The organism is Sporolactobacillus pectinivorans, from assembly GCF_002802965.1.
GTDB classification, from domain to species: Bacteria; Bacillota; Bacilli; order Bacillales; family Sporolactobacillaceae; genus Sporolactobacillus; species Sporolactobacillus pectinivorans.
Map to the genome: position 1 here is coordinate 256,670 of NZ_NXGA01000001.1, position 55,912 is coordinate 312,581.

The 55,912-nt window shown below is 42.1% G+C and carries 63 protein-coding genes, 10 tRNA genes, 1 rRNA gene and 2 pseudogenes; 25 read left to right on the top strand and 51 right to left on the bottom strand.

Annotated elements, in window-relative coordinates:
• Positions 1 to 192: 192 nt before the first annotated feature.
• A complete protein-coding gene (queG, locus tag COP04_RS01285) occupies positions 193 to 1,374 on the top strand; it encodes a tRNA epoxyqueuosine(34) reductase QueG (protein WP_193437441.1) in 1,182 nt (393 codons plus the stop codon).
• Here the strand turns inward: queG and COP04_RS01290 are convergent.
• The 3 genes from COP04_RS01290 to COP04_RS01300 form a co-directional block, all read right to left on the bottom strand.
• Complete coding sequence (locus COP04_RS01290) at positions 1,363 to 1,770, bottom strand: type II toxin-antitoxin system death-on-curing family toxin (protein ID WP_100486351.1); 408 nt, start codon at positions 1,768 to 1,770, stop codon at positions 1,363 to 1,365. The two genes, queG and COP04_RS01290, sit on opposite strands and share 12 nt — an antisense overlap.
• Positions 1,767 to 2,012, bottom strand: coding sequence for an AbrB/MazE/SpoVT family DNA-binding domain-containing protein (locus COP04_RS01295; protein WP_239984724.1), 246 nt, complete (start codon positions 2,010 to 2,012; stop codon positions 1,767 to 1,769). Before COP04_RS01295 ends, COP04_RS01290 begins: the two co-directional genes overlap by 4 nt.
• Before the next feature lie 324 nt (positions 2,013 to 2,336).
• Positions 2,337 to 2,708 carry an iron chaperone gene (locus COP04_RS01300; RefSeq protein ID WP_100486352.1) on the bottom strand — a complete coding sequence of 124 codons (372 nt, stop codon included), beginning with the start codon at positions 2,706 to 2,708 and terminating at the stop codon, positions 2,337 to 2,339.
• A gap of 240 nt (positions 2,709 to 2,948) precedes the next feature.
• Between COP04_RS01300 and COP04_RS20650 the strand changes: the two are divergent.
• Both COP04_RS20650 and COP04_RS01315 read left to right on the top strand, forming a co-directional pair.
• Positions 2,949 to 3,328: pseudogene (locus COP04_RS20650) on the top strand (DMT family transporter).
• Positions 3,329 to 3,583: 255 nt separating this feature from the next.
• A complete protein-coding gene (locus COP04_RS01315; RefSeq protein WP_100486355.1) occupies positions 3,584 to 4,087 on the top strand; it encodes an NAD(+) diphosphatase in 504 nt (167 codons plus the stop codon).
• A 67-nt stretch (positions 4,088 to 4,154) separates the two neighbouring features.
• Here the strand turns inward: COP04_RS01315 and COP04_RS01320 are convergent, their stop codons facing one another.
• From COP04_RS01320 to COP04_RS01340, 5 genes are all read right to left on the bottom strand, one after another.
• Positions 4,155 to 4,661 carry a YcxB family protein gene (locus COP04_RS01320; RefSeq protein WP_162297068.1) on the bottom strand — a complete coding sequence of 169 codons (507 nt, stop codon included), beginning with the start codon at positions 4,659 to 4,661 and terminating at the stop codon, positions 4,155 to 4,157.
• A gap of 316 nt (positions 4,662 to 4,977) precedes the next feature.
• Entirely contained in the window at positions 4,978 to 7,221 is a 2,244-nt protein-coding gene (locus COP04_RS01325) for a glycoside hydrolase domain-containing protein (RefSeq protein WP_100486357.1), read from the bottom strand.
• Positions 7,222 to 7,296: 75 nt separating this feature from the next.
• Positions 7,297 to 7,641, bottom strand: coding sequence for a phage holin family protein (locus COP04_RS20655; protein ID WP_100486358.1), 345 nt, complete (start codon positions 7,639 to 7,641; stop codon positions 7,297 to 7,299).
• Between the two features lie 47 nt (positions 7,642 to 7,688).
• Positions 7,689 to 8,075: an ArpU family phage packaging/lysis transcriptional regulator gene (locus COP04_RS01335; protein WP_100486359.1), complete on the bottom strand. Its 387-nt coding sequence runs from the start codon at positions 8,073 to 8,075 to the stop codon at positions 7,689 to 7,691.
• Between the two features lie 20 nt (positions 8,076 to 8,095).
• Positions 8,096 to 8,701, bottom strand: coding sequence for a glucosaminidase domain-containing protein (locus tag COP04_RS01340; RefSeq protein WP_100486360.1), 606 nt, complete (start codon positions 8,699 to 8,701; stop codon positions 8,096 to 8,098).
• An 856-nt stretch (positions 8,702 to 9,557) separates the two neighbouring features.
• On the opposite strand from COP04_RS01340, the gene COP04_RS01345 reads away from it, so the two are divergent.
• From COP04_RS01345 to COP04_RS01360, 4 genes are all read left to right on the top strand, one after another.
• Positions 9,558 to 10,433: an alpha/beta fold hydrolase gene (locus COP04_RS01345; RefSeq protein ID WP_204988006.1), complete on the top strand. Its 876-nt coding sequence runs from the start codon at positions 9,558 to 9,560 to the stop codon at positions 10,431 to 10,433.
• A 34-nt stretch (positions 10,434 to 10,467) separates the two neighbouring features.
• Positions 10,468 to 10,887 (top strand): isochorismatase family protein, encoded by a 420-nt coding sequence (locus COP04_RS01350; protein WP_100486362.1) that lies wholly within the window; start codon positions 10,468 to 10,470, stop codon positions 10,885 to 10,887.
• A 227-nt stretch (positions 10,888 to 11,114) separates the two neighbouring features.
• On the top strand, positions 11,115 to 11,477 hold the full coding sequence (locus COP04_RS01355; protein ID WP_100486363.1) for a hypothetical protein: 363 nt from the start codon (positions 11,115 to 11,117) through the stop codon (positions 11,475 to 11,477).
• A gap of 5 nt (positions 11,478 to 11,482) precedes the next feature.
• A complete protein-coding gene (locus COP04_RS01360) occupies positions 11,483 to 11,899 on the top strand; it encodes a hypothetical protein (RefSeq protein WP_157800128.1) in 417 nt (138 codons plus the stop codon).
• Positions 11,900 to 12,050: 151 nt separating this feature from the next.
• Here COP04_RS01360 and COP04_RS01365 read toward each other — a convergent pair whose 3' ends face one another.
• Positions 12,051 to 12,932, bottom strand: a complete 882-nt coding sequence (locus COP04_RS01365; protein WP_100486365.1) for a Cof-type HAD-IIB family hydrolase — start codon at positions 12,930 to 12,932, stop codon at positions 12,051 to 12,053.
• Positions 12,933 to 13,021: 89 nt separating this feature from the next.
• Positions 13,022 to 13,453 (bottom strand): IS200/IS605 family transposase, encoded by a 432-nt coding sequence (tnpA, locus tag COP04_RS01370; protein ID WP_100486366.1) that lies wholly within the window; start codon positions 13,451 to 13,453, stop codon positions 13,022 to 13,024.
• A 504-nt stretch (positions 13,454 to 13,957) separates the two neighbouring features.
• Here tnpA (COP04_RS01370) and COP04_RS01375 point away from each other — a divergent pair.
• The 7 genes from COP04_RS01375 (at position 13,958) to COP04_RS01405 (ending at position 18,548) form a co-directional block, all read left to right on the top strand.
• Positions 13,958 to 14,527 carry an NAD(P)/FAD-dependent oxidoreductase gene (locus COP04_RS01375; protein ID WP_100486367.1) on the top strand — a complete coding sequence of 190 codons (570 nt, stop codon included), beginning with the start codon at positions 13,958 to 13,960 and terminating at the stop codon, positions 14,525 to 14,527.
• 244 nt (positions 14,528 to 14,771) lie between these two features.
• Positions 14,772 to 15,101: a PadR family transcriptional regulator gene (locus COP04_RS01380; protein ID WP_100486368.1), complete on the top strand. Its 330-nt coding sequence runs from the start codon at positions 14,772 to 14,774 to the stop codon at positions 15,099 to 15,101.
• A gap of 13 nt (positions 15,102 to 15,114) precedes the next feature.
• Positions 15,115 to 15,981 carry a pentapeptide repeat-containing protein gene (locus COP04_RS01385; RefSeq protein ID WP_100486369.1) on the top strand — a complete coding sequence of 289 codons (867 nt, stop codon included), beginning with the start codon at positions 15,115 to 15,117 and terminating at the stop codon, positions 15,979 to 15,981.
• Positions 15,982 to 16,201: 220 nt separating this feature from the next.
• Entirely contained in the window at positions 16,202 to 16,696 is a 495-nt protein-coding gene (locus tag COP04_RS01390; protein ID WP_100486370.1) for a helix-turn-helix domain-containing protein, read from the top strand.
• 14 nt (positions 16,697 to 16,710) lie between these two features.
• Positions 16,711 to 16,956: a hypothetical protein gene (locus COP04_RS01395; protein WP_100486371.1), complete on the top strand. Its 246-nt coding sequence runs from the start codon at positions 16,711 to 16,713 to the stop codon at positions 16,954 to 16,956.
• A gap of 66 nt (positions 16,957 to 17,022) precedes the next feature.
• Positions 17,023 to 17,790, top strand: coding sequence for an ABC transporter ATP-binding protein (locus tag COP04_RS01400; RefSeq protein ID WP_100486372.1), 768 nt, complete (start codon positions 17,023 to 17,025; stop codon positions 17,788 to 17,790).
• Complete coding sequence (locus COP04_RS01405) at positions 17,787 to 18,548, top strand: ABC transporter permease (protein WP_100486373.1); 762 nt, start codon at positions 17,787 to 17,789, stop codon at positions 18,546 to 18,548. The genes COP04_RS01400 and COP04_RS01405 overlap by 4 nt, the downstream gene beginning before the upstream one ends.
• Positions 18,549 to 18,663: 115 nt before the next feature.
• Here COP04_RS01405 and COP04_RS01410 read toward each other — a convergent pair whose 3' ends face one another.
• On the bottom strand, positions 18,664 to 19,533 hold the full coding sequence (locus tag COP04_RS01410) for a TetR/AcrR family transcriptional regulator (RefSeq protein ID WP_100486374.1): 870 nt from the start codon (positions 19,531 to 19,533) through the stop codon (positions 18,664 to 18,666).
• 125 nt (positions 19,534 to 19,658) lie between these two features.
• Here COP04_RS01410 and COP04_RS01415 point away from each other — a divergent pair, with 125 nt between their 5' ends.
• Positions 19,659 to 19,997, top strand: a complete 339-nt coding sequence (locus COP04_RS01415; protein ID WP_100486375.1) for a cysteine hydrolase family protein — start codon at positions 19,659 to 19,661, stop codon at positions 19,995 to 19,997.
• Between the two features lie 49 nt (positions 19,998 to 20,046).
• Here the strand turns inward: COP04_RS01415 and tnpA (COP04_RS01420) are convergent, their stop codons facing one another.
• Entirely contained in the window at positions 20,047 to 20,478 is a 432-nt protein-coding gene (gene tnpA / locus COP04_RS01420) for an IS200/IS605 family transposase (protein WP_100486376.1), read from the bottom strand.
• Between the two features lie 107 nt (positions 20,479 to 20,585).
• Between tnpA (COP04_RS01420) and COP04_RS01425 the strand changes: the two are divergent.
• Positions 20,586 to 20,879, top strand: a pseudogene (locus tag COP04_RS01425) (isochorismatase family protein); the annotation flags it as partial.
• Complete coding sequence (locus COP04_RS01430) at positions 20,860 to 21,771, top strand: fumarylacetoacetate hydrolase family protein (protein WP_239984727.1); 912 nt, start codon at positions 20,860 to 20,862, stop codon at positions 21,769 to 21,771. The pseudogene COP04_RS01425 and the gene COP04_RS01430, both read left to right, overlap by 20 nt.
• A 216-nt stretch (positions 21,772 to 21,987) precedes the next feature.
• On the opposite strand, the gene COP04_RS01435 is transcribed toward COP04_RS01430, so the two are convergent.
• From COP04_RS01435 to sigW, 12 genes are all read right to left on the bottom strand, one after another.
• A complete protein-coding gene (locus COP04_RS01435; protein WP_100486378.1) occupies positions 21,988 to 22,365 on the bottom strand; it encodes a VOC family protein in 378 nt (125 codons plus the stop codon).
• An 82-nt stretch (positions 22,366 to 22,447) separates the two neighbouring features.
• On the bottom strand, positions 22,448 to 22,963 hold the full coding sequence (locus tag COP04_RS01440) for an SRPBCC domain-containing protein (RefSeq protein WP_100486379.1): 516 nt from the start codon (positions 22,961 to 22,963) through the stop codon (positions 22,448 to 22,450).
• A 29-nt stretch (positions 22,964 to 22,992) separates the two neighbouring features.
• A complete protein-coding gene (locus COP04_RS01445; protein WP_100486380.1) occupies positions 22,993 to 23,337 on the bottom strand; it encodes an ArsR/SmtB family transcription factor in 345 nt (114 codons plus the stop codon).
• Between the two features lie 316 nt (positions 23,338 to 23,653).
• A complete protein-coding gene (locus COP04_RS01450) occupies positions 23,654 to 24,532 on the bottom strand; it encodes a CPBP family intramembrane glutamic endopeptidase (protein WP_157800129.1) in 879 nt (292 codons plus the stop codon).
• 40 nt (positions 24,533 to 24,572) lie between these two features.
• The gene (locus tag COP04_RS01455) at positions 24,573 to 25,118 is read right to left on the bottom strand and encodes a PadR family transcriptional regulator (protein WP_100486382.1); all 546 of its coding nucleotides are present in this window, start codon (positions 25,116 to 25,118) and stop codon (positions 24,573 to 24,575) included.
• A 726-nt stretch (positions 25,119 to 25,844) separates the two neighbouring features.
• Positions 25,845 to 26,060: a hypothetical protein gene (locus COP04_RS01465; protein ID WP_100486384.1), complete on the bottom strand. Its 216-nt coding sequence runs from the start codon at positions 26,058 to 26,060 to the stop codon at positions 25,845 to 25,847.
• Positions 26,061 to 26,208: 148 nt separating this feature from the next.
• Positions 26,209 to 28,014, bottom strand: coding sequence for a glutamine--fructose-6-phosphate transaminase (isomerizing) (gene glmS / locus COP04_RS01470; protein ID WP_100486385.1), 1,806 nt, complete (start codon positions 28,012 to 28,014; stop codon positions 26,209 to 26,211).
• A gap of 443 nt (positions 28,015 to 28,457) precedes the next feature.
• Positions 28,458 to 29,816: a phosphoglucosamine mutase gene (gene glmM, locus COP04_RS01475; protein ID WP_100486386.1), complete on the bottom strand. Its 1,359-nt coding sequence runs from the start codon at positions 29,814 to 29,816 to the stop codon at positions 28,458 to 28,460.
• A 110-nt stretch (positions 29,817 to 29,926) separates the two neighbouring features.
• Positions 29,927 to 31,240, bottom strand: coding sequence for a CdaR family protein (locus COP04_RS01480; protein WP_100486387.1), 1,314 nt, complete (start codon positions 31,238 to 31,240; stop codon positions 29,927 to 29,929).
• Positions 31,233 to 32,054 carry a diadenylate cyclase CdaA gene (cdaA, locus tag COP04_RS01485; RefSeq protein ID WP_100486388.1) on the bottom strand — a complete coding sequence of 274 codons (822 nt, stop codon included), beginning with the start codon at positions 32,052 to 32,054 and terminating at the stop codon, positions 31,233 to 31,235. The genes COP04_RS01480 and cdaA overlap by 8 nt, the downstream gene beginning before the upstream one ends.
• Positions 32,055 to 32,345: 291 nt before the next feature.
• On the bottom strand, positions 32,346 to 32,774 hold the full coding sequence (locus COP04_RS01490) for an anti-sigma factor family protein (protein WP_100486389.1): 429 nt from the start codon (positions 32,772 to 32,774) through the stop codon (positions 32,346 to 32,348).
• Positions 32,761 to 33,348: an RNA polymerase sigma factor SigW gene (gene sigW / locus COP04_RS01495; protein WP_100486390.1), complete on the bottom strand. Its 588-nt coding sequence runs from the start codon at positions 33,346 to 33,348 to the stop codon at positions 32,761 to 32,763. The genes COP04_RS01490 and sigW overlap by 14 nt, the downstream gene beginning before the upstream one ends.
• A gap of 308 nt (positions 33,349 to 33,656) precedes the next feature.
• On the opposite strand from sigW, the gene COP04_RS01500 reads away from it, so the two are divergent.
• The 3 genes from COP04_RS01500 (at position 33,657) to COP04_RS01510 (ending at position 35,911) form a co-directional block, all read left to right on the top strand.
• Positions 33,657 to 33,824 carry an aspartyl-phosphate phosphatase Spo0E family protein gene (locus COP04_RS01500; RefSeq protein ID WP_100486391.1) on the top strand — a complete coding sequence of 56 codons (168 nt, stop codon included), beginning with the start codon at positions 33,657 to 33,659 and terminating at the stop codon, positions 33,822 to 33,824.
• A 228-nt stretch (positions 33,825 to 34,052) separates the two neighbouring features.
• Complete coding sequence (locus COP04_RS01505) at positions 34,053 to 34,694, top strand: TetR/AcrR family transcriptional regulator (RefSeq protein ID WP_100486392.1); 642 nt, start codon at positions 34,053 to 34,055, stop codon at positions 34,692 to 34,694.
• A 20-nt stretch (positions 34,695 to 34,714) separates the two neighbouring features.
• Entirely contained in the window at positions 34,715 to 35,911 is a 1,197-nt protein-coding gene (locus tag COP04_RS01510) for an Acg family FMN-binding oxidoreductase (protein ID WP_100486393.1), read from the top strand.
• Between the two features lie 86 nt (positions 35,912 to 35,997).
• Here the strand turns inward: COP04_RS01510 and COP04_RS01515 are convergent.
• The 11 genes from COP04_RS01515 to COP04_RS01560 all read right to left on the bottom strand — a co-directional run bounded on the left by COP04_RS01515 (position 35,998) and on the right by COP04_RS01560 (position 38,898).
• Positions 35,998 to 36,070, bottom strand: a tRNA-Ala gene (locus COP04_RS01515).
• Positions 36,071 to 36,076: 6 nt separating this feature from the next.
• Positions 36,077 to 36,151, bottom strand: a tRNA-Gly gene (locus COP04_RS01520).
• A gap of 59 nt (positions 36,152 to 36,210) precedes the next feature.
• Positions 36,211 to 36,296, bottom strand: a tRNA-Leu gene (locus COP04_RS01525).
• Positions 36,297 to 36,302: 6 nt separating this feature from the next.
• Positions 36,303 to 36,378, bottom strand: a tRNA-Lys gene (locus tag COP04_RS01530).
• 19 nt (positions 36,379 to 36,397) lie between these two features.
• Positions 36,398 to 36,482 (bottom strand) — tRNA-Tyr (locus tag COP04_RS01535).
• 19 nt (positions 36,483 to 36,501) lie between these two features.
• A tRNA-Thr gene (locus COP04_RS01540) sits at positions 36,502 to 36,577 on the bottom strand.
• Positions 36,578 to 36,581: 4 nt separating this feature from the next.
• Positions 36,582 to 36,657: transfer RNA gene (locus tag COP04_RS01545), tRNA-Val, on the bottom strand.
• Positions 36,658 to 36,661: 4 nt separating this feature from the next.
• A tRNA-Glu gene (locus COP04_RS01550) sits at positions 36,662 to 36,733 on the bottom strand.
• Positions 36,734 to 37,216: 483 nt separating this feature from the next.
• Positions 37,217 to 37,378, bottom strand: coding sequence for a hypothetical protein (locus COP04_RS19325; RefSeq protein ID WP_157800130.1), 162 nt, complete (start codon positions 37,376 to 37,378; stop codon positions 37,217 to 37,219).
• Positions 37,379 to 37,496: 118 nt separating this feature from the next.
• Entirely contained in the window at positions 37,497 to 38,327 is an 831-nt protein-coding gene (locus COP04_RS01555) for an AAC(3) family N-acetyltransferase (protein WP_100486394.1), read from the bottom strand.
• Positions 38,328 to 38,472: 145 nt separating this feature from the next.
• Positions 38,473 to 38,898, bottom strand: a complete 426-nt coding sequence (locus tag COP04_RS01560; protein ID WP_100486395.1) for a universal stress protein — start codon at positions 38,896 to 38,898, stop codon at positions 38,473 to 38,475.
• 439 nt (positions 38,899 to 39,337) lie between these two features.
• Between COP04_RS01560 and COP04_RS01565 the strand changes: the two genes are divergently transcribed.
• Positions 39,338 to 40,336, top strand: a complete 999-nt coding sequence (locus tag COP04_RS01565; RefSeq protein WP_100486396.1) for a DMT family transporter — start codon at positions 39,338 to 39,340, stop codon at positions 40,334 to 40,336.
• 348 nt (positions 40,337 to 40,684) lie between these two features.
• Here the strand turns inward: COP04_RS01565 and COP04_RS01570 are convergent, their stop codons facing one another.
• The 3 genes from COP04_RS01570 to trpS all read right to left on the bottom strand — a co-directional run bounded on the left by COP04_RS01570 (position 40,685) and on the right by trpS (position 45,327).
• On the bottom strand, positions 40,685 to 41,440 hold the full coding sequence (locus tag COP04_RS01570) for a hypothetical protein (protein WP_100486397.1): 756 nt from the start codon (positions 41,438 to 41,440) through the stop codon (positions 40,685 to 40,687).
• A gap of 348 nt (positions 41,441 to 41,788) precedes the next feature.
• Positions 41,789 to 43,951, bottom strand: a complete 2,163-nt coding sequence (locus tag COP04_RS01575) for a glycosyltransferase family 39 protein (protein ID WP_100486398.1) — start codon at positions 43,949 to 43,951, stop codon at positions 41,789 to 41,791.
• 380 nt (positions 43,952 to 44,331) lie between these two features.
• Positions 44,332 to 45,327 carry a tryptophan--tRNA ligase gene (gene trpS / locus COP04_RS01580; RefSeq protein ID WP_100486399.1) on the bottom strand — a complete coding sequence of 332 codons (996 nt, stop codon included), beginning with the start codon at positions 45,325 to 45,327 and terminating at the stop codon, positions 44,332 to 44,334.
• A gap of 1,101 nt (positions 45,328 to 46,428) precedes the next feature.
• Between trpS and COP04_RS20420 the strand changes: the two genes are divergently transcribed.
• Entirely contained in the window at positions 46,429 to 46,551 is a 123-nt protein-coding gene (locus COP04_RS20420) for a hypothetical protein (RefSeq protein WP_275656851.1), read from the top strand.
• Between the two features lie 246 nt (positions 46,552 to 46,797).
• Here the strand turns inward: COP04_RS20420 and COP04_RS19330 are convergent, their stop codons facing one another.
• Positions 46,798 to 46,956 carry a hypothetical protein gene (locus COP04_RS19330; protein ID WP_157800131.1) on the bottom strand — a complete coding sequence of 53 codons (159 nt, stop codon included), beginning with the start codon at positions 46,954 to 46,956 and terminating at the stop codon, positions 46,798 to 46,800.
• A 152-nt stretch (positions 46,957 to 47,108) separates the two neighbouring features.
• Between COP04_RS19330 and COP04_RS01590 the strand changes: the two genes are divergently transcribed.
• Positions 47,109 to 47,213, top strand: coding sequence for a YjcZ family sporulation protein (locus tag COP04_RS01590; protein ID WP_100486401.1), 105 nt, complete (start codon positions 47,109 to 47,111; stop codon positions 47,211 to 47,213).
• A gap of 272 nt (positions 47,214 to 47,485) precedes the next feature.
• Entirely contained in the window at positions 47,486 to 48,019 is a 534-nt protein-coding gene (locus tag COP04_RS01595; protein WP_100486402.1) for a flavodoxin domain-containing protein, read from the top strand.
• A gap of 161 nt (positions 48,020 to 48,180) precedes the next feature.
• Here the strand turns inward: COP04_RS01595 and COP04_RS01600 are convergent, their stop codons facing one another.
• Complete coding sequence (locus COP04_RS01600; protein WP_100486403.1) at positions 48,181 to 48,363, bottom strand: hypothetical protein; 183 nt, start codon at positions 48,361 to 48,363, stop codon at positions 48,181 to 48,183.
• A 101-nt stretch (positions 48,364 to 48,464) separates the two neighbouring features.
• Here COP04_RS01600 and COP04_RS01605 point away from each other — a divergent pair, with 101 nt between their 5' ends.
• Positions 48,465 to 48,656, top strand: coding sequence for a hypothetical protein (locus COP04_RS01605; RefSeq protein WP_100486404.1), 192 nt, complete (start codon positions 48,465 to 48,467; stop codon positions 48,654 to 48,656).
• A gap of 79 nt (positions 48,657 to 48,735) precedes the next feature.
• Here the strand turns inward: COP04_RS01605 and COP04_RS19335 are convergent, their stop codons facing one another.
• From COP04_RS19335 to rrf, 11 genes are all read right to left on the bottom strand, one after another.
• Complete coding sequence (locus COP04_RS19335) at positions 48,736 to 48,933, bottom strand: hypothetical protein (RefSeq protein ID WP_157800132.1); 198 nt, start codon at positions 48,931 to 48,933, stop codon at positions 48,736 to 48,738.
• Complete coding sequence (locus COP04_RS01610) at positions 48,930 to 49,139, bottom strand: hypothetical protein (protein WP_100486405.1); 210 nt, start codon at positions 49,137 to 49,139, stop codon at positions 48,930 to 48,932. The genes COP04_RS19335 and COP04_RS01610 overlap by 4 nt, the downstream gene beginning before the upstream one ends.
• Before the next feature lie 530 nt (positions 49,140 to 49,669).
• Entirely contained in the window at positions 49,670 to 49,819 is a 150-nt protein-coding gene (locus COP04_RS19340; RefSeq protein ID WP_157800133.1) for a hypothetical protein, read from the bottom strand.
• Positions 49,820 to 50,029: 210 nt separating this feature from the next.
• Entirely contained in the window at positions 50,030 to 51,400 is a 1,371-nt protein-coding gene (locus tag COP04_RS01615; protein WP_239984942.1) for a sensor histidine kinase, read from the bottom strand.
• Complete coding sequence (locus COP04_RS01620) at positions 51,397 to 52,056, bottom strand: response regulator transcription factor (RefSeq protein WP_100486407.1); 660 nt, start codon at positions 52,054 to 52,056, stop codon at positions 51,397 to 51,399. The genes COP04_RS01615 and COP04_RS01620 overlap by 4 nt, the downstream gene beginning before the upstream one ends.
• Positions 52,057 to 52,470: 414 nt before the next feature.
• Positions 52,471 to 53,214, bottom strand: a complete 744-nt coding sequence (locus COP04_RS01625; protein WP_100486408.1) for a lantibiotic immunity ABC transporter MutG family permease subunit — start codon at positions 53,212 to 53,214, stop codon at positions 52,471 to 52,473.
• Positions 53,215 to 53,216: 2 nt separating this feature from the next.
• Positions 53,217 to 54,047 carry a lantibiotic immunity ABC transporter MutE/EpiE family permease subunit gene (locus COP04_RS01630; RefSeq protein WP_239984729.1) on the bottom strand — a complete coding sequence of 277 codons (831 nt, stop codon included), beginning with the start codon at positions 54,045 to 54,047 and terminating at the stop codon, positions 53,217 to 53,219.
• A complete protein-coding gene (locus tag COP04_RS01635; RefSeq protein WP_100486410.1) occupies positions 53,950 to 54,657 on the bottom strand; it encodes a lantibiotic protection ABC transporter ATP-binding protein in 708 nt (235 codons plus the stop codon). Before COP04_RS01635 ends, COP04_RS01630 begins: the two co-directional genes overlap by 98 nt.
• A gap of 855 nt (positions 54,658 to 55,512) precedes the next feature.
• A tRNA-Thr gene (locus COP04_RS01645) sits at positions 55,513 to 55,586 on the bottom strand.
• A gap of 2 nt (positions 55,587 to 55,588) precedes the next feature.
• Positions 55,589 to 55,663 (bottom strand) — tRNA-Asn (locus tag COP04_RS01650).
• A gap of 125 nt (positions 55,664 to 55,788) precedes the next feature.
• Positions 55,789 to 55,900 (bottom strand): 5S ribosomal RNA (rrf, locus tag COP04_RS01655).
• Positions 55,901 to 55,912 lie beyond the last annotated feature (12 nt).

Below are 55,912 nucleotides of genomic sequence, written 5' to 3' on the forward strand. Positions count from 1 at the left end.
TTAGTAACCATTCGCTAACCGTCTAGCTCAATCCATGTCTTTTTTCGGGAAGACCAATCATTTTGATCAAAGCGCGGAAGGCTTTCGGCAATAATTTGCGGGCATTGTCCAATCACGCTATCATGAGATCAGCAGCTTTGAACTCCGTTTTCAGAGCTTATTGGCAGGCACGAAGGGATGCAAAAAGAAATGATGGATTTTAAAAGGCTGAAAGAACAGCTAATCACATATAGTAAGGAAATAGGCGTGGACAAGATTGGCTTTACGACGGCTGATCCGTTCACCGAATTAAAGGCACTACTCTACGAGCAGCGGGCGCTTGGGTTTCAGTCCGGATTCGAGGAGAAGGATATCGAGAAAAGAACTGAGCCGTCTCTGCTCATGGACGGTGTGCAGTCGATTGTCTCGATCGCCATGGCGTATCCGAAGAGAATGCCCGAACGACCGGCAAACACAAAAGGTCATCGTCGCGGTGCTTTTGCCCGGGTCTCCTGGGGGCAGGACTACCATATGATTCTTCGTGATCGCATGCAAAAGCTTGGTGAATTTCTCGTTGACGCGATTCCCGGAGCCCGATACAAAAGCATGGTCGATACCGGAGAATTGTCTGATCGGGCGGTGGCTGAACGTGCCGGCATCGGCTGGGTAGGAAAAAGCACCAACCTCATTACGAAAGAATTCGGGTCGTATGTTTATCTTGGCGAAATGCTGACCAATATCCCGTTCCCGCCGGACAAGCCGGCAACCGACCTTTGCGGTGACTGCACAATTTGCATCGATCACTGTCCAACGGGGGCTCTGGTTCAGGACGGACAGCTTAACAGTCATAAGTGCATCGCCTATCTCACACAGACCAAGCAGGAGCTTCCGGAAGAATACAAAAAAGCGATTGGCAACCGGCTCTATGGCTGCGACACCTGTCAGCAGGTCTGTCCGTACAACCGGGATGTTGACAGTCATTTTCATGGGGAGATGGAGCCGGAGCCGGAACTGGCCCGTCCGCTTCTCACGCCACTGTTATCGCTGTCCAATCGTGAATTCAAAGAAACCTTTGGCCCGCTGTCCGGCTCCTGGCGAGGGAAAAAGCCGATCCAGCGCAATGCGATTGTAGCACTTGGTAATTACAAAGAAGTCTCCGCCGCACCGGAACTCCTTCGCCTGCTGAACGAAGATCCACGTCCGGTGATTCGCCGCACCGTCACCTGGGCGCTTCAGCAAATGTGGGATCGGTTCGAATCGGACACACGCTCTCAAATCATTCAATCATTAGAAACTCTGCTTGCGAAAGAAACAGATGAAAAAGTTCATCAGTGGATCAAGGGACGGCTGGACACGGATAAGAATACTGAAAAAAGATACGACTCAAGTGGCTGATCTTGAATGATTTTCAATCCATATGCTCGCCTCAGCAACATCTATTTTGTTCTGCTGATCAGAAATCCTGACCGTAAAATCTATAACCTCATCATCGGTCGCGTCAAATCGAATATTATTTTTATTGAGAAAAGTAACCATCCCCACAAAGCCTGTCCTCTTATTTGCATTATAAAAAGGATGGTTTTGAACAACGCTTTGAAATAATGCTGCTGCCTTTTCATATATTGTTGAATAAGCATCTTGACCAAATGCTGACTGCTTGGGACAATTCACAGCACTATTTAGCAAAGAGGGTTCTTTTATTCCAATCTGTTCGGATGGTATATATTTTTTAATCAGGATTGAATTGATAAAAATCAAGTCATTTTCATTAAGGAACAAAATTTCTTTCATTTCTTAGCCAATTCCTTAATTGTTTGATCATACTGATTCATTACGCCAGTAACCGCTTTGATCAGTTCAGGATCAATTCCATCAGGTAATTGAACATTATTTTTCTTTTTGATAGTCACTGTGCCGTCCGCTTGAAGCTTAAATTCAACTTGATCGCCTGGTTTCGCATTGAGATGTTCCAGTACTTCTATTGGATAAGTCGATCCATAACTATTTCCCATTTTAAAAATTTTTCTTTGCACGTTAACACTTCCATTTTAAAATGCTTTTTATAAAAGTCGGGGCGGGTTTTGGATGCTTCACTGTCCTGAACAACTGTTGTTTGGGCTGTTAAGAATGACTGTATGAGATCAGATCCTCCAGTAGTATCGATTTGTTCAAAAATAGTCAATTCGTCCATACTTTTTCCCACGCCCGAGACCATGAAAATACTACTTGAATACACTAATTGTAAACTAGTGAAATGCGTGTTAATGTATATACGTAAACACATTCGCATATTATAACAAGGAGGGAATCAATATGGGGTCCCTCCTCATCGGAGTTCCTTTAATCATCCGATTTTTTTATTTCCGCCAAAAAGTCGAACAGTCTGCCTTATCCGTAATATTAAACGCGATCATTTTTTCAAGCAATGAGAAATCAATCGGTCGATCCCATGGCAAACGTATTAACAGCTTAGTATGATCATAACCCGCCCGCTTAATTTCATCAAAAAAGTGATCAATCCCTGCACGTTCCGGTGCAACTGCCAAGTGATGCTTAGACACGCTAAAACCAATAATAAATGTGCCGTGATCCGTAAACATCGGCTGATTCCACGCAATTCTTGGCTTTAAATTCGGGAATTTCTCAGTGATCCAAGCTAAAACTTCTTCCGTCCGGTCTCGATGTAGCGGATTATCAATATGCGCTAAATAGTCTGCAAAAATTTCCATGTTGTTTCCTCCTCACATGTTTGGTCTGGACACCAATAATCTTACTAAGGATCGGCTCCCTTTTCATCTTTCCACCCTTTTTAAAAAAAACTGTGCGATCCCTACCCGTTAAGAAGCATCAGGCCTATACAATATTCTTGGTTCTAAGATCCTCTGATAAGGTCAGTTAGGCGTTTACTTCGCAGTTCCTGTTTACTGTGCAATAGAATTGTGAGAAAATCACTCTATCAATTAGAAAATATGGTTCCTCGGGATCAAGCAGGGAAAGGACGCGAGCAGTCCACCTTCATTTCTTTTGTTATTGGAACGCTCACGTTGTTGATCCTTACGCTTATAAAAGATCGCTCTTTGGGTATCTATCAGGGGTTAACTTCTGATCAACCCTGGTGGATTTGGACGAGTGGATTATTCGGTTCCTGTTCATTTTAGGCAATGCCTTTTTATCGCCAAACATTGGAACAGGTCTAACCGTTTCGATCGTACCCTTCGGACAGATTGCTGGAAGTTTACTCATTGAAAAGTTCGGCTGGTTGGAGGCTCAGCAAAAACCGATATCTAAATTCAAACTTATCGGCCTGATTATCATGTTAATGGGTGTCCTTTTAATCAAACTCTTGTAAATAGTAAGAAGTGACACACCGACTGCCAACTTACTATAAGAAAGTTCAAAAAATGGGGAACTGATAGAGAATATTGGTAATAAATTGAAGCCCTCAGAGGTGTACAATATGACCTCTGTAGAATTGGTTGGTGCTACTATTATATTGAATAAGATTCAACCCTGAAAAGATAGATGATGTCTGCGCGGAATGCTACAATCAAATTGTTTCAGGTAAAAATCTAAGATTCAGAAATTACGAGGAGTGCCGTATTCGATGATCTATACTTATTGCCCTGTGTGTGGTGAAAAATTACTTGATAAGATTGCGGGTGACGATGGATCAACCCCGTTTTGTCCCCAATGTGACAAATTTTGGTTCCCAACATTTTCCGATTGCGTGATTGTCCTCGTCACAAATGAACTAAAGGAAATTGTTTTAGTAAAAATGCCGTATCTTTCGCAAAAATATGAGTCATTAATCTCTGGTTACATGAAGCCGGGTGAGACTGCTGAAGTTGCTGCTGACCGTGAAGTACAAGAAGAACTAGGAATCTCTTTAACGAGTCTTCGATATGCAGGAACATACTGGTTTGCCAAAAATGAGGCACTAATGCATGGATTCATTGGCACGACTGTTAAACAAGACTTCAAAATATCTGACGAATTAGCCTCCGCTGAGTGGGTTCCTGCAAAAGATGCACCACAGTATATGTTTCCAGATAACCCAGGTAATGCTGCATTGGCCGTCTATCGAAACTTTATTCGGGAAATCTATTAAAAAATGCTCCCGAAAATTCAAGCAGAATGTTGAGTTTATTAAATGGGCTCTTAGTCCTTGTATAAAGCTATTTTCTTAATTTGATTTTTGAATATTGATAGTGATTATTCAACATATCCCTGAATTCAACAAGTTTCTCCTGTGAACCAATAAATCTCTTAGGGATTATAATGGCCATTTTTCTTGTTATATATAGTAAGAACATGTCATTATATTCCCTGATTTGCCTGATTTCAGACCAATCATATTGGGTAGAACCAGTTGGGTTAGATATTGTAATTCCAGTATCTTTAAAAATATAATGACTTGTCATTGCACTGAGCCTTTTATTGTCTTTGTACTCTCGTTTCGTACGTCTGTTTCCAACAAACAAAGCCGAGCCAAACGAAATAGTAAGTAATATTAAGATTACTATCATGCCCAACAAATTATATTGAACGAAGTATCCAATACCCATCCAAAATATAAAGTAACTCATCATTCCATAAATAACGGCTCTGAATTTATAATGCCATTGATATTTTTGAAATTCTTGAAGAGTCAATGTACCACTAAAATTAAGAAGGCATTCCATAACCATTCCTCGATTCAATAAACAATATAAATCATAATCGTATTTTAGCACAATTTAATTACTACGCGTATGTGTCATGCTTTTCTCGGAACCTCTGATCTGAAAAGAACGATTTTATTCTAAAAGTGTACACCTTAGGCAATTACTGGCATCACACAACTTCGTTCTTTAGTTAGTTGAAATTAAGTAGCTTGTACCCTAGTTCATTTGAAGAACGCAGAAAAGGCTCACAGATATTCTTGCTTTTAAGAATATCTGTGAGCCTTTTAATTATATTGTAACCCGTTATTTAATTACGCATTACGTTTTAGAGTTATTATGCAGCTGCTGCTGCTACTTCCATTAAAAACGGTATAATTACATCTGTAATATAAGTACCAGCTGCATAAGTAACACCAAGAGCAGCAGCTCCAAGGCCGACGTAACCAAACGTATTTTTTAATGAACCAAGTGATTGATAAGATACAGCTGAATATGGAAGTTGGCCACTTTCATTATTCAGATTATAAATGGTATCACAATTGGGCAAAGTGACATCTGGAAAATCGTCACTATTTCGGTACTTGAATGTAAGCTCTGCTTGTAATTCGGTATCGTATCCTGTAACAACCGCAACATTTTTAAAAATAGCCGTCATCGAAACTTCCAAAACTTCATTTGGATCCTCCGGAGTCTTTATCTCATATTCTATATTTCCTTCATTAATCGCTGCAGCAAATTGTGTTATATAACTTTCGGGATCCGTCATATCAATGTTTGGGGTCGTCTCGCTCCCCAAGGTTGTCAATCCTCCGAATACGTCGAATTCGGTTCCAAGTGTTGTTCCATTTGTTACCGTAATAGTAACTGCGTGCTCTCCCTTAGGTGCGATTTTCCCTGAAAAACTAAAATCAACTTCGAGAAATGGAGTGTCTACCACTGTAAATTCTACTTCTTCTTCAAGAGCCTCTGTTGTATTGAAATAATCCTCTAGGTCAGGAATGCTATGGACTAATGGTAAGACGGCAGCATACTGAGCGGTAGCGATTTGTTCAGCTGATGGCGCAGCTGTATCAATTGAATTGAATCCCTGATCCACGCCTGAATAAGCATCCATATCAACTTGGAAATAACCTGCAGTGGAATCACCAATAGTAATCGTTGTAAATTGATCAAATGACCATCCAGTAGGAATGGTAAAACCAAGATTACCGCTCCATCCAGTCGACATGTCTGCAACAAAATAGCCGCTGACGTATTGAGAAACATTCTGACATACGTTTCTGTCACCATAAACACCTGCCTCATATGAGGGAGTAGTTTGTTCTGAGTACGCATCATGAATGCCTTGGAAGTATGGAACAACATTTGACGTAATGTCACTCTGTAAGGCATCGTAATCTACCGCGAAATAGATTCTGGTTGTACCTGGGATTCCCAAAGTCTTTGCAGTTTCAAAGGCAACTTGAGCATCTGAATAACCCTGATCATAGTTAAAATAGCTCTCTTGATATCCCCCATCTTCGTAAATTGGAAAAACACTCAAACCGGCGCTAAAAATGGACTGTAGTTCGCTTGTAGTCATTGCCTTAGAAACACCATTCGCTGTACCAGTTAAGTATCGCCCTACATAATTGAAACCGGCGCTTTTCACAATTTGTACCGTTGTATCGTTTAGGATTGTTGCACAGTCACACGCTAAGGCATCTCTTGAAGTATCGCCAGCGCTTGTCATCAATCCTTTGATGGTCGTCATATTGGCTACACCCGTGACTGGCAGAACCATCGCTTGCTGAAAACTTTCAACGGCAGCTGCAACATTGCTATCATAAACCCCATTGAAGTTCTTAGGATCATAATCAGTACCATTACAATAAAGAGCGTATTCGAGAATCTTCACAAAATTTGTCCTAGAGTCGTTTAAAGAAAGGGTAGGGCAATCTGCGGTTGTCGTCGGCCCAAAAGTGCCTGTAGCTTCTGAAGGGGATAATCCTTCCTCACACTGCAGGGCATAAATGAGCGCTGTGTTGGTCTCTCGACTATAAAGACCGTTTGTCTGCAACAGTCCTGTGTAAGCATTATATTGGTTATTTAAGCTTTGCTGAATGACTCTGATATTCGCGTCACCATTAGCATCAAGGACAAATGGATCCGTATTTAGAATCGCCTTCATGATCATGGCCGTAACGACACCATCCTGGTTGATTCCTGCATCTGATTCAAACTCTTCAACTGCGGCCTGAGTGTCCGTGTAAAAGATTCCTGTGAATCCTCCTGGATTATAACCCTTACACCAAAAACCTCCTTGTAGAATATATTCTTTATTTGTTGGTGTCGTTAAGTCATCGGATGATCGAATAGACATGGTTGTAAAGGCTGCTTCTGTTTCCGGACCAAAAGTACCTGTTGGCGTAGCAATTCCTAGCTCAATCTGCAATCCAGCGATCAGCGCTTGTTCAACCTGCTGTCCAGTTTCTCCATTCTCATCAATTAAATTACCACCAAAAACGTTCGTGTACTGAGTATTCTGACCATAAGTTTGGTTCAGCCATTGCTGAACTTCGAGTACCATTTGATCCATAGTAAAATAACTTCCTTTCTTTTTTTAAATATAAATCATGGAAATCTTGAATAATCGAAAATAGTATGCTAGTGTTTATTTACTAGTCTTTGTATTTGTTGTTTCGGTGTCTTGTTCCTCTAGATTGTTTAACCTACTCGTTATAACTTTTGGGAATGAGACACCAAGGATCGTTAGATTTTCGATGATAGACAGGCTTTCGTCACAAATAGCAATAAGTGTCATTACGGTCTGAAAAATAGGTGTTCCACGGTTGACCAATGTGTCTAAAATGGATGAAAGTATGAGCGAGAGAACAACTCCCGATTTCTTTAAGAGTCCATTTCTAATGGCTCCTGATTTAAGTTTTTTTTGTTTAATGGCTTTCAATAATCCCGAAATAACATCAAGAGCCATGAGAATCAAAAGAAATTCATACATGCTGAAGGAATCAAGAGATGTATTTATAAAGAAAACCTCCTTTACGGTTAGACCGTTATCATCACTTGTAAAAATCCTAAAGCTAGGGCAAGCTTGATTAGCGCACTTCTTTTCTTTCGATAATATGTTCTTTGTGAAAGCGCCAAACTATTTTGTATTTCAAAGTCGTACATGCTTTGGAATGATAAATATTTGTAAAAGATGATCTTTTTTTGCTCAACATCTAATGAATTCACCGTATGGGAAATGTCAATTAGCGTTTTTCTCTCAATGTCTTCGATTTTTTCAAGCCAATCATTTCTCAGTTTAATTTGGTCGCCCGTAATAACAAAAGGGGTTTTTGTTATTTTTACAAAAATATAGCGACAATTAAGTAGGGAATTCTTCACTATGCTAATAGAATTTTCTACTTTTTTCTTGTCCATTTCTTCCATCGAATCACCTGATGTCATTACTAGATTTTCAATTGCTGGCCTACGTAAATTTTATTTGGATCTTTAATCGAGTTTAATTTTTGGAGCTCAAGTAAAGGTCGTCCAAACCGCTCAGCCAGTTCGTCTAACGTATCCCCTTTCTTCACTATATATTGCCTGGACTGACTTTCTTTTTCAGATGGATCCCAATGATAAAGTTGATAGGTTTCGATAATACTTTCTAATTTCTGTGTATAATTCGGGTCAGTGGCGTATCCGTCTTTCTTAATGAGTGTACAGACTAAGTGATAATCCATTTCTCCAAGAAGATTACTGTACCGTTTATTTTCATGGAGGAATTTCGCATGATCCAAGGTGCTCTCTGAAAAGGAACTGTATGCCCTGAATTTGCTTAATTCTCGATAGGCACCTTTTAGTCCATATTCACGGGTAGTTGCTGTTACAACTGGTCCATGCCATGAAGCATCTGCTTTTATACCAAACAAGTTATTTGATATTGCTGCAGAACCCCAACCGCTCTCTAAAGCTGCTTGTGCCCCCGTAAGTGAGGGGAGTACTTTGTAATTACTCCATCCCATTTCAGCTCCTTGTTTCACAAGATTTAAAAATGTACTTTGTTTTGTCATTTCTATCACCTCCTTTTTTACCACCTTCTTGGGATACTCATAGCATACAACGGCTGTGGTAATTCGCTCTGTCAACTCATTGCCAAATGAGTGCCATTTATTAAAAGGAATTTATTATAGGTACATTATAAGAACATATGTTCCTTTTTGCAAATAAATAATAAATGTTCTATCTGTTGACACTACTCACTAATGGCTCTTATGGCCAAAGTAAGGCGTTAATAGCATCTATCATCTTAATCACTGGCTTTGCTAAAAAATCCGTTTTTTTCACTCCATGCACTCACCCTCCGCGGGTGCTCTGCTGACGGCGGCCAGCCGAATAGGCTACCTCTACCCAAAAATAGGCTATTTAATCCCACAAAATAATTCACCTTTTTCCATTATTTGATCCATAGGCACTGGATAACACCTCCTCGTATACTTAGCACGCATCAAAAACGCGTGACATCAATGATACAGGAGGCTCTTCTAAGGCGGCAATCCAATATCGAAAGATCCTAGAACTGCAGTACCCCAGCAACACCGTCAGCGTAGTTTCGCAGCGAACACAGGTAGCTATTCGGTCGATTCTGTTCACATTTCTTTACTGGAGACATATCTGGCATGATGCCATAGTCAACCGCCCCGTTGAAGAGGGAGAACAGAATCAGTTGGATCAATGAATGTTGTCTTTAATCGATTCACAAATGGTAATGGACATAAGAAGCAATTGTTTCCAGACTAATCTATCGTGCGTATGATTTATCAAATAATACCAGGTCTGATAGTATAATGATGTTAAACTATCACCCTTACTAGTCTACAAATACACAATAAATGACTTATATACAGGCACCACAAGGAGGTAATCGTATTGATCAAATTTGTTGAAACTAAATTGCTAAAAATTGGTTATGAGGAATCCGGGCCTGCTAATGGTCGTCCGTTACTGCTCATTCATGGTTGGCCAGACAGCTACCATACTTGGGATAAACTACTTCCGTCTCTTCACCAGGCAGGGTTTCATACGTATGCTGTTTCTTTAAGAGGTTTTGGCCCCACCCAATTTCTTAACAAGCAAACGCCGAGAACAGGAAGCTTTTCGGCCTTAGCTCAGGATATCCTTGATTTTACTGACAAATTAGGTCTTGCACAATTTGCAGTCATTGGGCACGACTGGGGTGCGCGCACAGCTTATACACTTTCCTGTCTGAAAGGAACGAAAAAAATATCTCATGAAGTCGTTTTATCTGTTGGTTGGGGAGATGCAGGACGGCTCTCTTTAAAGCAAACTCAGAATTACTGGTACCACTGGTATATGGCAACAAATATGGGAGAAAAACTTGTCCGTGAACAAACATATGAGTTCACAAGATATATCTGGAACATTTGGAATCCGGGATTTACGATTAGTGATCAGGTGTTTAATGAAGCAGCTATTGCATTCACAAATCCAGATTGGGCTTCAGTCACACTGCACTCCTATCGTGTGCGCTGGGGATTCGCTGAGCCTGATCCTGCTTATGCGGATATTGACAATAGAATCAAAGCCGCCCCTGAAATCGATGTTCCCACACTTCTTATTCACGGCGCCAGCGATTCATGTAATGATCCATCAACCTCAGAAGGAACCGAAAACTTGTTTACAAATAGATTTAAGAGAATTTTGCTGCCCAATGTAGGTCATTTTCCGCAACGACAAGAACCGGAAAAGGTCGCTGAAGCAGCGATTAACTGGTTAAACTCATGATCAACTTATAATAACGGATCTCGTAGGACAATGAATGCAATTCTGGGGCAAATCACAAAGAACAGAGAAGGAGAGAAAAACTGGAAGAAGGACTATAAGGCCGTTGCCCATATGGCACAATCATAAACCTCCAGATGATGCAAAAGAAGCTCTTATCTTAATGGCTGTAGCTTTTGTAGACGACCGATATTTTATCAAATATCATCCTGATGCTTTTTATGAAACAGGGCTTGAAGCGTATTTAAAGACCCACAACCTTTCCTCTATTGAAATTTGTGGCGCCCAGACTCAGCTGTGTATTGGTACCACTATTCGGATAGCTTTTCATCTCGGATTCAGCGTGACCATCCTAAATAACGGATTCTCAACCTTTGATTCAGATCACTTAACCGCTGAGCAGATCAATGCGCATCATTTATCGATATGGCGCAACGTGTTCGCCAAGATCATCTGATGATTTTACAGAAAGGCTCGTAACTTTTGTGTTGCGAGCTTTTTGTGTGGCCTAAAATTAATAATCAGTCTGCTGAAGAATAGCCGGCAAAGCAATGTCCGAAATAATGTGCAATAATTTGCATGCATATTTGTTCCTTTTTTTGCACATATTATATAGTAAATAACACACTAAGACTGTATAATATTAGTGTCAAGGAGTTGTTGACTACGAAAGGGGAATTTAAAATGCCAACAAAGTCACTTGAAAAAAGGGAAACTATGCCTGCAAAGGATCTTCGTTCTTTATCACAAAAAAATTTATTGGATAAATTAAACCAAAATGAAAAATTAGCGATAATCATGAACGATGATATTAAGGCCGCCTTATTAAGCTGGGATAAATATGAGCAAATGGTCGATCGTATTGAATTTTTAAATGCACAAGTGGAAGAATTACAAAGTGATAGAGAAGATTATCAGCTTAATGAACGATATGGAGAAGCAGCTACCAAAGCAGAAGAAAACACAGCTGCCTCCTATGGAATTCAAGAAATAGAGAACACTTTTTTTAAGGGTTCCAGGCAAAGAGAAACTAATAAAAGGGAATAATGACCATGAATTATACGCAAAAATTTGATTCCTTATTTGTTAATGATCTTAAATTCATTCAAGATAATGAATTAATTGCCCCACAAGATTGGGGCTTTTTTGATGAACAGTTTCATAACGAGTTGAAGGCACTAGACAGTAACTGGAAGGAATTAAGCAGACCAACGAAATATGGATTATTGGAAGAGTACGGTTATAGAAAAAGATATATGCATTCCATTCCAGAAAAAGAGAAAAAGAAAAGAAATTGGACGGGACAAAAAGCAAAATCGGATTTAAGAATTGTGTTCAAAGTATGGGAAAAAGAAAAAGTTATCTATTATTTAGGAATTGGTAAGAGAATTAAAGGTTTGCCTAAAGACTCTCGGGACGTATGGGCAAGAATACAGCATAGGCCTATTCCAGAGAATGAGATCAACTAATCTAAACGGCTCGGGCAGCATCACTAATTTCCAGGTTTTAAAAAATAAGGCCGAGCGAACATTGGTAACAATAACCAAAAGAAAGAAGAAGATCCGAAATTGCTGATCTTCTTTCTACCTTGTATAAGCTATTGGCATATGGGAGAACTATCTAGCGACTTTTCTTTTCAACCAAACCAAGTTGGCACCTCAAAGCGAACGCGACACCATCTTCATCATTCGATCTTGTGATATATGTGCTTATCTTTTTTAAATCCGATGGCGCGTTCATCATCACAACTTTTGTATGTGCTATTTGAAACATCGACAGATCATTTAGGTTGTCGCCGATGACTATGATATCCTCTCGGTGAATATGATACTGATTAGCTAATGTGAGCACCCCTACCCCCTTATCAATCTTCGGTGAGATGAATTCAATGACAGGAGAACTTGAAGAGGTTAATCGGACTGAGCTATCACTTGCGAAATGTGTCATTGCCTGTAAAAGCAGATCCGAGTTATAAGAGAAGGTCAATATTTTATAGATTGGCGTTGGACGATCAAGCAAAGTTTTAAGATCGTTAAGCGGACTGATCCCTGCTTGCGCAAACTGATTTAACGCTTTTTGCCAAAGGGTATTCTCATCCATGTTCGGAGTCTTTTTCTTTAATTGTTCAAGTTCACTTTTTAATTCTTGTTCTCCATAAGAGGGTATTAATAATTGTTTATCCGTGGTGATTTCAAAATACATATGCTGTTCTAGAAGATAATCAATTATTTTCTTTGCAGTCTGTCGATCCAAAACTGTTTCACCGATGAGAGAGCCTTCCTGAGAATGTATCGTTGCACCGTTTGAAGCAATCACAGGAAGTGTCAATCGGCTTTGCAACAGTGATCGAACACCGAAATACGTACGTCCAGTCGCAATGGCAACAATATGGTGATTTTCCATAACCTGACGAATCGCTTGAATGTTGTTCGAACTGATTGTGCCTTGACTATTTAATAAAGTTCCGTCTAAACGACCACCTACTAAAGCAGGTGGGTTCAGACATAAATGTCTGCGACTTAAAGTCGCCCTTCAAGACTGAAGTCTTCTGAAAGCTCTTATGCTCAATGCACACTGAATTCTGACTGAACTCAGTCGTCAATCTTGAAAATGTCGTCCTTGACTTTATTTGACTGGTTCGCAATATAATTTCGGATGGTTTCTTCCGTCACGCTGCCGACCGTCGCACAGAAATAACCTCTGGACCATAAGTGCTGGCCCCAATACCGTTTTTTCAGTTCTGAAAACTCATCCTGCAGCAATCTAGATGAGCGTCCTTTCAGATACTGCATGATTTTACTCGGTGCAAGGCTGGGTGGACAAGAGATCAGCAGATGGATATGCTCTTTTCCTACGCTTCCCTGAAAAATGGTGACCCCTCGGGTTTCACATCCTTGTCGGATCAGTTCACGCAACCGAACTGCGACCTGACCCCGTAGCACCTGATACCGATATTGGGTCACCCAGATCACATGATACTTGATATCGTAGATTGCATGACCGCTTTTCTGATAGCCGTCCATACTTTTCACCTCTGTCAAAAGTATGGACACGAATAGATGATACCGTCTAAAGACGGTGGGTTTAGACCCCGCTTTTGTAAGCTAAATAGCACACTGCTGAGGCAATGTCATCAGGCTGACCGACACTTCCAGCTGGTATTTGTGCGATCACCTAATTCAATCGCTTATCCGTTAACTGACCACCCAAAAAATTCGTCCCGATATTGAGTCCCGGTGCAATAGCGTTGACAGTAATCCAATCCTTGCTCAGTTCACGTACAGACGCAAATGTTAGTCGTCCGTTTAAGCCGGACTTTGTAGCCGAATAAGCAAGGCCACCTGCCCTGCTCCCGCCAGTGTCGAAGGACTTTTAAAAGCGATGAAACAACTTTATCCGAAACTTGATGATTGAACCATCTCCCTTTTCACGATTCCCGGACCGCCAAAGGCAATATGCAAGCTTTCATCTCCGAAAATCGTTATCATAGAAATAGAATAAACATTTTTAAAATGGAGGGATTTTAAATGTACGACATAGTCATCGTTGGCGGTGGACCAGCCGGTCAGAGTGCCGCCATCTTCACAAGCAAAGCGGGACTGAAAACACTGGTTATCGATAATGAAAAAGGGCTGACGCAGCGCGCGCTTCTCAAAAATCACTACGGTATCGAAGAGATCAGTGGAACAGCGCTGGTCGAAACGGGGAGAAAACAGGCAGAGCGTTTCGGAACCGAATTTGTTAAAGCCCAAGTGACAAATGTCCACAAAAATGGCGAAGCTTTTGACATTCAAACAGAAGACGGTGCCTCCTACTCCGCCAGTCAAGTGATTCTGGCGACCGGCTCGAACGCAAAGCTTGCACAGACAATCGGTTTGAAGACAAAAGACGGTCGTGAAAAGTTTGTCAAAACCGTGATTGAGGCGGATGAGTCCGGCCACACGAACATTGACGGCATCTGGGCTGCCGGTGTTGCCGCCGGGGTCAGCGTTCACACGATTATCACAAGCGGAGACGGAGCGCAAAAAGCCATTAACCTGATCAGCGAACTGAAAGGCGAACGCTACGTAGATCATGACAAACTGCCGGCGGTCTGAAACCTGAATTCAGCTGAATAACACGTTTTTCTGCATCATTCAAAACAAGGCACATTTTTCGGTGCCTTGTTTTGCTATATTTAAGGACTTCAATTCAGTGAATCGATTGCAACAGGGAAAATGTACAATCCTTCGCCCTGTTTGCCGGTTTTATACGCCCATTATTTCCCATGCAGTATTAATCTGTAACAGTATATTGACTGTCATAGTAATACGACATATAATGCTACTGTGAGGTGATGATATGGTGACGAACAAACTCACATCCGACCAGCTGCGCGGGCATGCCGATACGATGATTTTACGGCTTTTATCCGAAGCAGATCACTACGGCTACGAAATTGTCAAACTGATTGCCGAGCACTCGGGTGGCGAATATGAATTAAAGGAGGCAACGATGTACTCCAGCGTCCGGAGACTTGAGGCAGACAATGATATCGAGTGGTACTGGGGTGATGAATCCCAGGGCGGACGGCGTAAGTATTTTCGGATCACCACTAAGGGTAAAGCCACTTATGCCAGCAACAAAAGTAATTGGGAGTACACCAAACGCATTCTTGATAAATTACTGTAAGGAGGTTTCAGCCATGAATGACAAATTAAGCCGGTATTTGAACGAAGTTTTTTCCCCTTATGACAGCGTAAAAAGTGTTGCCGATTTAAAAGCCGATCTGCTCTCCGATTTGCAGGAGCAGTATCGTGAACTAAAAACCGAGGGAAAAGATGATGAAACAGCCTTCCAGATGACGATCGACAGCATCGGCGACATTGAAGGAACCGTACAGGAAGTGGCTGACCTTTCCCACTCTCTTGAGCGGCAGGCTGTGATCCATTTCAATGCAAGCAACCTGCCGAAGAGTGACTTTGCAGATGTCATCGCACATCAAAGAAATTTTAAAGCAAGCGCGCTGCGCGGGTCCGACTTTTCCGGTGCAGACTTAACCGGCAGCTCATTCGTCAGCAGTGATGTGCGTGAAGCCAATTTCGACGGTACGAACCTGACTGACTGCAAATTATGCGCCATAGACCTCCGGGATGCAAGCTTCCGTCGATCTGTACTTGTCCGCACCAACATCAGTAAGTCGGATCTGACGGGAACAAAATTCATTGATATCCGATTTACAGATGTCACTCTGACGATGACCGATCTTCGAAAAACTGTTCTGGAACGGTGTATCTTTAACGGCGTGGATTTCAAATATTCCGACCTGCGGGGACTGTGCCTTGACGGTCAGACTTTTATCGATGTCACGTTTGACAAAGCGGCGTTGAACGACGTTTCTTTTAAGGACGCAACACTCAGAAATGTGTCTTTCCGTGCAACGCATGCCTTGACGAATAAATATTACCGTGCCATCAAAACCATCTGCTTTGACGGAGCTATGATGGATAAGTTGACTTATGCCGCACTCAAGGGCATGAAGGCTGATTTATCAAAGGTCACTATTATTTAAGATCATACAGGAAATAGCCCTCCAGATTGATGCTTCATTACGGCTATTCATTTTTAATAATTTGGCAAAAACAACTAAGAGTAGATAGAAAATCAACTGATAGATGACATAATTCAACGATTACTCCATTCTATTGATACCTGTTTGACGCGATAATGAATACAGCATTTCGAATAACGAACATTTAGTTCAACTTCATAATGAGAGGCGGGTATCAAAAATGGCTGATACGTTAGGTTCAAGAATTGGAGAATTTAGAAAGAGAAAGGGTATAACACAGGATCAGCTTGCAGAGCACATCGGAGTTTCTTCCCAAGCGGTAAGCAAGTGGGAGAATGACTTGTCATGCCCGGATATTAGCTCACTTCCTCAACTCGCAGATTATTTTAATGTCTCAGTAGATGAACTCCTAAGGGGTGAAAAATCGAAAGTTGTTCAAGTCGTTTCAGAAGGAGAACGTAAAGATTTTAATAAAATGCTATTAAAAGTATCAGTTGACAGTGAAGAGGGAGACATTGTAAGAGTTAATTTGCCGTTGGGATTGGTAAAAGTTGCTTTGGAAATCGGAACGCAATTGCCACAGATTTCGGGTAACGACGCTCTGAAGAACATTGATTTCCAAGCGATATTACTCATGGCGGAAAACGGAGTGATAGGTAAGATTGTCGAGGTTAAGAGTGCTAATGGTGATAATGTTGAAGTTGTCATTGAATGATTCGGAGGTTCATTATGAAGATCAGAATTGAGGCAAATGGACATCGCTTTATCATTCCTCTACCTATTAAGGTCGTGTTAAATGGTGTTACCTTCCGAATAATCGCAAGCTGTACTAAAAAATATTATAAGATTCCCTTAAAGGAAGACTCTTTAAAAGTCTTGAGAAAAGAGCTGATTCATGCGAAAAGGTCATTCAGAAAACTTGCTCTTATTGATATATCAAGCAGTGACGGTTTTAAGCTTAAAATTACGCTTTAGCTCACTTTTCGCTGGATAGGGACCGATTAATCAAAGATTACGATTCTATAAGAGAGCGTGAAACCGATGCAAAATCAGGCCATTCAAGTAAAAGGGCTTAAAAAGTCCTATAGACAGCTTCATGTTCTAAAGGGCGTGGATTTCGAGGTGGAACAGGGTACTATTTTCGCCTTGCTCGGCCCCAACGGTGCAGGCAAGACAACGATCATTAAAATCCTCACCACACTGCTTAAACAAGATGGCGGAACCGCAATCGTAAATGGTTTTGATGTTGCGTCAAACTCCGAAAGTGTGCGGGAGTCGATCAGCCTGACCGGACAATTTGCCGCTGTAGATGAAATTCTGACGGGCCGTGAAAACCTGATCATGATCGCCCGACTTCGCCATCTTAAAAAACCGCGCCAGGTGGCGGACGATCTGCTGAACCGTTTCGGCCTGACCGATGCGGTCAATCGCAGAGTGTCCGCTTATTCCGGTGGCATGCGCCGCAGACTTGACATTGCCATGAGCCTGATCGGAAAACCAAAGCTTATTTTCCTCGATGAACCGACAACAGGGCTAGATCCCGAAGTGCGCATTGAGGTCTGGAAAATGATCAGAGAGCTTGCCGATGGCGGCACAACAATCTTTCTGACCACGCAATATTTAGACGAAGCCGAGCAGCTCGCCGACCGGATTGCCATTCTGCATGAAGGAAAAATTATCGTTAGCGGCACGCTTGCGGAGTTAAAAAAGCTGTTCCCGCCCGCTAAGGTGGAATACGTTGAAAAACAACCGACACTTGAGGAAGTTTTCCTTGCCCTCATCAGCAAAAAGGAGGAGGCTGGGAAATGAACCAACACTTTTTCAGTGACATGGGCGTGATGCTTGGACGCTCCATGCGCCATATTATCCGCAGTATGGACACCATCATCACAGTCACTCTCATGCCGATTGTGTTCATGTTGCTGTTCGTCTACGTGTTCGGCGGAGCCATAAAAACCGGCACGGCTAACTATGTGAACTACTTATTACCCGGCATCCTGCTGATCGCAATCGCAAGCGGTATATCCTACACAGCATACCGCCTCTTTATCGATATGCAACGGGGCATATTTGAACGGTTCTACTCGATGCCGATTGCGCGTTCGACCGTCCTGTGGGGGCACGTACTGACCTCACTGGTATCCAATGCTCTTTCAGTTGTCATCATCATTTTCGTCGCACTGATTATAGGCTTTCGCTCGTCAGCAGGAGTGGTGTCATGGCTTGCCGTGGCTGGTATTCTTGCACTGTTCACACTTGCCCTAACCTGGATTGCTGTAATAGCCGGGCTGTCCGCAAAATCAGTAGATGGTGCAAGTGCCTTTTCCTATCCCATTGTCTTCCTGCCGTTTATCAGCTCGGCCTTTGTACCTACCGCGTCCATGCCCGGACCTGTGCGTGCTTTTGCCGAAAATCAACCGGTCACTTCCATCGTCGACGCGATCCGCTCCCTGCTTGCAGGTCAGCCCGTAGGTAACGATATTTGGATCGCACTCACATGGTGCCTGGGTATACTTTTTGCTGCCTATGTTTTCGCCATGCTGGTTTATAGACGTAAAACTGCATGAGATATGAACAGAAGTTTTAAAGATCTCAATGAATTTTAACGGGTACCATTTCAAGCGACGCAAACTGCCGGTTTATGCCCCCTCTCTCCATAAAAAAACCGTTACTATGATTCGCTCATAATAACAGATTTTTAAGTTGGATGATTATACTTTTTAGTTCAAATTCTTTTTCTAAATAAGACAAAATCGCACAAAGCAGTGGTTCACTTTGCTTTTCCTTTTCGAGTTCTGTTTTTAAAATTGTTATGAGCTCATTTAATTTTTCTTGATAAGACTTTCCATACGGGAGTTTACCAATCGTTTTCTCAGCTTCGTCAATTAATTCAGCTATTAGTTGCTCCTTACTTACAGCATTTCCTCCATTAATATAGTGAACGTAGGCTGATCGATTTATAATAGAAATTGATTGTCCTCGCACCGTACTTTCAACTAATAGATCCATCTTGGTTAAAATAAACTCGGCTATTTTCTCCATAGATAGTATATTGTCTTCGTATATGATCCAAAACAAATATTCCTTCAATATTGCCCGATATATAAAGATCAAATCATATAAATAGGGCTTAATTTTATCCCCATATAAATTTTCCAGGCACTCCTTATGCCAGGAGATTAATCGAGCTCTTACTTTTTGGCGTAACGGTTTAAATTTTTCATCCTGTTGTATCGGAAGTTCGGTAAATTCAACCAAAATGTATTTGTATTCAGCAAAATATTGAAACCGAAATACAATTTGTTGTAAAAACTTTTCTCTTAGCGACATTCCCTTTTGCGAACTTATTTTTTCCGTTTCATCAAAGTACATATTTTGACATCGGTCAAAGACTTCACTAAATAATTCCTCTTTTGATGAAAAATACTTATAGATAGATCCCTTAGCTATACCGTAATCATTTGCAATATCTTGTACAGATGTAGAAAGATAACCTTGCTTCTTAAACAATTTTGTAGCTGATTTTATAATATCTTGTTTCGTAATATTCATTCTTGAAATCACTTCCCTTGACTATCCATGACTCATGGTACAAAATAATAAACATAAAGTCAAATGACTGCTAGTTTTTAAAAATGAACAAACGGTCATTATCATATACACGGGAGTGTTCCAATATGGAAAAACTGATTGACCCTAAAAAAACGGCTTTGGTTGTCATTGACTTACAAAAATGGCTGGGAAACCAGTATGCCCCTTATTCTGCAGAACAGGTTATTGATCATTCAGCTGCTCTGGCCGAGGCTTTTCGTAAAGCGGGGGCTTTTGTCGCCTTAGTTCATGTTTCAAGCAAAGATATGAAAGATATCCCTCAACCGAAACTGGATGTCGCTCCTCCCCAATTAAATCTACCAAGTCACTGGGATGAGCTTGTCTCGAAACTAAACGACCACCTGCTAAAGCAGGTGGGTTCAGACATAAATGTCTGCGACTTAAAGTCGCCACTTAAAGACTGAAGTCTTCTGAAAGACCTTGTGCTCATAGCACACTGAATTCTGACTGAACTCAGTCGTCAATCTTGAAAATGTCGTCCTTGACTTTATTTGACTGATTCGCAATGTAATTTCGGATGATTTCTTCCGTCACGTTGCCGACCGTCGCACAGAAATAACCTCTGGACCATAGGTGCTGGCCCCAATACCGTTTTTTTAGTTCTGAAAACTCATCCTGAAGCAATCTGGATGAGCGTCCTTTCAGATACTCCATGATTTTACTCGGCGCTAGGCTGGGTGGACAAGAAATCAGCAAATGGACATGTTCCTTGCCTACGCTCCCCTGCAGGATTGTGACTCCCCTGGCCTCACATCCCTGCCGGATCAACTCACGCAATCGAACAGCGATTGGACCTCGCAGCACCTGATATCGGTATTTGGTCACCCAGATCACATGATACTTGATATCGTAGACTGCATGACCACTTTTCTGATAACCGTCCATACTTTTCACCTCTTTTGAAAAGTATGGACACGAAAAGATAAGGCTAAAAGCGGATACCGTCTAAAGACGGTGGGTTTAGACCCCGCTTTTGTAAGCTAAACGTTTCTGAAACAGATCACATCGTGATTAAGAAACAATGGGGGGCTTTTTACGGGACGGATTTAGATTTGCAATTGCGCCGCCGCAGTATAGATACTATTGTGCTATGCGGGATTGCAACAGGACTTGGTGTAGATACTACAGCTCGAGAGGCATTTATGTTTGGTTATAATCAAATATTCGGCATTGATGCCATGACAGGATTTTCACAAGCGGAGCACGATCATGTGAAAAACTATATCTTTCCTAGAATAGGGAAAATACGAACCACGAGTGAAATCATTGAATCGATCAACAATTAATTGGGTTGATCGTCTCATTAAAGCTCTGAGGAAGGCGGTGGAGAGTATAAAACTTGTTCAATATTATAAGTCGGGTAATAAACTTCTGGGATTATGTCATGCAAAAGAAATCACCCCCCTTCCGTTTTCATTTGAAGAAGTCGTTTCCATGGTAATGGATCATAAAGAAAAAGAAATCCATTCATCAATTAAAAATTCTGACAGCAAGCCAGAAAAAGCACCGATTCATTACGCACCATGTGTTCCCCCTTATTGTAAGATCATTGGTGTTGGGCTAAATTATAAAAGTCACATAAAAGAATCGGGACTACCTATTCCCAAATTTCCTGTTTTGTTCAGCAAATTTGGAAATACACTTTCAGCGCATCTTGAAGATGTGGTTTTACCTTCTGTATCAAAAGAATTCGATTATGAAGGGGAATTAGGAGTCATCATAGGACGAAAAGCGAAAAATATTTCTGTGAAAAAAACTCTTGATTATGTCTTGGGCTACTGCAATGCAAATGATTTGTCTTCACGCGATCTCCAATTCAGGACACCACAAGGGCTTGTGGGAAAGAATCTGAACGGATTTTGCCCCATTGGCCCCTATATAGTGACCCGGGAAGAAGTTAAAGATCCAAATAATCTAATGATAAAGACCTATGTTAATGGCGCGGTTCGCCAGCAATCCAACACAAACGACATGGTCTTTAATGTAGAAGAGATTGTAAGTTACGTGTCTCACTATATGACCCTTGAACCAGGAGACATAATTCTGACTGGAACACCGGCGGGAGTTATTCTCGGTCAATCAAAGGAAAAACGAAATTGGCTAAAAGCAGGAGATCAAGTCACTGTAGAAATTGAGAAACTCGGATCCCTTACCAATCGTCTAGTAAATGAAGATTGATTACGTTGCCCGTTAACTCAATAACAGAAATATTTTGCTCAACATATCGATTCTTTAAAAACACTCACTTTGGCTGATACGGCACTGAAAAAAAAGCAGCTGATCATTTTGATTAGCTGCTTTCGTGACTAATTCAACTATCGTTCCCGCTACGTCTTCCCATCGGTTTAAACCTTAATGGAGCGTTCGATGGTTTATTTCATTCTACTTACTTTTTTATTTTCTTTTTTCCATTACAGCAAAGTAATTTTCTTCATCATCTGCAAAGTTAAAGACTCTTCCGGAGGGAAGTTCTACAATTTCTCCAACTGTGACATTTTTGTTCGTCAAATCACGATATAATTGATCGAGATTTTCCGTAAAAAACATGATAGATGGCGTTCCTAGATTCATTTCAGGATTCATTTTGGCAATGAACTCTTTACTATGAAGCACAATGCTCGTTGCTGCACCTTTAGGAGCAACTTCTATCGACCTCATCTGTCCATTGTTTTCTTCAGAAATGACCTCAAAGCCCAATTTTTCTGTCCAAAAATCCTTTGCTTCGTCCTGGTTATTAACGTACAACATGATTTGACCGACTTTACTAATCATTGATTTGACACTCCCTTATATAAGTAATGACTAAATTTAATACTTCTATCCCTACTAACACCGAAAACAGTGTTACGGTAATTTATTTCAGGGACTCGACAAGTTCGTCCAAACGGTTCCAGGTTTCGGTGATACCCTGCAGCATGCCCATGTCCGTGACGGTCTTAAGTGCCTCTGCGGACCCATATTCAGCGTGGTTGATCAGCTTCGTCTTTCCACCCAAATCGATAAATTCCAATGTGATCTCGCTCGACGGCATGGAATCATTCACATGACCTTCAGCATCTGAAAAGTAATCGGTATAGACGATCTTCTCGGGCTCGATAATTTCCTTATAAACCCCCTTGCTCCACGATTCCATTCCAAAAAATTGACCTTGATTCTGATCGACACACTTCATACAGTAGTGCCACACGCCACCCGGACGAAAATCAATAGTGCAGACCGGAATCTCCCAGCCTTTCGGCCCCCACCAGCGTTTTAGATGTTCCGGCTCTTTAAACATCTTGAATAAGAGATCGCGTGGCGCATCAAAAATGCGCTCCAGTACAAGTATCTGCTCATTCTCTACTCTCGATACCATGGTATGGTTTGACATTGTCATTCCTCCTCGATCATGAAATGATTTTACGGCTTTTCCTTGTCCTGCAGTTCCTTTAAATAATCATCCAGATTGTCGAATCTTTCCTGCATCACGCGTTGGAAGGACTGTATCCATGAATCCAACGCCTGGAATGGCTCGGGCCGGAGCCTGTAGATTCGTCGGTTAGCTTCGGCCTGTACTTCTACAATCCCGTTGTCGCTAAGCACTTTTAGATGTTTTGAAGTTTGGGGCTGCTTCAATCCCAGCTTCTCAGTGATTTCCCCCACGGTCAGGGGGCCGTGGCGTAAGAGTTCGATGATATTCATACGATTCGGTTCAGCTAAAGCACTCAGCGTCGTTATGTCTATTCCCGGACTTTTGCCGGACATGTTGCTCACCTCTGAATTTAATGGTTTCTTGTCTAATCATCTCCCTGATTTAGAGTAGCTTTCATCCTGTCGGTTTAAATATACCTGGTCATGTATATTCTTGTCAAGGAATATTTAAATAAACTCCCCACAAAACTAATAAGTGACTTTGTATCCGGCTCTTTATTCAAGACCCAGCCTTTCAACGAAGGGTCATAGTAGCATTCAAACTCTTCTTTCATAGGTACATGAGGAAGCTTCTTTGCTGTTTTTGATAACAAAAATATGGTCTTAGCCCTAAGATCATTTAATTCTTGTTTAACTAACGGACGAGAAATCACTTGACATTAGGGACTTTTGAAACGTCTATTCCAACATTTCTTGTTATAATGAGGATGATAGCTAATACAAAGATTAGAACAATTAATTGAATTAAAAGCAAAATGTTTTGAGTTGTTATTGCTGTTAAGTCGTGAATAGAAAATACAGAAGGTTGTTTTCCATCTCCTACAACGCTGTTTAAGAAATCCCATGCATAATGAAATCCAATTGATATGGACAATGACTTGGTCTTATAATACAAAACGCCGAGAATTAGTCCTAAAAGCAATACAGTAGACAATCCAAGAATAGTCGGATACAATGCGATATGCATTAGTGCAAAGAGTAGTGAGGTTACAACAATAGCAACAGTAGAACCCTTTGATTTCATTATCTTGGTTTGCAAATAGCCACGGAAAAACATTTCCTCAATAACTCCAGGAAACCCTGTTGAGACGCAACTTATCACCGTAAAAAATAGTACAGAGACAATGGAATATATTGCAGTCCCAATTGTAAGTCCATGAATAGTTCCTAAGCCATAAGCGATGCTAAATACAATAACATTTATCAGGATAGCAAGCCCAACTCCTACTATCATAGAACTTCGGTTTTTAACAAACCCAACACGGCTCCAAGTAAATGCCACGCCCTCTCTGGTTGAGAAGAATATGAGGACACTTAGTAGTACGAGTTCCATAAGTACATTAATAATGGATTGAACACCCCAATTCAGCCTCATGGCATTGATTGCTTCAGACTGCGATCCTCCGTGTTGATGTAAGTAAATCCCTACCGACACAATCTGTGCAATTGCCATCCACAAATACACTGATATAAAAGCAACTAGATAAGGTATCCCAATCGTCCAAATAAGCCCATTTCGATTTTTCACACAAAACACCTGCCTATTCATTTATCATCAATTAATTTTTTTACTGTCCGTGATTGAATTTTTCCAAATAAATCTCTTGCTCCAAACACCAATTGGTAATGGCTTCTACAACATGCATACCAAATCCAAGAGTCATCCGACCATAAGCTGGTTCGCCTTCAGCTACACCCAGCTGATTTTGAATGGTATGAAACACAGAGCGTATTTCTTCCATCTGTTCCCTGTAGTTTCGAATTAGCTGTCTGTTCTCTTCAATAGATTGATTCTGACCAAAATATAGTCGCAGTAACATTTCATTCTTTTCTGGTGAGGGGGGACTTAGTGGTTGATTCATCCATTCGTGGAATTTAATTTGCCCCAATTTCGTGATTGTGTAAATTTTTCGGCTTCTTCCCGAAACTAATTCATCTGTTAAAGTTGCCCACCCAAGTTCCACAAGACGTTTCAAATTGGGATAAATTTGTCCATAACTTTCATGCCAAAAGTGGCTTAAACGCTGTTCAATACGCTGTTTAATATCATATCCTGTATGCGGACCGAACATAAGGATACCAAGAAGAGCATAAAGGCTCTTGTTTTCACGCATAATATCACTCCTTTTTTACGTTATATATACATTAGATATATATCATTTAGATATAAATTGTCAATAGTTACTAAGAATATGACCCTTTAGTGGAACATACTAGAGTTTTACAATCAACAAGGACATGAAAAATCTTGTTTAAATTAATGCGGTTTGACCCCCCAATCTTGGACACAAAGTCGAGGGGGCAAACAGATGAGTGTTTTATAATGAACAGTAGCTACGATCAATCATTTTTATAAACTTGATAAATACAAATAGAGTTGTTTAACCAGAACTGTATAAGGTCGCATTCTTCCGGTGAAATAAACGGCCAGTTAAGAAAATAGTTGTTGACTCACGCAGATATTCCGTGATTCAGCCATAGATTTTATGACGAAAAAATTTTATACTGCTCTATAATCAAAGAAACTCACTGTTGCGCAGTTGGCGGGTAATGCGCAATAAGATATGGCCGAGGTGAAATATATTGAAAAAGATTAACAATTATTTTAAACTGGGATTATTTTTCAATGGAATTTGGCTGATTTCAAATTCTTTTAATTTGTTACCGAGTTTTATTGAAGGACTGTGTTGTGGGGTGGGGTTGACTCTTATACTAATAGGAATGTGTGCCCAGAATTATGATATATCTAAATTGAGAACTTATAAGAAAAGGTTATTGAAAAAAGTATTTCATTTTTAAACTCATAATACACAGTACGACGATACTGCGCAACAACATCCTCAGTAAAGGATCTTTTGTCCAGTAACAACTTTTTTGTAAGTAAAGAATTTTATTTCCATGCGACACCAGCCTTTAATTTGATGAACCCTACCGGATGATGGAATGTTCTGTATTGTCAGCCATGGTTTATAGTCTGTTAATTTGCCGCTACCTTGACCCTCAGCGCAATATCGCGCAATTTTATCTTCCGTCCAATGATTCGCTCGTTTCGGCAAAAAACCACCTCCCCAAAAAGAAATACTGCTACTATGATTAACTCATAGTAACAGTACCAGTAAAGAACTTTTTACCAAGTAAACAATTTTATTTCCAAGTAAAGATCTTTTTTTCAACGGTACATATGTACCGTCTGCTTTTTTACTATTATTCTACTGTTACCGATTTAGCAAGATTTCTTGGTTTATCAACATCGCATTCGTTCTGCAGGGCCGCGTAGTAAGCGATCAGCTGCAGAGGAATGGCGCAAACAAGTGGTGTAAAGACTTTATGGACTTTCGGGAGCACGATTTGGTCGCCGGGTTGCTCAGTGACATCTTCCATGCTGATGATGCAAGTGTGAGCGCCGCGGGCCAGGACTTCTTCGACATTATTTCGGATGCTATTATTGACTTTCTCCTGTGTGGCAAAAGCGAGAACCGGTGTACCGTTTTCGATCAGGGCGATCGTGCCGTGCTTGAGTTCGCCGCCGGCAAAGCCTTCCGCCTGAATATAGGAAATTTCCTTCAGCTTTAGAGCGGCTTCCATGCAGACATAGTAGTCGAGGCCGCGGCCAATGTAGAAAGCGTTGCGCGTGATCGATAGATAGTCACGAGCGATTTCTTTCAGTTGCGCTTTGTCATCGACCATCTGCTCCATCGCCTGAGCGGTGATGCTCAGTTCATGGACGGGTTCAAAATCAAGAGCAATTCCCCTGTTTTCGGCAGCGGCGACAGCGATGAATGAAAGCACCGCCATCTGAGCTGTATAGGCTTTCGTTGAAGCAACCGCGATTTCCGGTCCTGCGTAAAGCAGCATTTTGTAATCCGCTTCACGGTACAGGGTCGAACCTTCGACGTTGGTCAGCGTCAGCGTCGGATAGCCCATTTTTTTCACATTCACCAGTACAGCCCGGCTGTCCGCCGTTTCTCCGCTCTGCGAGATAAAGAGAAACAGAGGCTTCTTTGACAAAAGCGGCATATTATATGAGAATTCACTGGAAATATGCACTTCAGTCGGGATACCGGCAATCTGCTCGATCATGTATTTTCCGACGACACCCGCGTGGTAGCTCGTGCCGCAGGCGATAATATAAAGACGGTCGCAACTTGTGATTGCTTTAATTATTGCCGGATCAACAGTAATTGATCCACTGTCGCCGCTGTACTCTTGAAGCAGTCTGCGAATAACTGCCGGCTGTTCATCAATTTCCTTCAGCATATAGTGCGGGTATGCACCCTTTTCCGTATCGCGTGCATCAAAGGATACTGTGTAAGGCTCACGTGTTTTGACGTTTCCGTCCAGATCCTTAATTGTATAGCTCTCTCTTGTCAGTTCGACAATTTCCTCATCCATCAGTTCAACATACTGTTTAGTTTGTTGAATCATGGCTGTAGCGTCACTGGCCACAACATTGAAACCGTCGCCTGTGCCGATCAGAAGCGGGCTTTTATTTTTAGCCACATAGAGCATGCCGCTGTTTTCAGAATCCAACAGGGCAATCGCATAGGATCCGTCAATGAGCTTCAGTGTTTTTCGCAGAGCTTCTTCAACACTCAGTCCATGATCCACAAAATGCTCAATGAGCTGAGCAACCACTTCGGTGTCCGTGTCGCTCTTCATTTTCACATTAGGAATATACTGAGCTTTCAGCTGGCTGAAGTTTTCAATCACTCCGTTGTGAACGATCGTAAATCGCCCGGAACTGCTTTCGTGCGGGTGAGCATTACGTTTGTTCGGCTCCCCGTGTGTCGCCCAGCGTGTATGCCCGATTCCAAGTGTTGCCTGAACTGCGGGATCTACGATTTTTCGAAGAATATCAATCCGCCCTTTTTCTTTAAAAACATGAACACCGTCGCTATTGAGCAGTGCGATGCCTGCCGAGTCGTAACCCCGATATTCAAGATTGCTGAGTCCCTTCAGCAAAATGTCACGTGCATCCTTATCGCCAATATAGCCTACAATACCACACATAGGATTCCCTCCTCGTGAGGCAAGCGAGCCTTTCAGGGGCAAATCTTGCCCCACTTGTTTAAAATAGTTTGTGCCTGCTGTCCGGTTTCTGTTCAGAAAGTTGCCTTCCTGTTTTGTGCACGGACTAACGGCTGCAAGCAATCCGAGAGGTATCCGCCGAGTGTTTCGATAAACCTCTTCCTCGTCAACTATTCCTGTTCTTTCTCCGTCATCCGGAATAGTCCAGGCGCTTTATATTCAGTTGTCCTGCCCTCTTTTCCATTCTCAAGTCAAAAACTTTTAGTAACCATAAAAAGTTTACTTAAAACCAAGAGGACTGTCAATTAGAGATTGACCCTCGTGACTCTTCTTATATATATTCCTAAGAGTCATATCCCGTGCCATGGAGACATACTTTATGCTAAGAAAGCCGCTGATGTCCCAGTTCAGCCATTCCGGTCAAATTACGCCTGAATCTGACCGCCGATTTCTTCTTCTACCGTCCGAGCAATACGGTCAACATAGGCTTTGCATGCGTCTTCGGTTGGCGCTTCAGCCATCACACGGATCAGTGATTCTGTTCCTGAAGGGCGCACTAGAATGCGTCCATCGCCAGCCATCTCATCCTCTACCTCGCGGATGGTCTCGGCAACCGCAGGATGATCCGTAACATGGAACTTGTCTGCAACCCGGATGTTCACTAATTCCTGAGGATAAGTGTGAACCCCGGCAGCCAGTTCAGACAGTTTCTTGCCGGTTGTTTTCATAATGCTGACAAGCTGGAGAGCGGTCAGCATGCCATCACCTGTAGTCGCATGATCAAGAAAAATGATATGTCCGGACTGTTCGCCGCCAAGTGAATATCCTCCGGCACGCATTTCTTCCATCACATAACGGTCGCCGACTGTTGTTTGCTTCGTCTCAATCTGTGCAGCCTGGAGGGCCTTATAAAGTCCCAGGTTGCTCATTACGGTGGTTACCAGCGTATTTTTATTTAGTGAACCTTGTGATTTCAAATAAGTGGCGCAAATGTACATAATTTTATCGCCATCGATAATATTGCCCAGTTCATCAACAGCGATCAGGCGATCGCCGTCGCCGTCAAAAGCCAGACCGCAGTCCGCCCCTTTTTCCAGGACAAATGCTGCCAGCGCCTCCGGATGTGTAGATCCTACACCGTCATTGATATTTTCCCCATTTGGCGACGTGCCGATCGTCGCGATATCTGCTTCCAGATCTGCGAAAAGATGAGGAGCAAGCGAGCTGGTTGAACCATTCGCACAGTCCAGTGCGATACTCATCGTTGAAAAGTCATCCTCCTGAATGGTTTGTTTCAGGAACTGCAGATACTTTTGACTGCCCTCAAAGTAGTCACTTGAAATCCCCAGGTCGCCGCCTACCGGGCGCGGGAGATCATCATTTTCCTTAGCAAGAAGGGCCTCAATATCATCTTCCACTTCATCGCTGAGTTTGAACCCGTCACTGCCGATAAACTTGATCCCGTTATCCGCAAATGGATTATGCGATGCTGAGATCATGATACCCGCACTTGCGTCCATAGCTTTTGTCAGATAGGCAACACCGGGCGTCGAGATCACACCTAACCGCATCACTTCAACACCAATGGAGAGCAATCCAGCATTCAGCGCGTCTTCAAGCATGTTTCCTGAGATGCGGGTATCACGTCCGACCAATACTTTTGGATGCTCCGTTGTCTTGGTCAGGACATATCCACCCGCCCTGCCCAGCTTAAAAGCCAGCTCCGGTGTCAAGCCGTTATTAGCAATTCCCCTGACACCATCCGTACCAAAATACTTTGCCATCGTTTTATTCGCTCCTATCTTTCCGCTCGTCCAAGCTCGCTGCTCTATTGTAAACTCCGGTATTATTTCTGTCAAAGTGATTCATCGAGGCATTTACGAGTTGCCGATGCCTAACTGATTGTGACATTCAATGTCCCCGGAGAAGCTGACGCGGTCAGTCCTGCTGGCACACTCACGTTAACGGCTACCCGCTGATCGCCGGTAGACAATCCTGTCAGATCTACTTGCGCCTTAATATCACTACTGCTCAATTTATTAAGATCCGTGGCGCTTCCCGTTACTGAAACATCAACATGTCCGTTATTTCCAAGCGTTACCGTCTGGTTAACAGCCAGCCCTGTGGCCGAAACCGGTATATTACTGAATTGCTTTGACGTATTCCCTTGGTTTGAGCTTGAACTTGCTCCAGAAGATGATGAAGGACTGCTGCTGCTCGTGCCGCTGCTGTTCATACTGCTGCCGCCTGAGGCTGTCGGCACAATGTGTACCGTCACGCTTACTTTCGATGGGGATGCCTGTGTCGCTCCCGCCGGAAGCGGAACACTCACATTATATGTTTTGTCCTGTGTCAGGCCTGCAACTGAAACGGAAATGGGCTGGACATCCACAATCTGATTCAGTGTATTGCTGTCCGGAGCAACAACAGTGACATTATTTACGGATAAATTAACAGAGCCTACGGAATACCCGTTCGCCGGTGTGCCGGTGGTCAGCGCCTGAAGTGTGACTTGCTTTGACATCTTGGTAATAGGCACTTGAACATGTACAGCAGATGGAGCAATTGCGACGTCCATCTGGTCACCGCCGCTATCATAAGCGTGCAGCGTAATCATTTTGTCCGCCGTCGTGTTTGCACCGTTAACGTCAATGACGCCTCTGATAAACGCGATCGAGTCTATGGTTTGTCTTCCACCCGTAACAGTGACCGTTTTCGGGTCAATCGTCGGGCTGCCGATGCTGTAACCGCTGCTTATTGCTTTTTTGTTCAAAATGTCGAGCGCTACAGGGAATTCTTTACTCGTCCGCTCTTGGAGGGTCACCCTCACAGCGCTCGGAACAGCTTTCACAGACAGGCCGCTTGGAAAGCCCGACGTCTGAACGCGAACATCATAGGTGCCCGGTTTCATGCCATTCAAGTCGATAAATGCACTTTTAATGGCCAACAGCCGTGCTTTCAGAATCTGATCACTCGTGCCACTCAACCGAAGATCAACGGTCTGAGGCACTCCGCTGACCACAAACTTATTTGCGTCATACTTCAGATTCAGTCTTTCAGCAATTGTCATTTGCTCCAGAGGATTAACAGCAATACTGGAAGGACTTGAAGAAGGGCTTTGGCCCGCCGAGACAATCGCATAGAGCATCAGGGCTAATACAAAAGAAATAATTTTAACGACCCAGTTTTTACGCAGAAGTTTATCCATGGCGCTTCCCTCTCCAGTTCCATCGTAAAGAAACCGCCGCACTTTCAGGTTCATTCAGTTCATGCCGCAGCATTTCAGTTAGCTGCTCTTCTGGAATATCCCTGAACAGTTCACCATTCTTCGTTACAGTAATTCCACCGGTTTCCTCTGACACAACCACTGTCAACGCATCAGTAACCTCGCTGACCCCCATCGCGGCCCGATGCCTTGTCCCAAGTTCTTTTGAAATAAACGGGCTCTCAGATAATGGAAGGTAACATGCCGCGGCAATCACCTGGTTGCCTCTGATGATTACTGCACCATCGTGAAGCGGCGTATTCGGGATGAAAATATTAACCAGCAGCTGAAAGGTTAAATTTCCGTTCAAAGGAATACCCGTTTCAATATAGTCATTGAGACCCGTCTTCCGTTCAATCGACATCAGCGCGCCGATTCGCCGCTTTGACATGTAGGATGAAGCTTTGACAATCGCATCGGTCATCTGTTTGTGCTCTTCTTCAACGACCGCACCCCGTGAAAAAAGGCGACCACGGCCCAATTGTTCAAGCACGCGGCGCAGTTCAGGCTGAAAGATCACAATAATCGCAAAAAGGCCATATGTAATGGCATTATTCAGTATCCATTCAAGCGTTTTAAGCTGAAACAGGCTGCTAAGAAACCATACAGCAACAATAACTAGTATACCCTTCGCAAGCTGAACAGCCTTTGTGCCACGGATAATCAGAATTACTTTATAAATCAGATAGGTCACGATTAAAATATCGATAATATCCGTCAAATAGTTCAGAATGTTGAAATGAGCCCAAAAAGACATGGCTTTCATCCTCCAAATCAGCTGTTCTTCTCATGATGCCTGATACCAGGCACCGCGTTCTAAAAAAGTGCGTACAGGTCTCTCGTCTTCACCCAGAGAATCTTTTACCTGACCACCCGAACAGTCTCTTTACAAAATCGTCATCTTTGAGCAGAAGCTTTCTTCTATATAATGATAACCCCAAATTACATTTTATAGTAGTGCGGACCCATACCCACAACTACCGAACGGCTGACGCGTTTCTCATTCTATGCCAGCCCGTCTGAAAAAATGATCAGGGCAGGAGCCCGTTCAATTAGACTTTAGACATTCAGCACGAAGCTCAGGACTGTTCGCCGGAGCTTTAACCAGAATGAATCCATTTTCGCTGCCTTTCTCCTGAACCATGTTCTGCCGTCCAGCAGCAATCACCATCAGCGACATAGGCAGCGCGCAAATGGCCACAGCAGCAATAACGGGATGACGAACCGTCCATTTTCTAATCACATGGCGTTTATCAGCCGGAAGCTGTTCGAGAACATTTTTCGTAAAATCGATCGGCAAATGAGGGTGCATCAGCTGATTCAGCATTTCCGTCGATTGCTTTAGCTCTTTAAAATGACTGCGGCAGCTGTCACAAGAAGCCATATGTTCATAAAGCTCGTCTTGTTCCTCTTTTGTCGCTTCTCCGTCCAAAACTTTGTTCATCAGCGACATATATTTTTTGTTAGGGCATGTCATCTTCTTCACCTCTTGAAGCTTTCATATTCTTTCTCAGCATTTCCCGTCCCCGGTGTACTCTTGTCTTAACTGTACCGACAGGAAGGTCCATGATCTCACTGATTTCTTTAAGACTGAGATCCTCGATGTATTTTAGAACAACAGCAGAACGATATTTTTCGGGAAGTGCTTTGATCTCATGCTGGATCCACTGCTCAGTCTCGCCCTGCACGATTTGCTCATCAGGCAAGTCACCGCTTCCTGGCAGCATTGTGTTCAGAGCAAGCCCTTCTGTCCCGGGAATTTCCGCATCGAGAGAAACACTGGGTTTCTTTCTGCGTAATGAGTCAATGGAGAGGTTCGTAGCGATTCGAAAGAGCCATGTTGAAAATTTACGATCGTTGTCAAATTGGGAGATATGATTGTAAGCCCGAATAAAAGCGTCTTGTGACAGATCTTCTGCTTCTTCGCGATTTCCAACCATCCTCAGGCAAATCGAGTAGACACTGTTCTTATATCTGTCGACTAACTCGGCAAACGCCTGATGATCTCCTTTTTTTACCTTTTTAATCAGCCGCTTTTCTCTCTGATCCATCTTAACCCTCTTCTACAGCAATATTTAATACGGCAATTATTCTATTCAAGTTTCAAAAGAAAGTGGGTCGGCAAAAAAGCTGCTCGAAAATTTTCAAATGACAATAGTTTAAATGTTCCATAATAAGGGTAATTGACTATTGAATTCAGCTCTGAAAGACGAATTGTTCCATTTATTCTTGCTTTTAGGGCACAAGATCGTTCCAACAATGTTGGGGATCCCAATCGCCTCTCCCTGCTTTTTTCTGCAGGGTACAGGCTGCCTTTATCATGGAATTTTCGACTTCAATAAAATTCGGAGGTGATTGAATGAACAAACAGCAATTAAGTTACAAAATCGAAAAAGTTCGCAGTCAACTGGTGCATGCCTCAAGCCATGAGCCGCTGTCTTCTGTAAAAATGCAACAGATAAGCCACCGCCTCGATCGTTTACTCAATAAATATGACCGGCTAAGCCAGCAGGATAAGGTGTATTGATTCGACACATTTTTCTCTGTCCTTGCCCACGACATAGTTAGTTCGAACGTCGCCGCGGTATCAAAAGATTAATCAGATTATACCATAACCCGCTGCAATTTTTTCATGATGGGCGGTCAGGATCAGCATTAATTTCTAGTGTTGACAGGAACAGAAAATTAATGAACAATAAGGTAAACTATCAGTTTACTTTGTTGTTCATTTTTTGTAGGGGGGTGCATACGAGCTATGAGCGCCGGAAAAGAAGCCGCAAAGGTGATGCGCAGAGAACAAATTATCGATGCCGCGGAAAAACTTTTTTTCACGAAAGGGTTCGAGCGCTCAACAATGGATGATGTTGCAGGAACAGCCCATTTCAGTAAGCGAACAGTATATGCCTATTTTTCAAGCAAAGAGCAGCTGAATTTCGAAGTCATGATCAGGGGCTACCGCCTGCTCATCGCCATGTTGAAAAAAGAAGAGCAGAAATGGGCGGAGGGGCACATCGACAGCAGACTGGAGCAGATGGCCATAGCGCTGTACACATTCAGCAAGGAATACCCCGGATACTTTTCTGCTATCTTTTCCTATGAAAATGCCGAGGCCGACTTTCAGGAGGATATTCCCGATCAGTCACTGAAAGAGTGCTACGCGCTTGGAGAGGAAGTTTTCGGCATGCTCACGAGGTTGATCCGGGAAGGCCAGGCCGGGGGGCTTTACAGAAAAGAACTGGACCCGGTTAAGGCAGCACTTGTCCTGTGGTCCTGCATGGACGGAATTTTCAATACTTCTAAAGTTAAGGCCGGGTACATTCAAAGCATGCATCACACTTCCCCGGACAGTGTTGTTGCTTATGCCCTTCAAATGTTAATCCGGTGCATAAAAAAATAAAACGGAGGTCCAGCTGTCCGATGAAAAAACGAGGAGTGAAAAAAACTTTGCTCTATACTTTGACCAGCCTCTTAGCCATTCTGTTTCTGGCTTTATCCGTTCTGTTTTTTGCCAGTGGCGCTTTTCTACCCAAAAAATATTTGGAACCTTGGGACAAAAATTATGCCAAAAAATTTGAAGATCCGCGGATCAGGCTTTCAGCTTACGGGCTGCTCGCCGCGAACGGCCACAACATGCAGCCATGGAAAATAAAACTGGATAAAAATGATCCGATGGTCTTTTATCTTTATGCCGACAGCAGCAGGATGACTAAGGAGGTAGATCCGTACTCCCGCCAGCTGATGGTTACTCAGGGCACCTTCCTGGATTATGTTGCAGTCGCTGGCCGTTCAACCGGCTATCCGGTGCGAATCTCGTTGTTTCCGAAGGGGAAGTACGACGAAACTAATCTTGTGAAAAGTATGAATACAAAACCCGTCGCAAAAATTACACTTGAAAAGGCCGCCCCACAGTTCAGTCCACTCCTCAGCACTCTGTATCTCCCGGACACGAACAGGGATCCTTATAAACCAGCGAAGCTGACCGAGAAACAGATCACGCAACTGGAACAGCTTTCAAAAGACCCTGCTCTATCCGTTAAACTTTACCAAGATAAGGCCAATGTCAGCCGATTAGGCGATTATGCAATGCAAGGGGCAGTTATTGAAGCAGGGGTTACGCGTGTGATGCAAGAGTCAGATAGAATTTTCCGTGCTAATGAGTATCAGAAGAATAAATACCGTTACGGTTATTCATTTGAAGGACAAGGAACTTCAGGTCCGATGATGTACTTGATGGAGGGCCTGATCACCCTTTTCCCATCCATGAATAACGATCAGGCAGCTTCCGATCTCTTCATCAAATCAACTCAGACATCTGTTGATCATACGCCGGCTTATGCCATGATTCTGTCAAAGGATAACAGCAGAGAAAGTCAGGTTAAAAGCGGCATGCTGTACAGCCGGCTGACGCTTGTTGCACACACGCTTGGACTCGCGGTTCAACCGCTGAGTCAGGTTCTGGAAGAATATCCGGAAATGAAAGGCCCCTATACAGGAATCCGCAGAGATTATGCAGCGAATGGCAGTACGATCCAAATGCTCGTCCGCATCGGCCAGCCGGAAAAGCAAGTGCCTTTAAGCATGAGACGCGATGTCATGGATCTGATCAGGAATTGAATTGCTGGTGGTATTGAAAGAAGAAGTGAAAAGCGGGGCGCCTGATCAAAACCAGACGCCCCGCAATTCGTATGTTACTTTGGAAGTGGAGCCTAGGAGGATCGAACTCCTGACCTCCTGCGTGCAAAGCAGGCGCTCTCCCAGCTGAGCTAAGGCCCCATAGAATGGAGCGGAAGACGGGATTCGAACCCGCGACCCCCACCATGGCAAGGTGATGTTCTACCACTGAACTACTTCCGCACACCAGTGCATCACAAATATAGAAGAGACACACCCATAAAAAAGCAAGAAAAAAATAATGCGGATGAGAGGACTTGAACCTCCACGCCCCGTAAAGGGCACTAGAACCTGAATCTAGCGCGTCTGCCAATTCCGCCACACCCGCAAAAAATGGTGGGCCATGAAGGTCTCGAACCTTCGACCCTCTGATTAAGAGTCAGATGCTCTACCAACTGAGCTAATGGCCCAAATAAATGGAAATTATAGTGGTGGAGGGAGAAGGTTTCGAACCTTCGAACCCTAAGGGAACGGATTTACAGTCCGTCGCGTTTAGCCTCTTCGCTATCCCTCCGCATAAACGTTTTTATCAATGGTGCCGGTCAGAGGACTTGAACCCCCAACCTACTGATTACAAGTCAGTTGCTCTACCAATTGAGCTAGGCCGGCGTAATGGTGGAGGATATAGGGCTCGAACCTATGACCCTCTGCTTGTAAGGCAGACGCTCTCCCAGCTGAGCTAATCCTCCAAAGTGACCCGTACGGGATTCGAACCCATGAACCCACCGTGAAAGGGTGGTGTCTTAACCGCTTGACGAACGGGCCATACCTTTTGTCGCAATCGACGTTCTTTATTATATACAGATTGGACAGCCTTGTAAAGCAAAACATAAAAACCTTTATATTCTGAATTATTAGGTTTTCATTTTCTCCTGTTCACTCTGAGCTGGAAGCCATTATTTGATCACAGATTTCCAGCACTGTTCCCCCAGAAAAAATGGGGCCTTTCTCATGGTTTTTCTGACGAATCTGCAGTGCAGGGCTACAGCCTAACCGATCCAAATGCAGCGACGGCTGAACGACATGCCCGGCAAAAACACTGTGGTCACTCCTGAACGCTTTGTAAATTTGAAACTCAGAAACTCACCTGACATTCCTTTCGCTAAGTAATAATCAAAGATAGGGGGCTGCTCTTTTTAATTGTCTCAAAATAAAAAGGATGGAAAACCATCGTTTCCATCCAGAATATGAATTCTTCTTTTAGTGTTCGACGACAAAATATCTTAAATGACAGGATCAGCACTTCTTTTAGCCCAGAAAAAGTTTTACATTGATAATAATGGAAACGGCAAGTGCACAATTAGTCAGAAGCAATTTTCGATTCAGACGAATTTCTGCCTTTTCTGCTCTTACCACTTCGTCATTCTCTATGCCTTCAGTTCCAGACCCCTTGGCTTCTCTGAGTTCCATTTTTACCAACTCCTATCCGGAATTAGTTTTTATCCTACCTTTAATTTCATCGTAAACGAAGCATATTGAATCACTGTTAGCTTTTTTTGTCATTTGTGTAAAGAGCTGCTTTACTACCTTATTTGGATCGATGTACCGGACCCTGTTTCAAAAAATTCGCAGTAAAGTCAACAATGGCACGCTGAGACATGAACAGGGAATCGGCCTGACCAATTTTCCCGATCTGCAGATTTTTTGTTTCTCTTGGATCTGTTTCAAAGGCATGTCCGATCTGTGAAAATCGCTCTTCATGGTAATCCCAGTCGCGGTAGCTCACCCAGCGGCGTTGCCCATTAAGGAGAATCGGACTTTGCCGAGTGATCATTTTCAATTTTTTCGAACAGCATTCACCCAGGTGCATGGACGTATTATTTCCATAACTCACACCGAGAAGAAGCACCCAGCCATTCAGCTGATAAATTTTTGCCAGCGGAGAATCCTGCCCCAGTCCATCGTCAAGGACGTGCCCGTCTACAATCTGGTCACAGGCTGCGCCCCATGCAGCAAAAGAATAAATCGGGTGGCTGCTTCTCCTCACTCCCGGAAATTTGCGAAAAGTTTCGGCAACTCTGCCCATTCCCAATGTCGGCGTTCGCTCCGGATCAAAAGGAGGCATTTCTTGATAAATCGCTTGCATCCATTTCTTGGGGACCGGTGGGTTTTCCCAGTCTATTGGATCTGAAACATCTGCACTGTGGGCTGGCATAATCAGGGTCCCAGCGGGGGTCAGAACCTCCTGTAGCGCTTCAATAACAGCAACAGGCCCACCGCATATCCATCCAATCCGGCTCATGGACGTATGAACAATCACAGTCATACCCTCTTTAAGCCCTAGCTGTCTCAAATCCCGGACCATCGTGGATCGGGTGACCGCTGTTTTCGTCCGTCTGATTGCGTCCCATTCCGTCATCACTCATCGTCCCTTTTTCTTTCATCAGCATCCGTTGTAAAATTACGAAATAAAAAAGGCACCCCGCTGAAATTAAAGCCGCTGTGGATGCCCTATTACACTGACTGTTAATCAGTCAGTGATTCAGTTCACCAATGACTTCCACTTACTTGATGATCAATACAGGCACTTTGGCACGTTGGACGACGCCGTGGCTGACACTGCCGAGAAATTCCTTTACACCACTCAGCCCCCTGCTGCCTATGATAATCAGATCATAACCATTGGACTCAGCAAATTCAAGAATCGTGCGGACAGGCTGTCCTTCCTGAACAAATGTATGTGTGCTGTTTGGAATCTGATCCAGCCATTCACTCGTTCTGGCAACCACTTCATTTCCGTATTTAAAAGTCGACTCGCGTACCTCTCTATAGACATCGCCGACAATGAATTGATTCGTCGGAACCGTAACCACATTAAAGACATCCAGAACCGTTTTTTCATCCAGCCGGGCAATTTCAATCCCTTTTTTCAACGCCTTCTTTGAAAGCTCCGAATCGTCATATGAAACCAGAATTTTAGAAAATAGCATAGCGATCACCCCGCCCTTTCCAATATTGCTGTCAGTTTATTCAAAACCGGAGAGCAAATAATGAATAATCACCATCCTGGAGATCTATTTCAGGAGGCGTGTTTGTGTGACTTAAGATGTTCTCAGATTTATCGACAGCTCTTACCTCTATTTTATAGCACATGGGCTGAATATGAAAGCCCTATCAGAAGTTAGCCGGGCTTTCACGTCTGTCCTAATTTTGACTATTTATTGACTTACCAGCAAAAATTTTTAAACTTTGGCTCTTTATCTCTTACCTTTTTTTAATATCTGCGCTATATTTATTAGTGTAGAAAAAAATGTTACATGTATTAGTTGTGAACGTTTTCATTTATTTTGGCAAGCCGGTCTTTCGCGGCATAATGATTAAAATAGCGATCAGATCACCTAAATCCGGTGAAAAATCGAGGTTTTGTAGATGAAGAAAGGGTATCTTTTTATCGCCTTTTCTACGCTGTTCTTTAGCACGATGGAAATTGCCATTAAGCTGGTGGCAACAGAATTCAATCCGATGCAGCTGAACTTTATACGTTTTCTGATTGGATCAATTATTCTGGCGCCTTTGGCTATCCGTCATTTGAAGGGAAGCGGATTTTCGCTCAACAGAAGCAGTATTCTGTACTTTCTTTTCTCAGGTTTTATGTGCGTTGTTGTCAGTATGACCTTCTTCCAGCTGGCGATCGTGTACGCTCAAGCGTCAACTGTGGCCATTTTGTTCAGCTGCAATGCCGTCTTTGTCATTCCTTTCGCGCATTTCTTTCTGAAAGAAAAACTGACGAAGCTGTCATTGCTTTCGCTGGTAATCAGTGTGGCAGGCATGTTGTTTATCGTCAATCCGGAAAATCTGACTAACGTCACCGGCATTATATTGTCGCTTGTGGCGGCTGTAACCTTCGCCTTATACGGGATCGTCGGTCGTAAGGGCAGCCTGAAATTCGGTTTTGATGGAATTGTGCAAAGCAGTTTCAGCTTTCTGACCGGGAGTATCGAACTGCTTGTTCTGATACTGATCACGAAAATCGGAGCAGTAGCGGGTTGGCTTAACAGCGTCGGACTTAGCGATTTCAGCAATATTCCTGTCCTTAAAAATGTATCCTGGGGCACCATGCCCATATTGATTTACCTTGGCGTCTTTGTTACCGGTCTTGGCTTCAGCTTCTATTTTTTGGCTATGGAGGAAACTTCCGCATCAACTGCTTCATTGGTTTTTTTCATCAAGCCGGCTCTGGCGCCGATACTGGCTCTGTTCATTCTTGGTGAAGCAATCACCCCGAACGTTCTGGGCGGAATCCTGCTTATTCTCGGCGGTTCCTGTGTTGAATTGCTTTCCGATAATCGGGAAGCAAAGCTTGCGGAACACGCGCGAAGAGCAGCCAAACAGGCGGCTGTGCATTCGGGAAGTGTCCACGCAAGATAGCTGGCTGTCGGACATTTGATAAAGAGAGCGCCTTGAACGTGGGTGCTCTCTTTTTTGTGCGTTTTTCTTCTAATTGCTCATAATATCAAGGGGAATCGGGTTTGACAACTGGCCTCATACTAAAAAAAGAGAGCCCTGTTCAGGGCCTCAATGGGGGAGATTTATCAGTTCATGTCTCTATCATAGCGAATCCGCCTGCACATTCCATCATGCCTGCGTACAGTCTTTACCTACAACTTAAGTCTGATCTTGATATCACATTCCGCTTTTTAAAGGATTGCGAGCGTCCATGCAATAGGAAACAGAGGCAGCCTAAATTGACGATCCATTTTACTTTGCTGTCGCCACTCAACCACAGATCAGGGGCGGGGACCCTGCACGGCTCCACAGCCACAAAGGTGTATGCACATCGATCGGCGCTATCCCGGTTCCGGAGAGCAGTTCCTTCCAGGCTTGTGCCGCACGTTGGCGTTCTTCCTCACGGCCATTCAATACATCAGCTGGGCATAGACCCAGTTTAACTGTAGCTTGCAGCACATGGGTATCCGGAGCAACAGTAGTAAGTGCCCTGGATCTCCATTTGATACCAGAATATTTCTCCAGTACATAGAGCCAATAATTGAATATTTTGGGACCTGACAAATACGGGAACTCTTTCTTCCGAGTGATTTGCACCATCGTCTTTAATCCGGCAATGTCAAATTCTACAGATTCTAGCAATCCCATAACTTTTCTGGTGGAAGAAGAGTTGCTTATGCCTGAAGACACGCGAATCCAAATGTCCGGATGACGATTAGGCTGAAGAACGATTTTAGAATGGGTTAAAATATCTTTGAGGGCATGGCGATCACCGTCAGCAACTGACTGGGGTTCAAATATCCATCTTGAAGATTCATCTCGGTACGCGTCAGCAATGGATCTCCAGAGTGCATATGAACTTCTCTGATAATTTAAGGACATGCCCAATATCAGTACATCAGGCAGTCTGTCCCTTGGCACAACGCCAATCAGAGCATCTTCCGGCATGATCGCTCCGCCCAGCATGCCATCATCGTACATGCGAAGTAAACACTTTACTTTTTTCAGTAAGAGTTCATTTGTCATATAGCCGGCCTCATCCGTTATTCATTTTCCAGTTCATTATAGAACAATTTATTGGAAATAACCGGTAACGCTTCTGATTTTTTTGTCTTAACATCCGCTGAAAAGCGAATAAATTAAAACATATATTTCACCTATCGTGTTATTGAAGTCGCGTCGTGCGGTCCCCGGCTCATCCAGCCGTATTTTTTCTTCGATCACAGCTATCTTCTCACGCGACACTTTTTCAGCTTCCCAAACAAATTTTCTTTGTTTACTCTTTGGACTCGTTTCGTGTCCAAAGGAATAAGAGAACCAAAAAGACTGACTGTGATGATGATATTCCTACATATCGCCTATTTTCACCTGTTTCTATATTGAGATTTCCCCATTCCTGCGTCTGAGGGAAACATAAACGTAAAAACAAAGCATCAGGACAGGTATTGAAAATAAAAGAAAATAGGTTTCTAAACTGATGTAGGGTTTCTCCTGAATGCTGTACGCCTGAAATTTCAGCACCGCATTTTTTATCAGCGTCCCATTTTCCATGAAATGACCGCCTGAGTAGATGCTCCCCCGGTCATAGCCATTCCCGTAGAGGGCCAGACCAAGTCTGGCGTTGTGTGTACCTCGGATTTGCCTGATTGTGATCATATCCTCCGTTCCTTGTTCCGATCTTTCTTTTATCATCGAGAAAATCAAATTCTGCCCTGGTTTTACCTGTGCGCTTGAAAAAGTTTTAGAGAATATAAGCTTATGTGTGTTTAAGTTCATAATGGAGAAGTTATAGATACCGCTTCCTCTTCTATTGAGCGTCCCTACAGACAAGTGTGTAAACGGACCGGTTGCCTCAAAAGTCTGGCGAACCGTGTGATGGATGTCGATAAAAGCGTCCTGCACGCCGGCCACCATTTCCTGATCGACGATATATTGCTTTTGCGCTATTTTATTCTGCGTATAACTTGGGAGATTGATCCAGGCGCACGCGACGACGCCTACCAGTAGAATACCGGACATCGCCAGTTCAGGCAGCCTGCTCTTCATTTTTTGCCTGGGTTGGAATTGTTCCATACCGTGAATCATGTGCATCAATTCGTCAAAACCAAAAATGGCGCCAAGAAGCATGAACGAGGTAAAGAGCAGGCTGTATCGCGGCTCCGATTCCCACAGAAAAGTATAAAAGATAAAATTTCCGAACAGGCAGATCTGAATCAGCAGATTTAGGCTGATCCGTTTCGTTCTAAAGTAATTCATAGCTGAAAGAACAAGAAAGGAAATCATGACGATATGGAAAATCTGAATGACATACAGCGTTAACTGATTCTGGTGATTGAAAAGGTACTCATAGGCGGGTGTCTGACTCGTGGAAACCCGTGTATAGAAGTCATATTCCCTGGCACCCATGCCCCATGTTCCCCCGGTTTTCATCACCCAGAGATAAAGAAGCCCCAACACATTTTTCTGAACGATTCTCAATTTGATCTGATTCAGGTCCGCCCTTATTTTATCCTGCTGTGTCGGCTGTTTAAAAGTCAACGCAAAATCGGCACCGGTATACTCGCCGTAACGGGACAGCCCGAGCATGATCCAGTGCGTTGGCGGCATCGCCATAGAAGGGTCCGGAGTAAAGCCGAGATGCTCATCATACGCATGAATGGAAAAGCATGCACCAGCCATCATAACAGCAATGACGATCAGATTGAGCAGCACTTTCTTCAGTTTAAGAACAAACAGCATATAAATCGCGAGGGCCGGAAGAAACAGAATCACATTCGGCCGGATTTCATAACCGATGCCGAGAAGCAGTCCCAATAAGACGAGAAACCTGATCTTCTTGGACTGGTGATATAAATACCAAAGGTACAGGAGCACAGCAGGAAACATCAGCGTTACTGTATCCGTATAAAAATAAGTGATATAAAGAAATAGCGGGAAGCAAGTCAGCGTCAGCAGCAGGTAAATATTAGCCATTTTCGCATCAAACAGACGCATGACAAGCTTCCAGGAGAAATAAACGCTAATATTCAACACGATGGCACAGGCCGTCTGATCGATAATCGTATAGTCAGAGACGTGGATGGTCGCAAGGAGACGATAAAGCCAGTACCTGAGCACAGTGACCGGTACGTTATTCGGATAGATTTTGAAATAACCGGCGCCTGATGCATGGCCGTGTGCCAGCAGATAGAGTGCTTCTCCAAAGGTGTGACCGCCATCGATAACCGGCGGCAGGATCGAATGAAAAAAGACAATAATCGCCAGTTCAGTCAGTCCGATCAATGCACCGAGGCAGATGGTCACAACGCTCAATTCCGAGCGGGTTAATTTTGAAAAAACACGATAGACTGCTATAAAAAACAGAACGACGATAGCAGAAAAAATCAGAAGCGAAAGCGATGTACTGAAAATGTGCTGATAACTTTTGATTAACAGTCGATATAAAAGACTGATGATCAGAATGATAGAAAAACAAACGATGAAAATAATATTGAAAAGCGGGAGTATTCCTTGTCTTAATCGTAAAATCACATTCACGTCCTCACCTCATAAACATGGCGAACCTGCCGGATGCCGCATGTACCAGAGATTAGCCTGTTTTGCATGCTGCACCGCATCTGTATAATCATTCGTACGAAATTTTGGAAACGTGAATAACTAATCACTTGACCTCGGAAAAATAAAATATGCCAGTTAGTTTTTGTCGAATTTATCTTTCTGGTGGACGAAAGGAGGTCTCCTAAATTAGGTTCGTTAGTCTATCGAGGAGAAAGGTCAATAAAAAAGAGCCTGCTTCTTAAGCTTAGCTCCTCTTTATTGTTGGTGCTGATCATTTTTTCCATGTTACACTATCCGTTTATCCCGTCATTAAGGTAACAGTTTAACACGTTTACCTAATAAAATAAAAGCAATATTACTTACTTTGAAGTAAAATAATTCAGACTCATAGCTTCCCGAACTTCCCTCATCGTTTCTTTCGCCTCAATACGGGCCCTTTTCGTTCCTGCCATTAGAATCTCATCAACTGTTTCAGGATGCTCCTGATAATCCGCCCTTCGCTGTCTCATTGGTTCCAATAAAAGATTAATGCTCTTAGCAATTTTCCTCTTGCACTCCACGCAACCCATTGTCCCCTTTCTGCAATTCTCACAGATTTCATCCGCACCACTCGGACGAAAAACACGATGATAAGCGTAAATCGGACAAATTTCAGGATGACCTGGATCGTTCTTATGGATGCGTTCAGGGTCTGTTTTCGCATCCTTGATTTTCTCGTTAACCTCTTGTTCCGTTGAGTCTAACTGGATAGCATTTCCCAGACTTTTACTCATTTTGTTGTTTCCATCTAGACCAACTAAACGAGGAACTTCGCCTACAAGCGCCTCAGGTTCAACCAGGACGGGACGATACAGTTGATTAAACTTCCGAACAATTTTTCTAGTTTGTTCAATATGGGGCAATTGATCTTCACCGACTGGAATCAACGTCGCTTTGCAAAAAGTGATGTCCGCAGCCTGACTAACCGGATAACCTAGGAACCCATAATATAAATCCTTATATCCATGTGCCTCGGCTTCGGACTTAATTGTCGGATTGTGGCGCAAGGCGCTTACGGTGACAAACATCGAGTAGTAAACGGTTAGTTCGGCAATTTCAGGTATAAGTGACTGGACAAAAATTGTTGACTTTTCAGGGTCAATACCTGAAGCTAAATAATCCATTGTTATATACCGCACATTTTGTTTAATCATTTCAGGTTTTTCAAAATGTGTCGTCAAAGCCTGCACATCAGCAAGTTCAACAAATGTATCGTAATTGTTCTGTAATTCAATACGATTCTTCAGACTGCCAACATAATGACCCAGGTGAAGTTTTCCAGTAACTCGGTCTCCTGTTAATACTCGTTCGCTCATCAAACGTCCCCCTTAAAATTTTTCTTGAAAATCCTACATATTTAGAGCACCACCAACCATCATCCAAGGCCATCGCCTCCTTCAAGTACACCTACAATAATTAAAAAAACCTCATCCACAAAAGGACGAGGTTATCGTTGTGCCACCTTTTTTACTCATAAAAATGATTGGACTGAAGTACGGAAAAAACTGTCTCTTTCGATACTCCTCTCTTGGTAACGGAGAGAGAATCCCGTCATCTGCCTACTTCCTGTCATCCGCGACAGTTTCTGCAGAGCGATTCAGAAGCCCATTCGGTATCAGATGGGGACCGGCTCGCACCCCCGCCGGCTCTCTGTGTCCTCATTACTGAAACGTACTTGCTCTTCATCAAAATCTTTAGCATACTCTTGATAATACACTATAACCCTACTTCGGATATATTGAAAAGTCAAATGGTGCACAATATTCGTATTTCATTAATTAAAAGCCACACTTTCGGAACCCTGCGCAGTATCCGTTTACGGACATATACAAACCGCACATATTTGACTATGGCCCCTGTTTGGCGTCAATGAGAATTTTTAATTGATTGCTGGCATGGTGAAGAAATATTACGATGAACTGATAGAGCAAGGATTCGAAGAGAAGCAGGCGTTATATATTCGAACAAGCTGAACGGGTTCAAGTAAGGATAGTTCAAGACAATAAAAAAGAATGGCGAAATGATCTTTTCAGAAGAAGGGTTAATCAAGCTGTGTGCTGAATGGTAAAAGGTTCTTTATTTCCAATCATATAAATACTTAACTACTGCATTGGGATCTGTCTTCATTTCTTTTAATCGCATCGGTCATCACCCCCTTTTATGGTAAAATAAACCTATCGGTATATGCCGGAGTGACTCGACTTTTTATATCCACTGCAAAGGAGCGTTGAAATTGATCATTCTTCTTATCAGTTGCTTTGCTCTTTCTATGACCCTTGTGATCTGTGGATTCATTCTGCAATTTAAGAACCATTCAATTTATGGACGATTAATGCTCCTCACCGGATTCACAATATCTTTAATTCTTGCAATCTGCAGTGTTTATATTTAATAAAAAAGATAGTGAGGTACTTACTATGTCCGTATTCAGTATGTTAGGCTTTGTCTTTGGCTGTTTTGCTTTCTCTTACGCAGCAACGGTCGACAAGAAATACAAACAGCTTGAACAAAGATTAAAAAAGCTTGAAGGCAAAAATTAATAAATCGGGAGGGATCTCTATTTTTTATCAGGAAGTGTTCTCATGAGCAATTTTATACCCTTTTTGCTTCTTCTTTCGTATATTGCTCTCATGATCATATTATCTTTAACTGTCTGTTCTATTGTTCTTCTGTGTGAGCTTTCCTTATTTCTTGCCATTCTATTTCATAGTGGACTATATTCAGAAAAAGAAAAACCATCGCGGATAACCGTCCGCACATCGGCGGAAGAAGCGTGACTGTTTTTATTATTGAATGCCATAAACATCGTTCAGATTCTCGACCTTCGCTTCTATTTTGTTCAATAATTGAAGTCCATGCTTAGCATTTTTTACAGTCGTTTCTGGTCTTTTGATGTAGTAATTCAGCGCATACTTTAAAATTTGCGGCTCGGTATACGCAGTCATTCTTCCTCTCCCCTTCGCTTTTGCTTTCAACCGTAACGCTAAACTTCCCCGATGCTCTCAAAACAGGTATTTTCACTCATCCATGTGTCCCTTTCCCCATTCTTGTATCGTTCATATAATGCAGTATCACGTGATGGAAGGAGATAATTACTATGTGCAACACTTGCTACCCAACAACAGGTTATGGCAATACGTTTGTCCTAATTGTTGTTCTGTTCATTCTTTTGATTATCGTTGGTGTATCATTCGCTTACTAAAGCGAGGGCTTCTATTAAAATCTACAACATCTCCTTATCTTCGGGGCACCATACGCCGGGTGCTCTTTTTTATTTGTCAAGTGTTGAATTTTATTTTCCCAATTTGCCACAATGCTCCAAAGGCGATGCTCATTATTTCGTGTAAAATGAAATCAGGGACGTATTTCTGTCAACGTTAAGACCGATAAGACAAATATCTAAATGAGTAGTCATCTCTTTAAAATACATCTTGGGCTATATTTGTCCAAAAATATGAAAGAACGGTAATCGGCATGAGTAATGTCATTGTTATTTATCAAACAAAATATGGATCAACTCAAAAATATGCAAATTGGATCTCCGAAGAATTAAACGCTGATATTTACAAGCTGTCTGACATAAATGCCGGCATATTAGAAAAATACTCAACGATTATCTTTGGCGGTGCGATCTACGCCAGTGGCATTATGGGATCTCAAAAAGTATCAAAGTATTTTTCTCAATTATCAGGTAAAAATTTAATAGTGTTTACCGTTGGTTTATCAAATCCTAAAGCCACAAACTATAAAAACATCATCAACAAAAACTTCACCGATGCTCTTCAAAAATCAATCTCTTTTTTTCATTTACGCGGTGCAATTGATTATAAAAAATTAACTTTGATTCATCGAATGATGATGCTTTCATTAAAAAACAAAGTAAAAAAATCTAAAGATACATCTTCTTCTGAAACCAACCTATTTTTAGAAACTTATGGCAAACATATTGATTTCACTGATAAAGCGTCAATTAAACCCATTATTGATTATCTTAAAGACCTGGTTTAAACGAAATGATCTAACCTCATTACTTCACTTTTTCGTTGTACTGCGAATAAATTTTCCATCGAGCAGATGACGTAAGGCTTAACTTTTTTGTCATGCTCAAGAACCCAACGAAACAGTTTTAATACCTAGCATTGATTGCCGTCTGATTTCATCCTTTGAACCTATTGCTTTTCTTCTTCTGGAAGATGATCAAAGTCAACGAACATTTCTTCATCAAGGCTTACTTCGCCATCAAAACTCTCTTCTATTTCTTCCATAGTCCCATCGAGTGAGCAGTAGTATTCTTTTGCTTCCTGTTCTGAATGAGCCGCCACATAAACATTCATTTTGAATACTTTTAGCATGAATATTCCATCCCTCTTTCGCTTTAACTGCGAACTTTGTCTTGATGAAAATAATTGAAATCTTAATATAGAGTGATAAGATATCAAAAAGAAGGTGCGGCATGGAAAAATATAGTTTAGAAAAACATAGAAAATTAATTGAATCAATACGTTTTTTCGCAATGTTTGCTCTCGGTTTTTTAACAAATTCACATTTATTATTAGCGTTAATATTGGCACTTGTACTTGGGGCAACAGACCAAATATTCATTAGGCCAAAATTAAGGCCAAGAGATAAGAGAAACGATTTATAAAACTATTTTAGGAGCTTTATATTGTTCACATTTTTTGTCTTCTCCTTGACCTCTTTCCATCCGTCACGTATTCTCGCTTTCAGATCATTTTCCTGTAATGGCTCATACAGGTGAACATTTTGCCGCCCTTCCATTCGAAACAAGAGAATTCCATCATCGTTTCACCATTCGGATCCTGAAGAGAAAAAGGACAGTGCGCAACCCCAACTTCCTCGTCATCGTCATTTCCATCATTCTCTTCCCGCCCAACTTCACCTGTTTCTGGCTTTCCTTTCATTCAACCCACGTCTCTGCAAGCAGTGCAATGCGCTTCCGATACTTGTCCAGGTCTTCCATTAACCGGCTATCCGATATGTTTAACTTAGATGCGATCTTCAGAGAAGAGATTTCGTCCAGATGTATCCCTAAACTCAGATTCAGATCGTCAAATGTAGGTGCAAGTCCACTTGCGATGAATTCATCAACGGTTTTGGTTTTCCGCAATTGCTGCCTCTACCTTGATAACCAGATCAAGCCGTATTTCGGCACCCTATGGATCAAGGACATCAAAGCGTATGACTGTCCGTACCTGAACAAATCACTGAAGGACGGTGACGGCCAGTACGTCCTGTAGCGCAAAAAGTTGTGCATAACAAACAAGAATCAAAATCGGTCAGTAAATGGTCAGTGACCATAAAAAAGCAGAAAAACAGCAACGCTCGGAAGAACCGAAAAACGCTGCTGTTAAAGGATGAAACAACAAAGCTTCCAACTGGACTTAAACCAGCGATCCCTTCCTTACATGGAAGAAAAAGCCGAGTAAAGCCTGTTAGAACAGTGTTTATAAAGGTTATGTATCCCAGAATGCTTCCCTAGTGAACATCACAGAAAATAGTGCAAAGTAACCGTGGCAATAAACAAGTGGTGTTATTTGACAGTGAAATTAAGCAAAAAAATATGAACCAGCCCCGTAGAAGAGCTAAGCTCAAGTGATTTCCTACTCAGTGTAAAGCCGTGGGTTAAAATCACCTAGCTTACTCAATAATTCGCTTAATGTGTTTATACTGAGCGGACGGGCTGTCCTTGTTGACTGTAAAGGTTAATCCCATGAGTACGACTGTGAATTTCTGTTCGTTAGGTGTATTAATCCTTACCTCTAAGAAAACTGTTTTGCGTTTGCTCATACGGTCGCCTCCTCGTGTTATTCTTTTACTGTCAACACCTTTAGAGGGTGCGTGAGTTCGCAGTCCGTAAAGTAGTCCGTAATTACCGCGAGATGTCTGAGGTTCGACTTCTCGTTATATTTTATAATTCAGTTTCTCGCAGAGCCATTTTTTGTGTTGATTATTACTTCTGTGGAAGCATGATATTACTTCTCATCATTAATAACTTTATTAGCTCTGTATAATAGGGATTTCAATTGTCACCTGTCCCCCACCAGTCTTAGAAGAGTTAGCAATGTGAAGCGTTCCTTTATGCAGTTTTACAATAGATTCAGTAACATGCAAACCAATTCCAAAATGAGTTTTTAGAGTTCGACTGGGATCCCCCATGTAGAACTGTGTAGTAGCTCGTTTTAGATCAATCGGTGAAAATCCCTTGCCATCATTACTAATGCAAAACCGAATTCGATTTTCGTCAGCGTCTATGAGCAAATTGATTTTTCCATGTTCTGGGGAATAATCCGTTGCATTCGATACAACATTCATAATCGCTCTTTGAAGCAGTACTGCATCTGCTGTAAAATTTTGTGGTAGTTTTTTTTGTAAAAAATCAACCTTCAATTTTTTCGCTGTAGTAAGCCCGTTCACCTGATCCTTCAATTCCTCAATAAATGAATTAATGTTAATCTCCCGAAAGTGAGTCTGATAACCGGTTTCCGCTTGAGTGAGATCAATAAGCATTTTAATGTATTGCTCCATCTGATCTGCATTTTTTAGAATGTACTGAGTAAACTCTATTTGGTCATCGGTTTGTTCTGTATCAGTAAGCAACTCCGCGTTTCCCTGAATAATCGTAAGAGGGGTTTTGACATCGTGAGCAAGTGCAGATGTTTGTTCTTTTCTTGTCTGTTCCATCTTCCACTGCTGCTCTAGGGAATATTTCAGTTCAGATTTCATATCCGAAATAGATTCAAGAATATGGTTAAATTCTTTAATCCCGGATGATTGAATTTCAAAATCCAGATTCTTTTCCTTAATTTTTTGGGTCGCATCCATTAATGGACGTAGCTGCTTCCTTAGGTGTCTAGCAAAAAGTGTTGTGACGACAAAACAAGCTAATAAACTGTTCAGTATGCTAAAAATGATCAGCAATTTGTCAGGGTTCGGAAGGTATCGATTCATCCAGGAAACGGAATATCGTGAACGAATGTAATAATGAAGTATGACGTATCCGTCATTTCGTGCTATTGATAGATAAACGTCGTCTAGAGAACTGGTGATATATTTCCCCTTGGCATATAAAATTGCATTTCTTTTATCAGTCTTGTTCATATTACTATCCAGTTCAGTGAAATTATTGTTCAAGTAAACATACTTCGTTGTAGGGGGTATCAAATTGCTGTTAAACTTCTTAGCGGCCGCAATTCTTGGTTTCATATTTTTAACCTGTACTTCACTAGAATTAGCGTAAGTGTACAAACCTTTATTAATCCCTAAAATAAAGAAGGCGTATAAAAGAGAAAGAGCTAGGATTAACGCGAGTACCATTGAAAACAAATATTCCAAGAATACAACTTTCAATGACAATCGTTTTTTTTTCATATCCACTTGTATCCGATCCCCCATACAGTTGAAACTGGAGACAGACTAAAAACGGATAGCTTTGCTCGGATGTTTTTAATATGTTCAGCAACTGTAGATGAGTCGCTCTCTCCATCAAAACCGAAAACATTCTCATAAATTTGATCTTTTGAAAAGACTTGACCGCGATTTTTGGCTAGAAATTCACATATGGCATATTCGGATTTCGTTAGGGAGATTCTTTTATTCTCGACGTATACCTCTTTTGCAGAAAGATCAAACCGGACTCCGGAAGCACATAGTATACTGTGCTTTACTCGTTGTTCCCTACGGAGATGGGCATGTACCCTCGCTCTAAGCTCTCCTGTGCCAAACGGTTTTGTTATGTAATCGTCAGCACCTAACCCAAAACCGTTTATAATATCCGTTTCTAATGTTTTAGCTGTTAGAAACAGAATAGGACAGTCGACGATACTTCGGATACGCCGACAAAAAGTGAAACCATCAATTCCAGGCATCATGACATCAAGCAGAATCATGTCGTAATCCGTGAGACTATCTTGTTCCACTTTTTCCGTGGTTTCTGCTACCATCACCGTATGGCCATCTTTCCGTAACAAATTTTTTATTAAAACCAGAATGTCCGGATCGTCATCAATTGCGAGTATCTTTACCACCTTTTCCAAATCCTTTCTTTGGTCAGCACTTCAATCATTATACAATTTAGCACGGGGTGTCTCATACTCACATTAGAAACTCTCGATGAGCAGAACTTCAATGTTCATCTTAATTTGTTTTAAGACACGGTAGTTCCTATCCAGTACTGCAATTTTACGAGAAAGTCCGATCCATCCACTAATTTCTGACTTGTCAACAGTTTCACTCAAAACTTGGTAGGTTTTCCTTTATAAGTAAACTGTGTAGCATTCTGGGTATTGATAGCACAGATTGCTTTTCCGCGACTTTCAATCTGGTTAATCTTATCAATAGCAAAACTAGCAATGAAATGTCCTAAAAAAATCAAGAAAAGGAGACCCATCAATACAATTGTCAGCAGTATTATCCGTTTTTATCTTCTCTTATGAGTTTGTTTAGTCATAGGATTTTCTACCTTCCCAGTTTCGAAACCAGAGAATGCTCGCAAAGAACGCAAAACAAGATGTAAATAATGCAATCAGTGCTCCTTTCTCGATTTCTGCGTTACCAATTGTTGCAATTGAAGGGTTGAACCAGATGTATACCAGATAATCACAAAGGCGTACACTCCAAGCACAAGGGATATAATACCATTTACCATCTCCTAATCCTGTGAGAGCCAGGGCAGAGATCAGACTTTCAGCTATCCCAAGCCCAATTGAAGCACCACTACCATATTGAAAACTGACAAATAAGTGAAGAATGTAGAGGAATATATTCCCAGCAAGAACCACTCCCACCGCCTCTATATACAACACATACGGTACTGTTTTAAATCCAAATGCAAATACACCAATCGTGAGCAAAACCGAAAAGGCACTTAACAGAAGCAAAGTAACCAGTTTGCTCAAATACATACATGATCTTGATTTTATACCGCATAAAGTTGTTTGGAAGTTCCCAGCCTGACTTTCCTGATCAGCTGCTTTGCTGCAAATCAACCCGATAACAAGTGGAAACGAAATAGAAATAGCCTCCAGAAATCCACTGATTTTTGATTCTGGTTTCCATGTGGATACTGAATAATATGAAAGAAATAGGGCTGACACAACCAGAGGAATCAGGATATGAATCCATAGCATGAAAGTGTGTCTGAATTTGTAGTAGTCAGACTGAATGCATCGAATAAAAGTTTGCACTTTTACTTTACCTCCTGTTTTGAAAACCAGCTCGTGGTTATCGTTAGCAAAAGGAAAAATAAAATGATGGAAAGTATCATTCCAAATGGGATAACCTTGGGGTTTAGTAGTGTATTACCCCGTTGTGCTAAAGTTCCGTTAGGCAGGATACCCAGTACCGGAATCATCAAGCGCGTTCCCCAACTATAAGGAAAAACCCACCATAGTGATCTGGAAGCTGCAAGAAAGTCCAGTATAACTCCTCCGCCAACGTTAATCAGAATAGTCACCATCATACCAAACTTTTTTGAAAGGTACAGGCAAAATGGAATCTGCCATAATAAAGTAACGATTAATAATACTGTTGCTTCAATGACTTGAAAAACCGTAATGGTTGATTTTGTATTATAGGTTAAGATGCCGAGAATAATCCCTAATAGATGTATACCGCAAGCAATGGCAACATAAGCAGTGATCAATAGTACTTTATAAATCCACGTTTTTCTAAGTGAGACCGGTAACGCAAACACACTTCTGTAATGCAGCTTCTTCTCCTCATTCTGATTGACAAGTACTGTTATCAGCGTGAGATAGCCGGGCAGAATCAGAGAGTACCACCAATTATAACCATTCTCCACAAAGTATCTCCCGGAAATTACTGCAAGCAACAGCATAAACAGTGGGGTAATAATAACTAGTTTCTTTGTGAAAGTTCTCTTGAATTTTAAATTTTCTGATTTAATGTAATTCAGCAATTTATACACCCACTCTTTTGCTTTTCGCAACAGTTTCCATGAAAAGGGATTCCAAGTTTTCTTCTGGATTGATTTTTGCTTCGTAACCCAAAATCCCATTACTGATAATCCCGATATGGTCAGCAATCAGCTCCACTTCAGATAGAATATGGCTTGAAAGGATCACGGTAATGCCTTGCTCAGGAAAAGAACGAATCAGCTTTCGTAAATCCTGAATACCAATTGGGTCAAGGCCGTTGGTTGGCTCGTCTAAAATCAGCAGCTTAGGGTGATTCAAAAGTGCGATAGCGATGCCAAGGCGTTGCTTCATACCCATTGAAAAATGCCCTGCACGTTTTTTTCCTGTGTCTGTTAGGTCCACCATCATCAGAACTTCATCAATCCGTGAATCCGGAAGTCCAAGTAAAAGCGTACGTACTTTCAGATTTTCCCTAGCAGTCAGATTTTCATAAAGTGGAGGAGCTTCAATCAATGCACCAATGTCTGAAAGGTCACTTCTGCTCCACTGGTTGCCTTCGAAAAGTATTTCACCTGAAGTTTTGTGAAACATGCCAGTGATCATTTTCAATGTGGTAGATTTTCCAGCACCGTTTGGCCCTAACAAACCATAAACTGAGTTTTGTTGAATTGAAATGGAAATATTGTTAACGGCACGCTGTTTTTTGAATATTTTACACAGATTTTTTGTTTGTAAAATATAATTTTCCATTATTCGTCTCCCCTTCTGAGTTCACATCATACTATAACCCGCAATTTTAAGGATTCTATAAAGATTCTAATATTATAAAAGAATGTATCAATTTCCTTCTGTGCTTTACTTACGATTCTCACAATACCGTTCTCAAGTTTAAGCTTGTTCTATTGTCGTGCCCCTGCTTATTTTCCACTTGTGAGTGGTTCATCATTAAGAATGGTCAGACCTAAACAATGAAGGATCAAAAGAGTGAGACTATGCGCGTGGCTTCTCGGCTTGGCTAGTGTGGGGCGGGAGCTTGTCAACAAGCATTTTGTTAAAAGTGGGTCCTTGTCTGTGTCGGTAGCGGGGCTGTGAGTGAGGTCTGTAATGTGAACCTTATGCTACTTTAACTCGGTTCATGAAATAAGCTCATTCGTTCTGTTTTTCGGGTTAGTTACGTTAAGGAAACTGGGAAACTGGTATGCGTAAAGTCTATGCAGAGTAGAGGCTGTGAAGCGTGCTGTTTGGGGGAATTTCTCACACACAAAAGTTTTACAAAATTATTCTGCCTTAATGAATGTGTAAACACATTGAATGACTTTAAAAAACAGAATAATTTGTTTGAGGAAGTGAAATGGACAAACGTTTCAGGACCATATCTTGACAAATATATTGGACTGATGGACTTGTTTTTTAAATTAATCATGGAAAATAAAATAAAAATGAGAGTCATGCTTCAACAAATGTGTTGATTAATAGCATGTCATGCACCATTTAGGTAGGCTCCAGTGCCTATCAGTCCAAACAATGCAGTGTAGTTTTTCAATAAAAATGCATCAAGGTCAGCTATAAGCTAAAAACCTTGATGCATTAACACTTTAATAAGAAAGCTTCCAACTGGACTTGAACCAGCGACCCCTTCCTTACCATGGAAGTGCTCTACCGAACTGAGCTATGGAAGCATTGGCTCCACAGGTAGGGTTCGAACCTACGACCGATCGGTTAACAGCCGATTGCTCTGCCGCTGAGCTACTGTGGAATAATTAGTAATTGCTATGTATATTATAATGTACCCTTCCTTACCATGGAAGTAGTCATTAAAATAAAATATATAAATAAACAGGCCGCTATCAATTCTAATAGCTTCCTGCCATTTATNCATTCGCCTGGCCCTACTCTCACAGGGGGACAGCCCCCCACTACCATCGGCACAGAAGAGCTTAACGGCCGTGTTCGGGATGGGAACGGGTGTGACCTCTTCGCTATAACCGCCAGACTAAATAAAATA

Coding starts and splice junctions, on each gene's coding strand:
- COP04_RS01315 (WP_100486355.1), top strand. CDS start 3,584: ATGATCTATACTTATTGCCCTGTGTGTGGTGAAAAATTACTTGATAAG.
- COP04_RS01320 (WP_162297068.1), bottom strand. CDS start 4,661: ATGGAATGCCTTCTTAATTTTAGTGGTACATTGACTCTTCAAGAATTT.
- COP04_RS01390 (WP_100486370.1), top strand. CDS start 16,202: ATGGCTGATACGTTAGGTTCAAGAATTGGAGAATTTAGAAAGAGAAAG.
- COP04_RS01335 (WP_100486359.1), bottom strand. CDS start 8,075: ATGGAAGAAATGGACAAGAAAAAAGTAGAAAATTCTATTAGCATAGTG.
- COP04_RS01590 (WP_100486401.1), top strand. CDS start 47,109: ATGTGCAACACTTGCTACCCAACAACAGGTTATGGCAATACGTTTGTC.
- COP04_RS01445 (WP_100486380.1), bottom strand. CDS start 23,337: ATGTCCGGCAAAAGTCCGGGAATAGACATAACGACGCTGAGTGCTTTA.
- COP04_RS01405 (WP_100486373.1), top strand. CDS start 17,787: ATGAACCAACACTTTTTCAGTGACATGGGCGTGATGCTTGGACGCTCC.
- COP04_RS01380 (WP_100486368.1), top strand. CDS start 14,772: ATGGTGACGAACAAACTCACATCCGACCAGCTGCGCGGGCATGCCGAT.
- COP04_RS01595 (WP_100486402.1), top strand. CDS start 47,486: ATGAGTAATGTCATTGTTATTTATCAAACAAAATATGGATCAACTCAA.
- COP04_RS20420 (WP_275656851.1), top strand. CDS start 46,429: ATGTCCGTATTCAGTATGTTAGGCTTTGTCTTTGGCTGTTTTGCTTTC.
- COP04_RS01435 (WP_100486378.1), bottom strand. CDS start 22,365: ATGATTAGTAAAGTCGGTCAAATCATGTTGTACGTTAATAACCAGGAC.
- COP04_RS01570 (WP_100486397.1), bottom strand. CDS start 41,440: ATGACAAATGAACTCTTACTGAAAAAAGTAAAGTGTTTACTTCGCATG.
- COP04_RS01615 (WP_239984942.1), bottom strand. CDS start 51,400: ATGAAAAAAAAACGATTGTCATTGAAAGTTGTATTCTTGGAATATTTG.
- COP04_RS19325 (WP_157800130.1), bottom strand. CDS start 37,378: ATGGAACTCAGAGAAGCCAAGGGGTCTGGAACTGAAGGCATAGAGAAT.
- COP04_RS01565 (WP_100486396.1), top strand. CDS start 39,338: ATGAAGAAAGGGTATCTTTTTATCGCCTTTTCTACGCTGTTCTTTAGC.
- COP04_RS01555 (WP_100486394.1), bottom strand. CDS start 38,327: ATGACGGAATGGGACGCAATCAGACGGACGAAAACAGCGGTCACCCGA.
- trpS (WP_100486399.1), bottom strand. CDS start 45,327: ATGAGCGAACGAGTATTAACAGGAGACCGAGTTACTGGAAAACTTCAC.
- COP04_RS01455 (WP_100486382.1), bottom strand. CDS start 25,118: ATGCGTGAAAACAAGAGCCTTTATGCTCTTCTTGGTATCCTTATGTTC.
- COP04_RS01440 (WP_100486379.1), bottom strand. CDS start 22,963: ATGTCAAACCATACCATGGTATCGAGAGTAGAGAATGAGCAGATACTT.
- COP04_RS01375 (WP_100486367.1), top strand. CDS start 13,958: ATGTACGACATAGTCATCGTTGGCGGTGGACCAGCCGGTCAGAGTGCC.
- COP04_RS01300 (WP_100486352.1), bottom strand. CDS start 2,708: ATGGAAATTTTTGCAGACTATTTAGCGCATATTGATAATCCGCTACAT.
- COP04_RS01340 (WP_100486360.1), bottom strand. CDS start 8,701: ATGACAAAACAAAGTACATTTTTAAATCTTGTGAAACAAGGAGCTGAA.
- COP04_RS01410 (WP_100486374.1), bottom strand. CDS start 19,533: ATGAATATTACGAAACAAGATATTATAAAATCAGCTACAAAATTGTTT.
- COP04_RS01360 (WP_157800128.1), top strand. CDS start 11,483: ATGAATTATACGCAAAAATTTGATTCCTTATTTGTTAATGATCTTAAA.
- COP04_RS01630 (WP_239984729.1), bottom strand. CDS start 54,047: ATGGGATTTTGGGTTACGAAGCAAAAATCAATCCAGAAGAAAACTTGG.
- COP04_RS01325 (WP_100486357.1), bottom strand. CDS start 7,221: ATGGATCAAATGGTACTCGAAGTTCAGCAATGGCTGAACCAAACTTAT.
- cdaA (WP_100486388.1), bottom strand. CDS start 32,054: ATGTCTTTTTGGGCTCATTTCAACATTCTGAACTATTTGACGGATATT.
- glmS (WP_100486385.1), bottom strand. CDS start 28,014: ATGTGTGGTATTGTAGGCTATATTGGCGATAAGGATGCACGTGACATT.
- COP04_RS01415 (WP_100486375.1), top strand. CDS start 19,659: ATGGAAAAACTGATTGACCCTAAAAAAACGGCTTTGGTTGTCATTGAC.
- COP04_RS01605 (WP_100486404.1), top strand. CDS start 48,465: ATGGAAAAATATAGTTTAGAAAAACATAGAAAATTAATTGAATCAATA.
- COP04_RS01350 (WP_100486362.1), top strand. CDS start 10,468: ATGCAATTCTGGGGCAAATCACAAAGAACAGAGAAGGAGAGAAAAACT.
- COP04_RS19340 (WP_157800133.1), bottom strand. CDS start 49,819: ATGAGCAAACGCAAAACAGTTTTCTTAGAGGTAAGGATTAATACACCT.
- COP04_RS01355 (WP_100486363.1), top strand. CDS start 11,115: ATGCCAACAAAGTCACTTGAAAAAAGGGAAACTATGCCTGCAAAGGAT.
- queG (WP_193437441.1), top strand. CDS start 193: ATGGATTTTAAAAGGCTGAAAGAACAGCTAATCACATATAGTAAGGAA.
- COP04_RS01395 (WP_100486371.1), top strand. CDS start 16,711: ATGAAGATCAGAATTGAGGCAAATGGACATCGCTTTATCATTCCTCTA.
- COP04_RS01600 (WP_100486403.1), bottom strand. CDS start 48,363: ATGCTAAAAGTATTCAAAATGAATGTTTATGTGGCGGCTCATTCAGAA.
- COP04_RS01560 (WP_100486395.1), bottom strand. CDS start 38,898: ATGCTATTTTCTAAAATTCTGGTTTCATATGACGATTCGGAGCTTTCA.
- sigW (WP_100486390.1), bottom strand. CDS start 33,348: ATGGATCAGAGAGAAAAGCGGCTGATTAAAAAGGTAAAAAAAGGAGAT.
- glmM (WP_100486386.1), bottom strand. CDS start 29,816: ATGGCAAAGTATTTTGGTACGGATGGTGTCAGGGGAATTGCTAATAAC.
- COP04_RS01500 (WP_100486391.1), top strand. CDS start 33,657: ATGAACAAACAGCAATTAAGTTACAAAATCGAAAAAGTTCGCAGTCAA.
- COP04_RS19335 (WP_157800132.1), bottom strand. CDS start 48,933: ATGAAAGGAAAGCCAGAAACAGGTGAAGTTGGGCGGGAAGAGAATGAT.
- COP04_RS01290 (WP_100486351.1), bottom strand. CDS start 1,770: ATGAAAGAAATTTTGTTCCTTAATGAAAATGACTTGATTTTTATCAAT.
- COP04_RS01480 (WP_100486387.1), bottom strand. CDS start 31,240: ATGGATAAACTTCTGCGTAAAAACTGGGTCGTTAAAATTATTTCTTTT.
- tnpA (WP_100486366.1), bottom strand. CDS start 13,453: ATGGACGGCTATCAGAAAAGCGGTCATGCAATCTACGATATCAAGTAT.
- COP04_RS01490 (WP_100486389.1), bottom strand. CDS start 32,774: ATGACATGCCCTAACAAAAAATATATGTCGCTGATGAACAAAGTTTTG.
- COP04_RS01510 (WP_100486393.1), top strand. CDS start 34,715: ATGAAAAAACGAGGAGTGAAAAAAACTTTGCTCTATACTTTGACCAGC.
- COP04_RS19330 (WP_157800131.1), bottom strand. CDS start 46,956: ATGACTGCGTATACCGAGCCGCAAATTTTAAAGTATGCGCTGAATTAC.
- COP04_RS01385 (WP_100486369.1), top strand. CDS start 15,115: ATGAATGACAAATTAAGCCGGTATTTGAACGAAGTTTTTTCCCCTTAT.
- COP04_RS01400 (WP_100486372.1), top strand. CDS start 17,023: ATGCAAAATCAGGCCATTCAAGTAAAAGGGCTTAAAAAGTCCTATAGA.
- COP04_RS20655 (WP_100486358.1), bottom strand. CDS start 7,641: ATGTATGAATTTCTTTTGATTCTCATGGCTCTTGATGTTATTTCGGGA.
- tnpA (WP_100486376.1), bottom strand. CDS start 20,478: ATGGACGGTTATCAGAAAAGTGGTCATGCAGTCTACGATATCAAGTAT.
- COP04_RS01635 (WP_100486410.1), bottom strand. CDS start 54,657: ATGGAAAATTATATTTTACAAACAAAAAATCTGTGTAAAATATTCAAA.
- COP04_RS01505 (WP_100486392.1), top strand. CDS start 34,053: ATGAGCGCCGGAAAAGAAGCCGCAAAGGTGATGCGCAGAGAACAAATT.